Raw genomic sequence first — 55,797 nt, 5'->3', positions numbered from 1 at the left:
ATCGCGTTGGGTGTGCCAGGGTTGTTCCGGCAAGGTCAGTTGCAGTTCTGCGGCCAAGACTTCGCCAATCGGCATCGCCTGATCGCCAAGGGCCGCGAGGGTGCCGGAGGCGCCACCGAATTGCAGCACCAGCAGGCGCGGCTTGAGTTCCAGCAAACGCTGGCGGCTACGAGTCACCGCGCCCAGCCAACCGGCGATCTTCATGCCGAGGGTGACCGGGGTCGCGTGTTGCAACCAGGTGCGCCCGGCCAGCGGCGTGGCGACGTATCGCTTGGCCTGGGTCGCGAGGGTATCCCCCAGCTGCGCCAGATCAGCTTCGATCAGTTGCAGCGCGCGGCGCAATTGCAACACCAGGCCGGTGTCCATCACGTCCTGGCTGGTTGCGCCCAGATGCACGTAGCGCTCGGCTTCAGGATCGCTTTTGGCGATTTGCTTGCCCAGCGCCTTGACCAAAGGGATCGCCGAATTGCCCGCCGTGGCAATCGCCTCGCCGAGCGCGGCGAAGTCGTAATACTCGGCTTTGCAGGCCGCTTCGATAGACGCGACTGCCGTTTGTGGAATCAGGCCAACCCGCGCTTCGGCCCGGGCCAGCGCGGCTTCGAAATCCAGCATGGCCTGAACCCGGCCCTGATCGCAGAACACCTCACGCATGTCACGTGCGGTGAAGTAGGCATCGAACAATTGATTGCCCGGTCGCTGATTCATAAACAGTCCTTGCAGGCGAGGGCCTGTAAGGCCCTCGCATAAAAATCAAAGGTCGTTTTCCAGATACTTCGGCTGTTTCGGCAGACGCAGGCTGAACAGGAACGCCACCGCCATCATCACCGTCACGTACCAGTAGAACGAGTTTTCCATGCCCCCGGCTTTAAGGCTCAACGCTACATATTCTGCCGAACCGCCAAAGATCGCATTGGCCACCGCATACGCCAGGCCGACGCCCAAGGCGCGCACCTCTGGCGGGAACATTTCGGCTTTCACCAGACCGCTGATCGAGGTGTAGAAACTGACGATCGCCAGCGCCACGGTAATCAGCACAAAGGCCAGGAACGGATTGCTGACACTTTTCAGGCTCAACAGGATCGGTACGGTGCACAACGTGCCGAGGGCGCCGAACCAGAGCATCGAATTGCGCCGGCCAATCTTGTCGGCGAGCATGCCGAAGAACGGTTGCATGCACATATAAAGGAACAGCGCGCCGGTCATGATGTAGCTGGCGGTCTTGGCGTGCATGCCGGCGGTGTTCACCAGGTACTTCTGCATGTACGTGGTGAAGGTGTAGAAAATCAGCGAACCGCCGGCGGTGTAACCCAGCACGGTGATGAAGGCGGCCTTGTGATCGCGGAACAGCGCACCGATGCTGCCGGCGTCTTTGTTTTCACGCATTTCCTTGCTGCTGGTTTCCTTGAGCGCACGACGCAGGAACAACGAAATCAACGCCGCCGCCGCACCGACCACGAACGGAATCCGCCAGCCGTAGGCACGCAATTCATCCTCATTGAGGAACTGCTGCAGGATCACTACCAGCGACACCGCCAGCAACTGCCCGCCAATCAGCGTCACGTACTGGAACGACGCGAAGAACCCGCGCTGGCCCTTGAGGGCGACTTCGCTCATGTAGGTCGCGGTGGTGCCGTATTCGCCGCCCACCGACAAGCCCTGCAGCAAGCGCGCGAACAGCAGCAGGATCGGCGCCCAGACACCGATGCTGTTGTAGGTCGGCAGGCAAGCGATGAGCAGAGAACCGAAGCACATCATCAGAATCGAGATCAGCATCGAATTCTTGCGCCCGTGCTTGTCCGCCAGCCGACCGAAGATCCAGCCGCCGATGGGGCGCATCAGAAACCCGGCGGCAAACACGCCCGCGGTATTGACCAACTGCACCGTGGGGTTATCGGACGGGAAAAAGGCCGGGGCAAAGTAGATCGCACAGAAGGCGTAGACGTAGAAGTCGAACCACTCGACCAGATTGCCGGACGAGGCGCCGACAATCGCAAAGATTCTTTTGCTGCGTTCTTCACCGGTGTAGACAGCTGTGGAGGTTGTCATTGTTTTTTCGCTCTGTGGGGACCGTGAGAGTCTAGACATACTTTGCAACAATCCCGTTCCGCAGGAACATTCTTTGGCGTCAGTGAGGACGCCTTCGCGGGCAAGCCTCGCTCCTACGGATGTACGCGATATCCGCGACTACATATATCTGTAGGAGCGAGGCTTGCCCGCGAATGATCTCAAGCGAACTCAATAATCGAAGAACACGGTCTCCGCATCCGTCCCCTGCAGAATCACATTCCACTGATAAACACCCGCAGCATCCTGCTTCGCCAACAAGGTGCCACGGCGTTCGGCAGGCACGCACTCGAGCAGCGGATCCGCCACGTTGGCCGGCTCACCATCGAAGTAAATCCGCGTCAGCAAGTGCTTCACCAACCCGCGAGCAAACACCAGCACCACCAGGTGCGGCGCCTGGGTCGTGCCCTTCAGGCCTTCCACAGTGCCCGGCTTGATCGTGGTAAAGCGAAAGCGCCCTTGCGCATCCACCGGCACCCGGCCGAACCCTTCGAAATTCGGGTCCAGGGGTTTGTCCTGATCGTCTTCGGGGTGATCGTACTTGCCGGCGGCGTTGGCCTGCCAGACTTCGAGCATGGCGTCGTTGACGAAGTCGCCATTGCCGTCGACGACTTGCCCGGTGATCGCCACACGCTCGCCGAGGGTCTGTTCAACGGTCAGGTCTTCACGGTTCAGCCAGGTCAGGCCGATGTGGTAGTACGGTCCGACGGTGTGGGACGTGGTCGCGTTCAGCGTCATCTTATTTCTCCATCGGCGTGGCGTCGCGGCCGCGCAAAACGATGTCCCAACGATAAGCGAGGGCATAGGAAGGGATGGTTTTTTCCAGATCGAAACTGGCGATCAGACGCTCTTTGGCGCTGGTATCGGGCACGCAGTTGTAGATCGGGTCGTAAGCCAGCAACGGGTCACCCGGGAAATACATCTGGGTCACCAGGCGCGTCAGAATGCTCGGCCCGAACAGGGAGAAATGGATGTGCGCCGGACGCCAGGCATTGTGGTGGTTACCCCACGGGTAGGCGCCAGGCTTGATGGTCTGGAATTGATACCAGCCATCGGCGTCGGTCACGGTGCGGCCGGTACCGGTGAAGTTCGGGTCCATCGGTGCGTCGTGCAGATCGCGGGCATGGTTGTAACGACCGGCGGCATTGGCCTGCCAGATCTCCACCAGAATGCCCGGCACCGGCAGACCGTCTTCATCCAGTACACGACCGTGGATAATGATCCGCTCACCCAATGGCTCGCCCGAGTGCTGGGCGGTCAGGTCGTTGTCCCGCTCCTGAATACGCTCGGCGCCGATGGTCGGGCCGGTGATTTCCGACAGCGAATGAGGCAAAAACACCAACGGCTTGGACGGCGAGCGAAGGTTGGTGGATTGATAAGGAGGGTGCAGGTATTCCGGCTGAGTGCCCGCCTGCGGGCGACGGTAACCTGGTTTGTCAGTCATTGCGCTTTCCTCAATTCTTATTAGTCGCTTCTGTGCGTCAGACCCGTTCGATCGCCAAGGCCAGGCCCTGACCGACACCGACACACATGGTCGCCAAGCCTTTCTTGCCGCCCGTCTTTTCCAGTTGATGCAGTGCAGTCAGCACCAGACGCGCACCGCTCATGCCCAGCGGATGGCCCAAGGCAATGGCGCCACCGTTCGGGTTGACCTGGGCCGCGTCATCCGCCAGTCCCAGTTCACGCAGCACCGCCAGACCCTGGCTGGCGAAGGCTTCGTTGAGTTCGATCACGTCGAAATCGTTGACCGCCAGGCCCAGGCGCTCAGTCAATTTACGCACCGCCGGCACCGGGCCGATACCCATCACCCGTGGTGCGACGCCGGCGCTGGCCATGCCGAGCACTTTGGCGCGGGCGGTCAAGCCGTGTTTCTTCACGGCTTCGGCCGAAGCCAGAATCAGCGCTGCAGCACCGTCGTTCACACCGGAGGCATTGCCGGCGGTGACGGTTTTGTCGGGGCCGTTGACCGGTTTGAGTTTGGCCAGGGTCTCGAGTGTGGTATCGGCGCGAGGATGTTCGTCCTGGCTGACCACTGTTTCACCCTTCTTGTGGGCAATGCGCACTTCAACGATTTCTTCGGCGAAAAATCCTGCGGCTTGCGCGGCGGCTGTCCGTTGCTGACTGCGCAGTGCGAAAGCGTCCTGATCCTCGCGGGAAACCTGGTAATCGTCGGCCACATTATCGGCGGTTTGCGGCATTGCATCGACGCCGTACTGGGCTTTCATCAACGGGTTGATGAAACGCCAGCCGATGGTGGTGTCTTCCAGCTTCATGTTGCGCGAAAACGCGGCGTCCGCCTTGCCCATCACGAACGGCGCGCGGGACATCGATTCGACGCCACCGGCAATCGCCAGCTCCATCTCACCGCTGGCGATGGCCCGAAACGCAGTGCCGATAGCGTCCATGCCCGAAGCGCAGAGGCGATTGAGGGTGACGCCAGGAATGGTTTCCGGCAGCCCCGCCAGCAGCAACGCCATGCGAGCCACGTTGCGGTTGTCTTCGCCGGCCTGGTTGGCGCAGCCGAGGAACACCTCGTCCACCGCGTTCCAGTCCACCGACGGGTTGCGTTCTATCAACGCCTTGATCGGCACGGCGGCCAGGTCATCGGCACGGACCGCCGACAGGCCACCGCCGAAACGGCCGATGGGGGTACGAATCGCGTCGCAGATATAAACGTCACGCATCAGGCTTCTCCGGGTGCTTGGCCGTGGGCCGCCGCAGTGCGGGCTTCCAGATCACGCAGCGCGGTCAACTCGACTTCGGTTGGCTCGGCGGTGTTTTCAACCGTGTCGGCAAAACGAATCGCCCAACCGGTGGCCGCGATCACTTGCTCACGGGTTACACCTGGGTGCAGCGCTGTGACCACGAACTCATGGGTGCCGGCTTCCGGTTCCATGATGCACAGGTCGGTAATAATGCCGACAGGACCGGCGCCTGGCAGGCCGAGACGTTTGCGCGAATCACCGCCCTCGCCATGACCAACCGAGGTAATGAAGTCGAGCTTGTCTACAAAGGAGCGCGCCGACTGCTTGAGGATGATCAGCACGCTCTTGGCGGAACCGGCGATCTCCGGCGCGCCACCTGCACCCGGCAGGCGAACTTTCGGCTGGTGGTAGTCGCCGACCACAGTGGTGTTGATGTTGCCGAAACGGTCGACTTGCGCGGCGCCGAGGAAGCCGACGTCAATGCGCCCGCCCTGCAGCCAGTAGCGAAAAATCTCGCCGGTCGGGACGACGGTGTCGGCGGTTTCCGCCAGCTCACCGTCACCGATCGACAATGGCAGTACGCTTGGCTTGGCACCGATCGGACCCGATTCGTAGATCAGGACTACATCGGGCGAGGACGTCAGTCGCGCCAGGTTGGCGGCTTTCGACGGCAGGCCGATACCAACGAAGCACACCGAACCGTTTTTCAGGCGGCGGGCGGCGGCGACGGTCATCATTTCATTGGTGGTGTAAGTCATTACTTGGCCTCCGAAGCAGCGGCCAGCTTGGCCTGGAACTCGCTGAAGTCAGCGCAGCCGTGGATGTACTCGTTGATCCACGCGGTGAAGGTTTCACGGTCGCGGGCAATCGGGTCCCAGGCCTGGTAGAAGCGGTTGTCACGCTCGGTGTAACCGTGGGCGTAGGACGGATGCGCGCCGCCCGGTACGTGGCAGACCGCGCTCAGAGCCCAGGTCGGCAGCACACAAGCGTTCATCGGTGCGTTGAGGTCATCGACGATTTCTTCGACGGTGACGATGCAACGCTTGGCCGCCAGCGCCGCTTCTTTCTGCACCCCGAGGATGCCCCAGAGCAGCACGTTGCCTTGGCGGTCGGCTTTCTGCGCGTGAATCACGGTGATGTCCGGACGCACCGACGGTACCGCCGCCAGCACTTCGCCGGTGAACGGGCACGTGACGGTCTTGATCAGCGGGTTGACCTTCGGCAGATCGGAACCGGCGTAGGCACGCAGCACCGCGAACGGTAAGCCCGAAGCGCCCGCGACGTAGGCATTGGCCAGGTCGGCGTGGCTGTGCTCTTCGATTTCCAGCGCATGCGGCCACTGCCGCTCGACTGCGTCACGCAGACGGTGCAGCGAACCGACGCCGGGGTTGCCGCCCCAGGAGAAAATCAGTTTGCGAGCACAACCGGCACCGATCAACTGGTCGTAGATCAAGTCAGGCGTCATCCGCACCAGGGTCAGGTCTTTCTTGCCCTGACGAATGATTTCGTGACCGGCCGCCGTAGGAATCAGGTGAGTGAAGCCTTCGAGCGCGACGGTATCGCCGTCGTTGACGAACTGCTTCACCGCGTCATGCAGCGAAAGGATTTCAGCCATGGGGCAGGCTCCCGTTTATTGTTAACCGACAGTGTGGGAAAAAGGCGCCGATGCGCAGCGCCGGAATGACTGAAGATTAAGCCCCTGGAATAACCCAAACAATCCGATAATCGACTGAGTGTTCGTTTATCGAACAGATTGTTACCTCACTATCGTTCTCTTTCACATCGTTCCCACGCTCTGCGTGGGAATGCAGCCCGGGACGCTCCGCGTCCCAAATGCGGACGCAGAGCGTCCATTGAGGCGTTCCCACGCAGAGCGTGGGAACGATCGAACAATCTCGGAAATCGCCCTCAGGTCGCATCCGCATGGCTGACCATGCCCTTGATCACCACCGCCGTGGTCGCCAACGCGGCCGGAATCACCAGCGCCGTCAGCACCTGCTCGAAGTTCCAGCCCAGGCCCAGCAACGTCGCGCCCATCCACGCCCCGAGGATCGCGCCGAAGCGGCCAATCCCAAGCATCCACGACACACCGGTCGCCCGCCCTTGCGTCGGGTAAAAACGCGCCGCCAGCGACGGCATTGCCGATTGCGCGCCGTTGACACACATCCCGGCCACCAGCACCAGGGTCGCCAGCACGGCGATGTTGCCCAGGCTCTGCCCTACCGCGTAGGCAAACACCCCTGCCAATAGGTAGAAAGTGCCGATGACCTTGTGCGGATTGAACCGGTCCATCGCCCAACCCACGCCCACTGCGCTCAACACCCCTCCCAGCTGGAACAGCGCACCAATGAATGCGGCCTGCTCCATGCTCGCGCCGCTGTCACGCATCAGCGTCGGCAACCAACTGGTCAGCAGATAAACAATCACCAGCCCCATGAAGTACGTCAGCCACAGCAACAATGTGCCGGTGCTGTAAGTGCCGGAGAAGATCACCGCGAACACATTGCGTGCCTTCACGGTTTTCTGTTCCGGCACACTGAAACTCGAAGCCTGGGCCACCACCGCTGGGTCGATCGGTGCCAGGGCCTTGCGCACTTTGTCGGTACCGCGATTGCGCACCACCAGATAGCGCGCCGATTCAGGCAACCACAACAGCAAAACGACGGTGAGTATCAGCGGCAGAATCCCGCCGATCATCAACAGGCTGTGCCAGCCGAAGGCCGGGATCAGTTTGGCCGAGATGAACCCGCCCCCGGCCATGCCGAGGTTGAAGCCGCAGAACATGCTGGTCACCAGCAGCGACTTCTTGCGTTCCGGGGTGTATTCGGACAGCAGCGTGGTCGCGTTCGGCATGCCGGCGCCCAGGCCCAGGCCGGTGAGGAAACGCAGCACCAGCAGTTGATCGACATTGGTGCTGTAAGCCGATGCCAGGCTGAACGCACCGAACAACAACACCGCGCCTACCAGTACGACTTTTCGCCCGAAGCGGTCAGCCAACGGCCCGGACCCCAGGGCGCCAAAGACCATGCCGATCAGTGCCGCACTCATCACCGGGCCGAGGCTGGCGCGATCGATGCCCCAGTCCTGGGACAATGCCGGCGCGATAAACCCCATGGCCGCGGTGTCGAGGCCATCGAGGAAGACAATCAGGAAACACAGGATCACCACCCGCCATTGGTAGCGCGAAATGGGTTGAGCATTGATGAAGGACTGCACGTCGAGGCAGTTCCCTACAGCAGACTGAGGCTGGTTCATTATTTTTATTCCACGCAAAGAACGCAGTCGAACAAGTGCCAGCCGAGGCTGACGCCGTCACAAGAAAAGAAGGTCGGGATCAGACGATCCGGTTTCGGCAGTTAGGGCGGCGGGAACAGCGACAGTGGGGAAACGTGCACATGACGATGCCTCTTCTCATTATTATTGGGTCGTCGTCCGGCAACCGGCTGAGGGCCAGCAGCGCCGGATGACGCTGCCGCGACATTAATGATCCGAGAGAAACAGCGTCAATTCGATAAACGCGACTCTGTGCGTTTATCGAACAGCTTAGGCGAAGAGCTGCGCGCTAAGGTCGCGGCTGGCACTCAACAAACCTGGCAGGAAACGTTGCTCCAGCTCGCTGCGGCTGACCCGGCCGGCATGGGTGCTGACGTTCAGCGCCGCCACTACCTGGCCAGAAGCGTCATACACCGGCACGGCAATCGAGCGCAGGCCTTGCTCCAGTTCCTGATCGACGATGCACCAGCCTTGTCGCCGTACTTCTTGCAAGCATTCGAGCAAGGCCTCGGGGGTGTGCAGGGTGCGACTGGTCTTGGCTTGCAAGTCTGCATGGTCGAGGTATTCGCGCAGCGACGTGTCGTCCAGCGCGGCGAGCAGAATCCGGCCCATGGAGGTGCAATAGGCCGGCAAGCGCCCACCCACCGAGAGGTCGACGGAAATCAGCCGTTGGGTAGTCGCCGAGCGCGCGATGTACAAAATGTCATCGCCCTCCAGCGTGGCCATGTTGCAGGCCTCGTGCAGTTGCTCGCTCATGCGGTCCAGGTACGGCTGGGCAGACACCGCCAGTGGAGTCGACGACAGATAGGCATGGCCCAGGGTCAAGACTTTGGGCAGCAGCGAATAGGTGCGCCCGTCGGTGGTGGCATAGCCGAGCTTGATCAGCGTATGCAGGCAACGTCGCACAGCCGCGCGGGGAATTTCCGTGCGGTGGCTGATCTGTGCAATGGTCAGGTGCCGCTTGCGCTCCTGGAACGCTTGCACCACCGCCAGGCCACGGGCCAGGGAAGTCATGAAATCAGGGTCACCGGTCAGGGCCTGGATTCGCTTGGCGGGCGAGGCGACGATCGGCGGCGCCACTGAAGCGAAGGAATTGCGCATTTGATCGTTCATATCAGGTTCCCCATACGGATCAGCGACTATTACAAGCGGCCCCGGTCTGACACACAAGCCAGCGACTGCCAGGATTGGGCGATTATCGAACCACAGACCGATAATCGCAATCGTGCTGCGTACATTCAGCCATCCTGCTTTCACTCACCCACAATACGGTTGTTATTTTCGGTCACTGGTTTAAAGGAGAACGATGTAATAATTTGTCCGGCTTAATGGCGCCAGAAAGTCACCACTGCAACTGGCATCAGTCCACCGTAGTTACCGGCAAGTTGCGAGCAACAAAACAATCACACATGAGGAACTACTTTTAACTGCCAAGAGATAGTGTTCTTCGAATCGACCGCTATAATGCATTTCAGAGGCGACCGGTTTTTTTGTACCGATTCCGCCCGCCGGCAGCGCGATATCCATCGCCGCTGTCCGCAGCAAGCGCTTGACGCTCATTTAATATGTTCCGCCAACGCGCTCGCTGAAACAGGAGACTGATGCTGCGTCAGCTGTTTTGCTCTGGTGCCGTGGCCGCCTGCAACATTGAAGTATTGATTGTGCCGTGGGAACGATGTCGTATCAGGCATTGTCCTTTCGACGAGCATGGTCAATAGATCGATGCAGCGCGTTTCACCAGAATTAATCTCAACTCAATCAGGTAGCACTGTGACGAAAGACGAACTGCGCGCGGAACTTGAGCGCCAGGAACAACGTTACAAGGAAGTTTACGGCGGGGAAGTCACCACCTACGCCGCTCAGCCCGAACCCGAACGCAAACCCTGGCGTAAACGCGCCACCGTTCAGGATCAGGCCTTCACCCAGGAATTGCAGAAGATGGAAAAGGAACTCAAAGCCGAAGAGCCATGACCGCCTCGACTTGAATCCTTTCAAGAGCCTGCGTCTGCGCCCGTTAAAAGCGGGTTGTATCGATGGTGCTTTTCGCGCCCGCTACAAGCGGGCAGCGGCTTCCTCATCCATTCGATGAGGCAAACGGCTCTTGCCTGACCTTCTTCTCAGATATTTCACACAAGCGTTCAAGCCTCTCGTCCCAACGAGAGAAACCCTTGTGGCTGCTGCCTTTCCAAGCGAATTCAATGACTTGTAAGCCCCTGAAAAAACCTGGGATTCAGGGGATTGCCACCCACTAATTCATTGAAGAATGTAACCGATGAGCAGCAAGTGCATCGATTATCAGTCTTTTCTGGCATAATCGCGCCCCCTTACGAACGGGTCAGAAAACCTTCATGATCGATTTATTCAGCGGACTGGATGCTTGGGTGCTTGTGAGCCTCTTGCTCGCCCTGGCCTTTGTCCTCGCCTTCGAGTTCATCAACGGCTTTCATGACACCGCAAACGCGGTGGCCACTGTTATCTACACCAAAGCCATGCCGCCTCATCTGGCGGTGTTCTTTTCCGGTGTGTTCAACTTCCTCGGCGTGCTGCTGGGCGGTGTGGGGGTGGCGTATGCCATCGTCCATCTGCTGCCGGTAGAACTGTTGATCAATGTGAACACCGGTCACGGGCTGGCCATGGTGTTCTCGTTACTCGCCGCCGCCATCACCTGGAACCTGGGCACCTGGTACTTCGGTATCCCGGCCTCCAGTTCCCATACGCTTATCGGTTCGATCCTCGGTGTCGGCCTGGCCAACGCCCTGATCAACGACATTCCGTTGGCCGACGGCGTGAACTGGCAGAAAGCGATCGACATCGGCGCGTCCCTGGTGTTCTCGCCTATGGCCGGCTTCCTCGTTGCCGCCCTGGTGTTGATCGGCCTTAAATGGTGGCGTCCGCTGTCCAAGATGCACAAGACACCGGAACAGCGCCGCAAGATCGACGACAAGAAACACCCACCGTTCTGGAACCGTCTGGTACTGGTGATTTCGGCGATGGCGGTCAGCTTCGTGCACGGTTCGAATGATGGCCAGAAAGGTATCGGCCTGATCATGCTGGTGCTGATCGGTATCGTCCCGGCGCAATTCGTACTCGACCTGGGCAGCACCACCTACCAGATCGAACGGACGCGCGATGCAACCCTGCACCTGAGCCAGTTCTACAAGCGCAATGCCGATACGCTGGGTGAATTCCTGGCCTTGGGCAAAAGCGTGGAAGGTGATCTGCCGGAGAAATTCCGTTGCAACCCGCAACAGACCGAACCGACCATCGCCGCCCTGCTCGACACCCTCAAGGGTGTAGCCGACTACCACTCGCTGCCGGCGGAAAGCCGCATCGAAGTGCGTCGTTACCTGCTCTGCCTGGACGACACGGCGAAGAAAGTCAGCAAGCTGCCTGGCCTCGCTGCCCGTGAAAAGGCTGACCTGGACAAACTGCGCAAGGACCTGACCACCACCACTGAATACGCCCCGTTCTGGGTGATTCTGGCGGTCGCACTGGCCCTCGGCCTGGGTACCATGGTCGGCTGGAAGCGCGTGGTACTGACCATCGGCGAGAAAATCGGCAAGCAAGGCATGACCTATGCCCAAGGCATGTCGGCGCAGATCACCACCGCGAGCATGATCGGCCTGGCCAACATCTTCAGCCTGCCCGTCTCCACTACCCACGTCCTGTCCTCAGGCGTGGCCGGTACCATGGTCGCGAACAAAAGCGGCCTGCAAGGCGGCACCGTCAAAACCATCCTGCTGGCCTGGGTCCTGACCCTGCCAGCCACCGTAGGCCTGTCGGCCGGCCTGTTCTGGCTGGCCTCCAAGGCACTGGGTAGCTGATACACCGCTACTGAAAAAGGCGCGTTCCGTGAGGTTCGCGCCTTTTTTATTGCCCGCATTTCGGTATTAGAGCGTGGGAACGATCGCACAAAAAAAAAGGGCGACCGAAGTCGCCCAAAATGCCTTGCGTGCTCATTGCTCCAGAAAGACCTACGGTTTTCTCCGCTTATGCGAATCCTTCCAGATAAAAAATCCAAACCCTGCAAAAAACAGAACCATGAGGCCGACTGTCAGCACTCCGGCGATCACCACGTTATCGAAAAACATGACTGGCCTCCTGGACTTGCCCTGTTGCGATGGGGCTAAGTTAACCAATCGGGCAGGAGAGAAAATTGACCGGGATCAATGCCGCCCGCGACGGGGCGTAAAGGAAGGGAAATAACTGACCTGCATCAACAGATGCAGGGTGTTTCAACGCTTTTTCGGTTTGTTCTTCGGCTTTTTCTTCGCTTTACCCAACGGCATGGCCTGCTCAAATGCCTGGCGCACTTCGTTCAGGCGTTTTTCATTAAGGTCATGAACCCGCTTGGCACGTTCAGAGTTGAGGTCGATCAGCTTGTCATCTTGGCTCATGGCGTTCAGTGCATCGCTTGGAAATGAATTCAGCTGCCGGCTAAAGGCGACAGGATTGCGCCAATAATGCGGTCTGGCGCGGGCGCTGACCAGTCTCCGACACTTCAGATCTCAATATCGACCCACAACCCCTGACGTGGCTGATTCTCCATCAACGGCACCACCGGCACGGTATTGTCGGCATTGAGCTCATTGCCGGGGATCGCCAGGTGTTCTTCAGGATCTTCATCGGCTTCGCGACGGCGCCGCTCCCGCTCCTGCTGCCGACGCTGTTCCTCGCGCAGCTGCAGGCCCGCCTCTTCCGGGTCGCGCTTTTGCAGGTCGATAGTGCTTTCATTGGAGCTTTCCTGCACCGGCACCACGGGGGGAATATCCGGACGCTGGCGGATCGGATCCTGCTGTGAAGTGATCGGCACGGCGCTCAAGGGGAGCATCGGTGGCAGCATATTATTAGTCTCCTGTCAGAAGTCTGTCGGCTGCGGGGATGGCGACTTGAGCCATTGGTCGCAAACTTGTGATCCGCTTGGCACGATCTTCCATCGGACAACGTAGAACTCAAGCGTTCCCGAAGATCGAAAGATCGCAGCCTTCGGCAGCTCCTGCGCACGTAAACCTTTGGTCTGGGGCCTGATTCCGTTAAGATAGCCCGCTTTTTCAAGGTGGGAGTCAGGCAGCATGGCGCAGCAGTATCAACCGGGGCAACGCTGGATCAGTGACAGCGAAGCCGAGCTGGGTTTAGGCACCGTTCTGGCACAGGACGGCCGCTTGTTGACCGTGCTCTACCCGGCCACTGGCGACACTCGCCAGTACGCGCTACGGAATGCGCCCCTCACCCGCGTGCGGTTTTCGCCGGGTGACTCGATCACTCACTTCGAAGGCTGGAAACTGACCGTACAGGAAGTCGACGACATCGACGGCCTGCTGGTCTACCACGGCCTCAATGGGCAGAACGAAGTGGTCACCCTGCCGGAAACCCAGCTGTCGAACTTCATTCAGTTCCGACTGGCGAGCGACCGTCTGTTCGCTGGCCAGATCGACCCGCTGGCCTGGTTCTCCCTGCGTTACCACACCCTGGAACACACCAGCCGCCAGTTGCAGTCATCGCTCTGGGGCCTGGGTGGCGTGCGCGCGCAACCGATCGCGCACCAGTTGCACATCGCCCGTGAAGTCGCCGACCGCATTGCGCCGCGGGTTCTGCTGGCCGACGAAGTGGGCCTGGGCAAGACCATCGAAGCCGGTCTGGTGATCCATCGCCAACTGCTCTCGGGCCGCGCCAACCGCGTGCTGATCCTGGTGCCGGAAAACCTCCAGCACCAGTGGCTGGTGGAGATGCGCCGCCGCTTCAACCTGCAAGTTGCGCTGTTCGATGAAGAACGCTTCATCGAAAGCGATGCCACCAACCCGTTCGAAGACACCCAGCTCGCCCTGGTAGCGCTCGAATGGCTGGTGGAAGACGAGAAGGCCCAGGACGCGCTGTTCGCCGCCGGCTGGGACTTGATGGTGGTCGACGAAGCGCACCACCTGGTGTGGCACGAAGACCAGGTCAGCCCTGAGTACTCCCTGGTGGAGCAGCTTGCTGAAACGATCCCGGGCGTATTGCTGCTGACCGCAACCCCGGAACAACTGGGCCAGGACAGCCACTTCGCCCGTCTGCGCCTGCTCGACCCGAACCGTTTCCATGACCTGCATGCCTTCCGCGCCGAGAGCGAAAACTATCGCCCGGTGGCCGAAGCCGTTCAGGAGTTGCTGGACAAAGGGCGCCTGTCGCCTGAAGCGCACAAGACCATTCACGGCTTCCTCGGCAACGAAGGCGAAGCCCTGCTGAGTGCAGTCAACGATGGCGATACCGACGCCAGCGCCCGTCTGGTCCGCGAACTGCTGGACCGCCATGGCACTGGCCGCGTGCTGTTCCGTAATACCCGCGCCGCCGTGCAGGGTTTCCCGGAGCGCAAACTGCACCCGTACCCGCTGCCGTGCCCGGCCGAATACCTCGAACTGCCGTTGGGCGATCACATCGAGCTGTACCCGGAAGTCAGCTTCCAGTCCCAGCCGGACGCCAACGAAGAAGAACGCTGGTGGAAATTCGACCCGCGCGTCGAGTGGCTGATCGACACCCTGAAAATGCTCAAGCGCACCAAAGTGCTGGTGATCTGTGCCCACGCCGAAACCGCCATGGACCTGGAAGACGCCCTGCGCGTGCGTTCCGGCATTCCGGCCACGGTGTTCCACGAAGGCATGAACATCCTTGAGCGTGACCGCGCCGCCGCCTACTTCGCCGACGAAGAATTCGGCGCCCAGGTGCTGATCTGCTCGGAAATCGGCAGTGAAGGTCGTAACTTCCAATTCTCGCACCATCTGGTGCTGTTCGACCTGCCGTCGCACCCGGACCTGCTGGAGCAGCGTATCGGTCGTCTCGACCGGATCGGCCAGAAGCACGTCATCGAACTGCACGTGCCGTACCTGGAAACCAGCCCGCAAGAGCGGCTGTTCCAGTGGTACCACGAAGCGCTGAACGCCTTCCTCAACACCTGCCCGACCGGCAACGCCTTGCAGCATCAGTTCGGCCCGCGCCTGCTGCCGCTGCTGGAAGAGACCGACGATGGCGAGTGGAAAGCGCTGATCGACGAGGCCCGCGCCGAGCGTGAGCGTCTGGAAGACGAACTGCACACCGGTCGCGACCGCTTGCTGGAGCTCAACTCCGGCGGCGCGGGTGAAGGTGATGCGCTGGTCGAAGCGATTCTCGAACAGGACGATCAGTTCGCCCTGCCGATCTACATGGAAACCCTGTTCGACGCCTTCGGCATCGACAGCGAAGACCATTCGGAAAACGCGCTGATCCTCAAGCCCAGCGAAAAAATGCTCGACGCCAGCTTCCCGCTGGGCGACGACGAAGGCGTGACCATCACCTACGACCGCAACCAGGCGCTGTCTCGCGAAGACATGCAGTTCATCACCTGGGAACACCCGATGGTTCAGGGTGGCATGGACCTGGTGCTGTCCGGCTCGATGGGCAACACCGCCGTGGCGCTGATCAAGAACAAGGCACTGAAGCCGGGCACCGTGTTGCTGGAACTGCTCTACGTCAGCGAAGTGGTTGCCCCGCGTTCGCTGCAACTGGGTCGTTACCTGCCGCCGGCCGCCCTGCGCTGCCTGCTCGACGCCAATGGCAATGACCTGTCGGCCCGGGTGTCATTCGAAACCCTGAACGATCAACTGGAAAGCGTGCCCCGCGCCAGCGCCAACAAGTTCATCCAGGCCCAGCGCGACCAGCTGACGCCAAGGATCAACGCCGGCGAAGAGAAGATCACCCCGCGTCACGCCGAGCGCGTGGCCGAGGCACAACGTCGCCTGGCGGCCGATACCGACGAAGAACTGGCGCGCCTGACCGCCTTGCAAGCGGTCAACCCGACCGTGCGCGACAGCGAACTGGTTGCCCTGCGCAAGCAGCGCGAGCAAGGCCTGGCCATGCTCGACAAAGCGGCATTGCGACTGGAAGCGATTCGGGTGTTGGTAGCGGGTTAATCCCCCTACTCCACCGCTATAAAAAAGGCCCGCAGCGATGCGGGCCTTTTTTTGTCTGCTGGATTGTTTTGGTGTTGTTGATGGCCTCATCGCGGGCAAGCCCGCTCCCACAGGTTATATGAACGACATAAGTCCCTGTGGGCGATCAGGCAGTCACCGCAGAGCCTGCAGGCTCAACCACCGCCACCAACCCTTCTTTCATCCGCTTCGCATCCCGCACAAAACACCGCGATGCCAAAAACAGAAACACCATGGTGAAAAACAGCGCCACCGGGATCAGGTACATCGCGTCATGCAGGCCGACAGCCTTGAACGCCTCGGTCATCTGCTCGGCACCCGCCGAGAGCATCGCGGTATGGGCGAAGTGATCGGACAGACCGCCCACCACCACCGGCCCCAAACCACCGCCCAACAGATACAACCCGGCAAAGAACAACGCCATCGCCGTCGCCCGCAGGCGTGGTTCGACCACATCCTGAATCGCCGTGTACACGCAGGTGTAGAAGTTGTAGGCGAACAGCCACCCCAGGCTGAATACCGCGACAAATACCCCGATCTCGATCCGCCCGGCATGCAGCGCCCAAGCCGTGCACAACGTCGAAATGATCAGGCTGAACGCGGCGAACAGCAGTCGCCCGTTGGCCACCCGCTGGTGAATCTTGTCGGCAATCCATCCGCCTAATGTCAGGCCGAACAACCCGGTCACCCCGACGATCACCCCGGTCGCCACCGCCGCGTCCTGTAACGGCATCAGGAAATAGCGCTGCAGCATCGGCACCAGAAACGAGTTGCAGGCATAAGTGGCGAAGTTGAAGCACAGCCCCGCCATCACCAGCCACAGAAAAGTCGGCACCGCCAGCACTCGACGGATCGGCCGGTCCACGCGCTCCTGAGACACTTGCACACTTTCCGCCGCGCCACGTTTCGGCTCTTTGATGAAGAACATGAAGACCGCCAGGATCAACCCAGGCACCGCGGCGATGAAGAATGGCGCTCGCCAGCTATCGAACGCCTTGACCATCGCACCAATGGTGAAGAATGCCAGCAGCAGGCCCAGCGGCAAGCCGAGCATGAAAATGCCCATGGCCCGTGCCCGACGATGCGCCGGGAACAAATCGCCGATCAACGAGTTGGCGGCCGGCGCGTAACTGGCTTCACCGATGCCGATGCCCATCCGCACGATCAGGAAACTCCAGAAACTGCCCACCAACCCGTTGACCGCGGTCAGCCCGCTCCACGCCGCCAGGCCCCAGCCCATCAGTTTGCTGCGCGAGCCAGTATCGGCCAATCGCCCCAGAGGCAGGCCGGCAATGGCGTAAACGATGGTGAATGCGGTGCCGATGATCCCCAGCTGAAAGTCGCTGAGGTGCCACTCCATGCGGATCGGCTCGATGATGATCGCCGGAATGGTGCGGTCGAAGAAGTTGAACAGGTTGGCCAGGAACAACAGGAACAGAATGCGCCAGGCATTCGCCGCTTGGGTCGAGTTCTGCATGGGTCCGTCTCTTTTTATTGTTGTTGGGGCCGTCACTGTCCCCGGAACCTCCAATCTAGTCAGGCCCGTCAGGGCTGTCTGTCATTATTCGCAAGGCTGATATCAGCCCATGGCGCCACACATAACTTGTGGGATCAATGCTGTCAGGGAGTCAGGTTTTTCACCATCAGTCGCAGGCTGGAAAAATACCTCCGTACCCCCCTTCCCAACGGCATGGCGAAGCCTAGAATAGCGGCCTTGTCTGCCCACCCTGCCCCCCATTCCTCTTTTGATCATTGCCCATGTCCGAAGCCAGTCCGTGTCTGAATTGCGGTGCCTGCTGTTCTCATTTCCGCGTGTCTTTTTTCTGGGGTGAATGCACCTCGGCCGGGGGCACGGTGCCTGACGAACTGGTCACGTCCATCAGCCCCAGCCGGGTGGCCATGCTGGGCACAGACTGCAAACCTGTTCGCTGTGTCGGTCTGGTGGGCGAAGTGGGCAGCACCGTGCAGTGCTCGATCTACGATCAGCGCTCCAGCACTTGTCGGGAGTTCGACGCCTCTTGGGCCAATGGCGAGGCGAACGTGGATTGCGATGCGGCACGGGCCGCGTTCGGGCTGCCCGCCCTGCAACCTGAATTCGAAACGCCTTTTGAGCAGATCGCCTAAGGCTTGGCAGCGACCGCAATCAAGCCATTCGAAAAATATTTGACATCATTGCGCTATCATCCCTTGCGCTCCATGTAAGCCCTCTATACTGCCAGCATTCGCCAGCGCGCATGACGCAGGCCAAGATGACTCACAGACGGGACATGCTATGGAGTGGCTTGGTTTGCATTTCATGACCGGGCTGCCGGAAAGCGGGCAGGTCATACTCAATTGCACCCATAACCCGTTTCTGGTGTTGCTGGCCTATCTGGTCGCCTGCACGGCCGGTTTCGCCACGCTGGACATGACCGAGCGGGTGGGTCATGTGGAAAAGTCCACCTCTCAACGACTCTGGCGCTGGGTCGGCGCCGGGTGTCTGGCGGGCGGTATCTGGTCCATGCATTTCATCAGCATGCTGGCATTCCAGGTGCCGATCGAAATCCATTACCACCTGCCCACCACCCTGATCTCGCTGTTGTTCGCCCTGACCGCCTCGTGGCTGGCCATGTACACCCTGAGCCATCCCCAACTGAATTTCTGGCAATACCTGCGGGCCGCGGTGTGGATCGGCCTGGGCATCGCGACCATGCACTACGTGGGCATGGCCGCACTGCGATCGAATGCGCTGGTCTATTACCAACCCGCCCTGTTCGTGCTCTCCGTCGTGATCGCCATCGGTGCCAGCCTGGCTGCCCTGTTGATTTCCAGTCACTTGCGCGATGACACCGGTGCATATCATCTACTGGTCAAGTACACCGCCAGCCTGGTGCTCGGGGCCGGCATCGTCAGCATGCATTTCACCGGCATGGCATCGCTCAACCTGGTGCTGCCCGATGACAGCCTTCAACCGCTGCCCGGCGACAACAATCACCTGCAATTGGGGCTGACCGTAGCCGTGATGGCGCTGCTGATCATCGGCAGCAGCATCAGTGCCGCTCTGGCGGACAAGAAGCTGCAACACAAGGAGTCCGACCTGCAGCGGGTCAACGCCCTGCTCAGTCAACTGGACCAGGCACGCATGTCGCTGCAACAGGTGGCGCATTACGACCCCTTGACCAACCTGCTCAACCGCCGGGGTTTCAACCAGCTCTTCGCCGAGAAGCTCATCGAAAAAACCAACGAAGGCGGCATGCTCGCGGTGATATTCCTCGACATCGACCACTTCAAGCGGATCAACGACAGCCTTGGCCATGACGCCGGCGACGAATTGCTCAAAGTCCTTGCCAGTCATATCAAGGCCTCGGTGCGCAGCCACGAAGACGTGGTGGCGCGTTTCGGAGGCGACGAATTCTGCCTCCTCATCAACCTGTACGACCGTGAAGAAGCGCGGCATATGGCCCAGCGCATCATGCTGAAAATGAAGGACCCCATCGAGCTGTCCGGACGGCGCATGGTCATGACCACCAGCATCGGTATCAGTCTGTTTCCGGAAGACGGCAAGACCTGCGAAGAACTGCTGAAGCACGCCGACCTGGCGCTGTATCAGTCCAAGGGTAGCGGTCGCAACGGCTTGCACTTTTTCAGTTCCAACCTGAAAGCCCGCGCCACCCTGGAGTTGCAGCTCGAAGAAGAACTGCGTCACGCCCTGCGCGAAGACTCCGGGTTGATGCTGTATTACCAGCCGATCTATGACCTGAGAATCGGCCGAGTCACCAAACTGGAAGCGCTGGTCCGCTGGCAACATCCGGTTCACGGATTGCTGACACCGGATCGGTTCATCGCCATCGCCGAGGCCAACGGCCTGATCGCTGAACTGGACAATTGGGTATTGCGCAAAGCCTGCGAAGACCTGGGCGAACTATCCCGCCACGATTGCGAAGACCTCAAGATCGCAGTGAATTGCTCGCCCCTGAACCTGGCGCGAGAAGAACTGGCCGATGAAATCGAACACGCCCTGCGCATCTACGGGGTGACGCCCCAGCGACTGGAGCTGGAGGTGACCGAAAATGCGCTGATGGGCAATATTTCCAACACCCTGGTGTTGCTGCGGCAGATTCGCGCCCTTGGTGTTTCGTTGTCGATCGACGACTTCGGCACCGGCTATTCATCCCTGGCCTACCTCAGGCGCCTGCCATTAAACACGCTGAAGATCGACCGCTCGTTCATTCAGGACATTCCCATGGCCACCCAGGACATGGAAATCGTCCAGGCCATTATCGTCATGGCCCATACCCTGCATTTGCAAGTCGTCACCGAAGGTGTCGAGACCCTCGAGCAATATGACTTTCTCCAACGCCACGGCTGCGATTTTGTCCAGGGCTACCTGCTTAGCCATCCGGTGCCGCTGGCTGAGTTGCGGCCGGTGCTGGCCGAAATCAACCAGCACACGCATGCCGTCAATCCGTTGAATCTGGCTCACGGTACAACTGCACTAACGTCGAGGGATCCTTTTCCAGGAACCCCTGCCCCCCATGGAGGCGCATCAGTTGTGCGGCCAATCCGCTGATCGGCGTGGCCGAACCCTGTTCGCGGGAAAACTTCACGGCGGTATCGAGATCCTTGAGCAACGTGCGTACGTGCCATTTCACGGGCTCGAAACGGCTTTCAGCCATTTGCGGCGCGAGAATCTGCAACGGTTTTGAATCGGCGAAACCACCGGCCAGCGCCTCGGCAATCAGGCTGGCATCGACCCCGGAGCGCTCAGCCAGGGCCACCACTTCAGCAATGACCAAGGCATTGCAGGCGACGATCATCTGATTGCAGGCCTTGGTCACCTGCCCTGCGCCGACCGCGCCCATGTGGGTCACGCGCTGGCCAAGGGTCAGCAACACCGGCCGCACGCGCGCAAGGTCTGCCGCCTCGCCACCGACCATGATCGCCAGACTGCCGGCCTCGGCGCCGACCACCCCGCCGGACACTGGCGCATCGAGCCAACCCATCCCGGTTTTATTGGCCAGTGCTGTGGCCATTTCCCGCGTTGCGGTGGGCTCCAGGCTGGAAAAATCCACCAGCAACTGGCCGCTTTTCGCCCCCTCGGCAACGCCAGTCGCGCCAAACACCACCTCACGTACCACCGCGGTATCGGCCAGGCACAGCATCACCACGTCGGCGTGCTGACACAGCTCGGCCGGTGTCGCCACTTGCCGCGCGCCGGCCTCGACCAGCGCTGCACACTTGGCCGGGTTGCGGTTCCACACCGTCAGCGGATAACCGGCCGCCAACAAGCGTCGGCACATCGGCAAACCCATCAGGCCGATTCCGGCGAACCCCAGCGCAGGCAACGTTGCCATCATTTAGCCTCTCTCTGATTAAAGATCATCGAATATTGGCCGATTCATCATGATTAAGGAAAGGATTCCCCCGAGCGATGTTCAGGCCAAGGCCCTGACGCTTGGGCCACATTCGCGCTAAAAAAAGACGCGAGATCCCATTCCGTGATGACTCGATGACACTTGTCGCCGAGCCGACCAGTCCAGGTATATGGCGCACAATGACTTCTAAAAACAATCCGGCCACCGCGGTATCCGACCTGACCCTGAGCCCCGCGGCGAACAGCCCCTCATCGTCGAAGCCATTGCCCCCGTCGCGTCCGCTGTCGACTCAGCAATACCTGTACTTCACCGAAACCAATACCGACCGCATCCTCGACAACCTCGACGGCCTGCGCGACCTGGTGTTCCCGCGCCCGCCCCATCTGGAAGGCGACAACGAACAGCACAACGACCAGGAATTCCCCTCGGTGTGCCTGATCGGCCTGGGCCGCTGCGGTTCGAACATCGCGCTGGACGTGGCGGAGCTGGTGTACAACGCCCGCAAGTTCTACCTCAACGAATTCAACAACGAAGACCGTCTGTCGCCGGATAAACGCTACGCCGAAAAGGGCTACAGCCCGGCGCAGTGGATTCGCAACAACCTGCGCCTGGGGCCGAACAAGGCCACCAAACCGGTATTCCTGGTGGAACCGCTGGTGATGCTCGGCGACCTGGACAAGGACATCGCCGGTCGCATCCGTTTCTCGCGCAAGGGCGAAAAAAGCGGCTTTTTGCGCGACTACAGCAAAATGAAAATCATGGACTTGTCGGAAGTCCACGCCGGTGGCGCCGGTAACGCGCCGATCCTCGGCCAGTACCTGGCCAAGATCATCCTGAACAAGGACACCCAGCGCTTCTCCAGCCCCGACTGGAAGATGATTCACTCGTACCTGATCGACAGCTGCGGGATCAAGGCCAACCAGTCGCGCCTGTACTTCTCGATCTTCAGTGCCGGCGGCGGTACCGGTTCGGGCATGGCCTCGGAATTCGGCCTGGCCCAGCAGCACTCGTACATGAACAAGACGTTCGACACCAAGCCGATGGACGAACACGACGGCAAGAGCGGCCATTCCTTCGTCTTCGAGCCGATCTTCACCAGCGGCATCTGCGTACTGCCGAACATTTCCGATCACCGCAGTGAAATGTCCGAAGCGCTGCACATCAACGCCGGTCGCCTGCTGTGCAAATACCTGTCGGAAGAGTGGGACTTCTCCTACAACTTCGCCAACGAGGACAGCAGCGAAGCCAGCGTCATGGGCCGTATCCGCCCATGGAACGCGATGATGCTGATCTCCAACGACATCATGCGTTATGCCGAAGAAAGCGATGACGGCAACATCCAGAACATCGACGTCAACGCGATGGAAAAGCACGCCAACCAGTACATCTCACAGCAGATCTTCAACATTCTGACGGCGCAGGCGGTCACCACCGACTACGACCAGAACTATTTCCGTCGCGCAGGCATCGACATCGGCGAAACCATTCGCCTGGACGCCAACGACCTGTTCATGAGCCTGGCCGGCCCGGTGGCAATTGCCTACGCCGAGTCCGTGGTGCCGGAAACGCCGCCGCCAAGCAGCGACAAGTTCAAGGTGTTCGAGAAAGAGCCGCAGCGCCTGAACATCGACGACCTGTTCTTCCGCTCCATCGACCTCCCGCACTTCAACAAAGTCACCCAGGCGATTGAAGGCATCAGCCTGTTGCCAATCGAGTCCAAGCGCTACCGCGCCTCGCTCGAGCAGTACAAGAATTCGGGCTATGACGCAGCCGCCTTGCACGACCTGCACTTCTTCAAGAATTGCTCGTCGGTGGTGTCGATCGTGTCCTTGCCCAAAGACTACAAACTGTCCTACATGGACCTGAACCGGTTGAAGACCCACCTCAACAGCCTGTTCCCCAACACCACGCTCAAGCGTTATGCACTGGTGATCGGCGCCTCGGCCAACCTGTCGCTGACCACCCTGATCGCCAAGAGCCCATGCCTGTCGGACGACTTCCTGACGCTGATCGTGGCGTTCATCAAGCGTTGCTTCGCAAAAAATCCGTATCGCTTCGACGAAACGCTGGATAACTCGATCCTGGACTTCATCATCCATGAAGACTTCGACGAAGACCGGATCGACGACCTGCTCAACGAATTCGAAAACCCGGCGAAGATCCTCGACACCAACTGGTACGCGATCAAACCGATGTACGAGAAGAAGTACCGCGAACTGATCAACGACAAGGACAAGTTCGTCTCGATCAATGACATTCGTTTGTCGCGCGATTGCGTGAAGAAGGCGATCAAGTACCTGCGCGAGATATACCGTCACCGGATTGGCAAGACCAAGGTTATTTCGCTGAATAACCATACGGGCAAGACGGCTTACTGAGTTCTGCCAAGGGACCGAATCGTCCCCAATCGCGGGCAAGCCCGCTCCCACAGTGATCGGCGTCGAACACACATTCTGTGAACGCCTCTTTACCTTGTGGGAGCGGGCTTGCCCGCGATAGTGGCATCGGATTTACCGCAAAAGCCCAACACCCAGAAACAATTAAGCAGCCCATCGGCTGCTCAATAAACTGTTCCCGTTACGTTTACGTCACCGTTATACCGGCCTTTCTGTGGCCTTTCTCCACGGCAACGTGCCATCACGCTACTCGGCTACACACTTTTGCCAGACAAAACCAAGCACCAAATCGGTGCACGACTTCAAGCCTTCGCCCTTTCCTGGATCATAATCCACGGCGAAACAACCACGGCCCACAGCTCCGGATCACGCTCGAAAATATCCAGCGCCCGCGTTTCAGACAGCTTGGCGACCTTGTCGGCGGCCAGCCAGGCAGCGACTTTCTCCCCTTCATCCGTCGCAACGGCCTCCGCCGCCGCGATCAAATCCAGACCAGGATCGACCCACAATAGGGCACCCTTGGCAAAGAACGGCTCCAGCTCTTTCCAGGTAATAGATGCGGTTTCACCAAGCAGCTTGGCATAGAGGGTGCTAGGTTCTTGAGTCATGGGTTGCTGTCCGCAAAAGAAATCGATGTGAATGATAACGTCGGTGTTGCGCCAGAAAAACCCGGATGCAATTGCGTCACCGATTGAAAAACCCGGGAAAGCCAGGGAATGCTGTTGCTTCAAGTATTAGCCAGCTAACATCCTGCCGCGATTCTGTCTTTTTCTTTCAACAAAGCGACACCCTCAGGTTTTGCCCCCTGGCGCCAGCTTCCCAGGCTAACAATCGGCGCTCTACACTGTACCGGTACAGTTGCCGGGGGCATTTTCCGGAGGATATCGACGATATCTGACCCGGTTCTGCTGCTACGGCGCCAGGACTATAAAAACTACAACAGTAAGAGTGGAGCACTATGACTAAGGCTACTAAGCAGATTTCAAAACTGTTTGCCGCTATGGTTCTGGCCGGGGTTGCCAGCCATTCGTTCGCCGCCGACACCATCAAGATCGGCATCGCCGGCCCTAAAACCGGCCCGGTCACTCAATACGGCGACATGCAGTTCATCGGCGCCAAGATGGCCATCGAGCAGATCAACGCGAAGGGCGGCGTCGACGGCAAGATGCTCGAAGCCAAGGAATACGACGACGCGTGCGACCCTAAACAAGCCGTGGCCGTCGCCAACAAAGTGGTCAACGATGGTGTGAAATTCGTGGTCGGCCACCTGTGCTCCAGCTCCACCCAGCCAGCTTCGGACATCTACGAAGACGAAGGCGTGATCATGATCACCCCGGCCGCCACCAACCCGGACATCACCACCCGTGGTTACAAGCTGGTGTTCCGCACCATCGGCCTGGACAGCGCCCAGGGCCCTGCCGCCGGTAACTACATTGCCGATCACGTAAAACCGAAAATCGTTGCCGTGCTGCACGACAAACAGCAATACGGTGAAGGCATCGCCACCGCCGTGAAACAGACCCTTGAGAAGAAAGGCGTCAAGGTTGCCGTGTTCGAAGGCCTCAACGCCGGTGACAAGGACTTCTCCTCGATCATCCAGAAGCTCAAGCAAGCCAACGTCGACTTCGTCTACTACGGCGGCTACCACCCGGAGCTGGGCCTGATCCTGCGTCAGTCCCAGGAAAAAGGCCTGAAAGCCAAGTTCATGGGGCCTGAAGGCGTCGGCAACGACTCCATCTCGCAAATTGCCCAGAATGCTTCCGAAGGCCTGTTGGTCACCCTGCCGAAATCCTTCGACCAGGACCCAGCCAACAAAGCCCTGGTACAAGCCTTTGCCGACAAGAAGCAGGACCCAAGCGGTCCGTTCGTGTTCCCGGCCTACTCGGCTGTCGAAGTGATTGCCGAAGGTATCAAGGCAGCCAAGAGCGAAGACACCGCCAAGGTGGCTGAAGCCATTCACAAAGGCACCTTCAAGACCCCGACCGGTGATCTGTCGTTCGACAGCAAGGGCGACCTGAAAGACTTCAAATTCGTGGTCTATGAGTGGCACTTCGGCAAACCAAAAACCGAAGTTTCCCCTCAGTAAGCTAGCTCCATGATTAATAAAGCCCACTGCGCAAGCAGTGGGCTTTGTTTTACGAGATTAATGAGTCAGAGTCCCGCGATCCGGGAGTTGGCTTACCTGAAAATCTTAAAACCGTCACCAGCGGTTCGCTGGCAAACGCTCGTGCGAAGGTGGCCACAGACCACACAGCCCGGGCCGGAACATGACTCCACCAGTGAAATGCGTATCAGGTTTTTAGGAGCGCTGTAATGCCTGAGATCTATCACTTCTTCCAACAGCTGGTTAATGGGATGACCATTGGCAGCACCTATGCCCTTATAGCCATTGGCTACACAATGGTTTACGGCATTATTGGAATGATTAACTTCGCCCATGGCGAGGTCTACATGATCGGTTCCTACGTGGCCTTCATCGTCCTTGCCGGACTGGCCATGCTGGGTATCCATTCTCTGCCGTTGTTGATGACCGCCGCTTTCCTGGCGACCATCGTAGTGACCAGTGCCTACGGCTACAGTATCGAACGGATCGCCTACCGCCCTCTGCGGGGCAGTAACCGTCTGATCCCGCTGATCTCCGCCATCGGCATGTCGATCTTCCTGCAGAACTCCGTACTGCTCTCGCAGGACTCCAAGGACAAATCGATCCCCAACCTGATTCCGGGCAGCTTCAGCTTCGGTCCAGGCGGCGCACAGGAAGTGCTGATCTCCTACATGCAGATCCTGGTGTTCGTGGTGACCCTGGTGGTGATGCTCTGTCTCACCCAGTTCATCTCGCGTTCACGTCTGGGACGCGCCTGTCGGGCCTGTGCAGAAGACATCAAGATGGCCAACCTGCTGGGCATCAACACCAACAACATCATCGCCCTGACCTTCGTCATCGGTGCCGCCCTGGCGGCCGTGGCGGCCGTATTGCTGAGCATGCAGTACGGCGTGATCAACCCTAACGCCGGATTCCTGGTAGGCCTCAAAGCCTTTACCGCGGCGGTGCTGGGTGGCATCGGCAGCATTCCGGGCGCCATGCTCGGTGGTCTGGTGCTGGGGGTAGCCGAAGCATTCGGCGCCGATTTATTCGGTGACCAGTATAAGGACGTGGTGGCTTTCGGCCTTCTGGTCCTGGTGCTGTTATTCCGGCCAACCGGCCTGCTGGGTCGTCCGGAGGTTGAGAAAGTATGACTAGGAATCTTAAACAGGCGCTGTTCAGCGCCCTGCTGGTATGGGCCGTGGCCTATCCGGTACTCGGCCTGAAACTGTCCATCGCCGGGATCAACCTCGAAGTGGAAGGCGCCAGCACCTCCACGCTGATCATCATCGCCACCTGCTCGGTGCTGATGTTCCTGCGTGTGCTGTTCGACCGCGAATACTCGGCGGCCATGCGCTCCGTGCCCAAGGGCAAACTGATCCCGGCCAGCGCGAGCCACTTCCTGACCCTGCCGACCACCCAGCGCTGGATCATCATGGCGTTGATCGTCGTCGCACTGGTGTGGCCGTTCTTCGGTTCACGCGGTGCGGTGGACATCGCCACGCTGATCCTGATCTACGTGCTGCTCGGCCTGGGCCTGAACATCGTGGTCGGTCTGGCCGGCCTGCTCGACCTCGGTTACGTCGGCTTCTACGCCGTGGGCGCCTACAGCTATGCGCTGCTGTCGCACTACTACGGGCTGAGCTTCTGGATCTGCCTGCCGATCGCCGGCCTGATGGCGGCCACATTCGGCTTCCTGCTCGGTTTCCCGGTGCTGCGCCTGCGCGGTGACTATCTGGCGATCGTGACCCTGGGCTTCGGTGAGATCATCCGTCTGTTCCTGCGCAACCTGACGGGCCTCACCGGCGGACCGAACGGCATCAGCAACATTCCCAAACCGTCGCTGTTCGGCCTGACCTTCGAAAGAACGGCCGCCGAAGGCATGCAGACTTTCCACGAGTTCTTCGGCCTGACGTACAACCCGGTCAGCAAGGTGGTTTTCCTCTACCTGGTGGCGCTGTTGCTGGCACTGTTCGCGCTGTTCGTGATCAACCGCCTGCTGCGCATGCCGATCGGCCGTGCCTGGGAAGCCTTGCGCGAAGACGAAATCGCCTGCCGTGCCCTGGGCCTGAACCCGACCGTGATCAAGCTGTCGGCCTTCACCCTGGGTGCCTGCTTCGCCGGTTTCGCCGGTAGCTTCTTCGCCGCGCGCCAAGGGCTGGTCACACCGGAGTCGTTCACCTTCATCGAGTCGGCCACCATCCTCGCCATCGTGGTGTTGGGCGGCATGGGCTCGCAGTTGGGCGTGGTTCTCGCGGCTGTCGTGATGATCCTGTTGCCCGAACTGATGCGTGACTTCAGCGAATACCGCATGTTGATGTTCGGCGCCTTGATGGTGCTGATGATGATCTGGCGTCCTCAAGGTCTGCTGCCGATGCAACGCCCCCACATGGAGCTGCGCAAATGAGCCGTGAGATCCTGAAAGTAGATGGCCTGAGCATGCGCTTCGGCGGCCTGTTGGCGGTCAATGGCGTAGCCTTGAGCGTCAAAGAGAAACAAGTGGTCTCGATGATCGGCCCCAACGGCGCCGGCAAGACCACCGTATTCAACTGCCTGACCGGTTTCTACAAACCCACCGCCGGCACTATCCAGCTCAACGGTGAAGCGATCGAAGGCCTGCCCGGCCACAAGATCGCTGGCAAAGGCGTGGTGCGGACGTTCCAGAACGTGCGGCTGTTCAAGGACATGACCGCCGTGGAAAACCTGCTGATTGCTCAGCACCGGCACCTGAACACCAACTTCCTGGCAGGCCTGTTCAAGACTCCGTCGTTCCGCAGAAGCGAACGCGAGGCGATGGAATACGCCGAGTTCTGGCTCGACAAGGTCAACCTCAAGGAGTTCGCCAACCGCCCGGCCGGCACCCTGGCTTATGGTCAGCAGCGCCGCCTGGAAATCGCCCGCTGCATGATGACCCGTCCAAGCATCCTCATGCTCGACGAACCGGCCGCCGGCCTCAACCCGCGGGAAACCGACGACCTCAAGGCGCTGATCGGCACCCTGCGTGAAGAGCATAATGTGACGGTGCTATTGATCGAACACGACATGAAACTGGTCATGAGCATTTCCGACCATATCTTCGTGATCAACCAGGGCACACCGTTGGCCAACGGCACGCCGGAGCAGATCCGCGACAATCCTGAAGTGATCAAAGCCTACCTGGGGGAAGCGTAAATGCTGCAGTTCGAAAACGTTTCCACCTTCTACGGCAAGATCCAGGCGCTGCACAGCGTCAACGTCGAAGTCCGCCAGGGCGAGATCGTGACCCTGATCGGCGCCAACGGTGCCGGCAAGTCGACCCTGCTGATGACCCTCTGCGGTTCGCCGCAAGCCCATAGCGGCAGCATCCGCTACATGGGCGAAGAGCTCGTCGGCCAGGACTCGTCGCAGATCATGCGTAAAAGCATCGCCGTGGTTCCGGAAGGCCGTCGGGTGTTTGCTCGTCTGACCGTGGAAGAAAACCTCGCCATGGGCGGGTTCTTCACCGACAAGGGCGACTATCAGGAACAGATGGACAAAGTTCTCGGACTTTTCCCACGCCTGAAAGAACGCTTCGCCCAACGCGGCGGCACCATGTCCGGCGGCGAACAGCAAATGCTCGCCATCGGTCGCGCGCTGATGAGCAAGCCCAAGCTGCTGCTGCTCGACGAGCCATCGCTGGGCCTGGCACCGATCATCATCCAGCAGATCTTCGACATCATCGAACAACTGCGCAAGGACGGTGTGACGGTGTTCCTGGTGGAGCAGAACGCCAACCAGGCCCTGAAAATCGCCGACCGTGCCTACGTGCTGGAAAACGGCCGGGTGGTGATGCAAGGCACCGGTGAAGCCCTGCTGACTGACCCGAAAGTGCGCGAAGCGTACCTCGGCGGTTAAGCCTTTGCGGTAAACAAAAAACGGCCTTCGGGCCGTTTTTTGTGCCTGGCACAAACCTCACCGAAGGCCGCTCCGGGGCTGCGTATCTTTAGCACAACCTGAATGATAAAGAAGAAGCCCTGTCGGAGGAGCCCCGCCTCATAAACGTCATTGATCTATAGAGTCATCTTGCATATATTTGTATCTACAGATAAACAAGAAGTGATCAACATGACAGCAACCTCCCAGGCACAAGGATTCACCAAAGACCAGTGCGTGACTGGTTTGCGAGCAGCTGTAGGCATACTCGAAAAGTGGCAGGCATCGGGCGATCAGGCCTGTCGTATCCTGCGCATTTCCCGCAGTACGTACTCACGGGCAAAGCAACGCGATCCCGATTGGTCCGTAAACCTGGATTCAGACCAGATGCAGCGCATCAGTTTTATTCTCAACATCCATGCCGCTCTGCGTCTTGTCTTTGATAACCCTGAGAACGTCTATGGTTTTCCGACGATGGCGAACGAAAACGAGTTCTTCAACGGGCGTACCCCGCTCGAAATCATGTCCCAGGGGGATATGATTTCCTTGTACGAGACGTTTCGGCGGATCGACGTGCTGCGAGGCGCACAATGGTAATGGTGAGCCAGTTGCCAGTATTGGCCGGTGAGCAGTTGCAGGCCTACCGATTGATCAATTCAAAGTTTCCGCCCATTGCGTTGTTTGACGACGTGGCGGACGCGAACGAATTTGATGTTCTGTATCAGATACAGGCCCTCACAAATCCGAGGCTGCAAAATGAGGTAGGTCGGCTTGAGCTGATACCGCGTGCGGAAATTCCCTTTGGCATCCCTGGATGCTCTTATGCGACAGCCCCTTTCACTCACGTCAACCCAACTGGCTCGCGTTTCAGCGATGGCAGTTTCGGCGTGTTGTACTTGGCGGCCTCGATGGAAACTGCTCTGGCTGAGGTACAGCATCACCAAAATCAGTATTGGTCGAATGTCCAGAGTCTCAATTACGAGAGGTTTGTTTTCCGGGGGTTATCCTGCACTTTCGTTGACGAAGCAATGAGGGATGCCGTATCCATTCCGATGCACGATCCTATCTACGATCCCGTCGACTACACGCACTCACATCGCTTGGGTAAGGCAGTCAAGGATGCGGGGGGCCTTGGCCTGCGATACAACTCCGTGCGTATGCATGGCAACTACTGCTGGGCGCTGATGACTCCCAGACCAGTCTCATCAGTCATTCAAACAGCCCACTACGAGATGATCTGGAACGGTCAGATCACTAGCGTTAATAAAATCAGCATTGCATGACTGTCTTATCGGCGCGATAGCACGAATCCGTTGTCAGTCAGCATCAATGCTAAATGTCATGACGCTATCGCGCGCCCTCCCACAGGGGATTGATGGTGTTTTGAGGATTTTTGAAAAAAATCTGCAGTCAGCTGTAACACCTCGCCCTGTCGTTTCTCTAGAGCGGTAAGCAAGCACAAACGCTTGCCATACCAAGCTCAATTTCGGAGAAACATCATGACTGCTACCACCCGCACCCTGTCCGCCACCGCCCTGGTTCTGGCCCTTGGTTCTGCCCTGAGCGTCGCCTCGGTCTCCACTGCCCACGCCGCTGACACCAACATGGAAAAATGCTTCGGCGTGGCCATGAAAGGTCATAACGATTGCGCCGCTGGTGCTGGCACCACTTGCGCTGGCACCGCCAAAACCGACTACCAGGCCAACGCCTGGAAGCTCGTCCCCAAGGGCACCTGCGCCACCACAATGAGCCAGACCTCGCCAACCGGTTTCGGCCAGATGGAAGCCTATAAAGCCAAGTCGTAATCAGCCCCCAGCCTGAGCGTCGACCATGAATCATTCATTCTCCGGGCTCCCGCCCCGCTCCGGGCTGGGGCTCAAGACCGAGCACTTTCGTGAAGTGCTCGGTGCTCAACCGGACATTGGTTTCTTCGAAGTCCACGCCGAAAACTATATGGTGGCCGGCGGCCCGTTTCATCATTTCCTGGGGTTGATCCGTGAGCAGTATCCGCTGTCGCTGCATGGCGTTGGCCTGTCCATCGGTGCCGAAGGTCCGCTGGATGGTCGGCACCTGCAAAGGCTGGCCGCGCTGATCGAGCGCTATCAACCCCACTCCTTTTCCGAACACCTGGCCTGGTCCAGCCATGGCCCGGTGTTTCTCAATGACCTGCTACCCCTGGCCTACGATGCGCCGACGCTGACCCGCGTCTGCGAGCACATCGATCAGGTGCAGAACACCCTCAAACGCCCGATGCTGCTGGAAAATCCGGCGACGTACCTGGCGTTCCAGAACTCGACAATCGATGAAGCCGACTTCATCGGTGAAGTCATTCACCGCACCGGCTGCGGCCTGCTGCTGGACGTCAACAACGTTTACGTTTCCTGCATCAATCACCAAAAAGATCCGCTGGCCTACATCGACGCCCTGCCGCTGCACGCGGTAGGAGAGATTCATCTGGCGGGGTTTTCCGAAGACACCGACAGCCTTGGTGACCGACTGCTGATCGACGATCACGGTGCGCCCGTCGATAACGCGGTGTGGGCGCTGTACTCGCAGGTGCTGGAGCGGGTCGGCCCGATCGCCACGTTGATCGAACGCGACAACCGGTTACCGGCCTTCAGTGTGTTGCACGCCGAAGCCCGTCATGCCGATGAGTTGCTGCACCGCGCAGGGAGCCGGCCATGAGCACTCAAGCCGCTTTTTCCGCCGCCCTGCTCGATCCGCAACGGCCCTGCCCCGAGGGCGTGTTCAGTGCCAACGGTGCCGATCCGGCCAGCCGTTTCGCGGTGTATCGCAACAATGTGCAGAGCTCGCTGATCAACGCCTTGGCCGACAGCTATCCGGTGGTTATGCAGTTGGTCGGTGATGAATTTTTCCGGGCGATGGCAGGGTTGTATGTGCAAAGTTGCCCACCGCAAAGCCCGCTCATCAACGACTACGGCAAGGACTTCGCCGAGTTCATCGACAATTTTGAACCGGCAGCCAGCGTGCCTTATCTGGCCGATGTGGCGCGGCTGGAGCGCTTGCGCGTTCAGGCTTATCACGCCGCTGACGCGCAGCCCTTGAGTCATGAACAGATTGCCGCCGTGCTATCGGACCCACAGGCGCTGAGCGAGCTGACCGTAGGGCTTCACCCCTCCCTGAATCTGTTGGCTTCAGCTTTCGCCGTGGTCGCCATCTGGGCGGCGCATCAACAGGACTCGACGCTGGCCGGGATCGACCTCAGCCACGGGCAAAACGCGCTGGTGTTGCGCAACGGACTGGAGGTCGAGGTCTTCGCCATCGATCACGGCGCCAGCACCTTCATTCAGAACCTGCGACTCGGCCTGCCCCTGAGCCAGGCGTTGGAAACCGCGCCCGCCTTCGATCTCAGCCAAACCCTGGCGCTGCTGATCAGCCACAACGCCATCACCCATTTACACCACAAGGTATCGCCATGAACACGAACCCCATCAGCCGCGCCATCGCGCTGCTGGAAAAAATTCCCCACAGCTTGATCGCCTTCATCGCACGCTTTTCCATCGCCGCGGTGTTCTGGAAGTCCGGGCAAACCAAGGTGGAAGGCTTGGCCATCGACTTGATCGACGGCACCTTTGAACTCGGTGTGCCAAGGCTGGCGGACTCGACCATTCCGTTATTCCAGAGCGAATATCACCTGCCGTTGCTCTCCCCGGAACTGGCGGCGCACCTGGCGGCTTTCGCTGAGCATTTCTTTCCGGTGCTGATCCTGATCGGCTTCGCCACGCGCTTTTCAGCACTGGCGCTGTTAAGCATGACCCTGACCATTCAGCTGTTCGTGTACCCCGATGCCTATCCGACCCACGGCACCTGGGCGGCAGTATTGCTGTACTTGATGGCGACCGGGCCGGGCAAACTGTCGATCGATCACCTGATTGCCAGGCGATACGCGCACTGAAACCACCCCCAGAACTCCAGACAATGAAGCCCGCTCCCACAGGGGTTATTTAGTGAGACGTTAGCGTTGAAGCCGATCCAACGCCTCACCACTGCGCTTGAACCAACCAATCAAATAGTCCGCCAGCACTTGGGTACGCTTGGGCAAACCGCCCTGATACGGATGCACCAGATACATCGGCATGCTGCGGGTCTGATAATCACGAAGGAGCCAGCGCAAACGCCCGTCGGCCAATTCCTCTTGCAACAGATAGGACGGCAAACGCGCAATGCCCGCACCGGTCAGTGCAGCTTTCTTCAAGAGGTTGTAATGGTTGCTGGCGAACGGACCCGACACTCGCACCCGCGTTAATTCGTGCTGTTGGTGATAGAGCCATTCTTCGCGACCGCTGTAATGGCTATTGAGCAGGCAGCGGTGTTCGGCCAGTGCCTGAGGCGTCAGCGGCTCACCGAATCGCTCAAGATACGCGGGGCTGGCGCAGGTCATTTCGTGCCAGGCCAGCAGCGGTCGGGCGACCAGGCGTTCGTCGTTGGCCACTTCCGAGCGTATCGCCAAGTCAAACCCGTCCCGGGACAAGTCGCGGTAGTGGTTGTTGAGCTCCAGCTCGATCTGCACTTCGGGGTACTGCCGGGAAAATTCCAGCAGTGCGCCATCAAAGAACGTTTCCCCCAATGAAACCGGCACCGTCATCCGCACCGGGCCGGCCATGTCGTCTTTCAGCCGTGCCAATGCCTGACGCGCACGCTCCACCTGCACCACCAGCGCCTGGGCTTGCGGCAACAACGCCGCACCCGCCGCCGTCAGGCTCAAGCGGCGAGTGGTGCGTTGCAGCAACACCACGCCAAAGCGCGTTTCCAGCAGGCTGATGCGCTTGGAGAGTTGCCCCTTGCTGCAACCCAGTTGCTGGGCGGCCAGGGTGAAACTGCCCGCTTCGATCAACACCGCGAATGCCGCCAGATCGTCCATTTCGCTCATGGATTGTTTCCATTTGAAAACCAAAGGTTGCCCATTAGCACGCTTATTAATAAAAAAAACCACACTAGACTTAACTTTAAATCCAACCCACTTAAGGAACTGCACGATGAAAATTCTGTTGATTGGCGCCTCCGGCACCGTCGGTTCGGCCATTGACCATGAACTGTCCCAGCGCCACAAAATCATCCGTATCGGCCGTAAAAGCGGGGATTTCCAGGTCGACATCAGTGACAGCGACTCGATCCGCAAACTGTTCGAACAGACCGGCAACTTCGATGCGTTGATCTGCGCCGCCGGCAGCGTCAACTTCGTGCCGCTGGCCACCATGACCGCACAGGACTTCGAACTGGGCTTGCGCGACAAGCTGATGGGCCAGGTCAACCTGCTGCTGATCGGCCGGGAATTCGCCAATGACGGTGCGTCTTTCACCTTCACCACCGGCATCCTCAGCCACGATCCGATTCGTACCGGCAGCTCCGCGGCCCTGGTCAACGGTGCCCTCGACGCCTTCGTCCGTGCGGCGGCGATCGAACTGCCGCGCGGCCTGCGTATCAACTCGGTCAGCCCGAACGTACTGGTCGAAGCCATGGGCAGCTATGCGCCGTACTTCCGTGGTTTCAAACCGGTTCCCGCCGCCGACGTGGCATTGGCCTACGCCAAAAGTGTGGAAGGCCTGCAGACCGGTCAGACCTATCGCGTCGGTTGAACCAGACTTGCCCACAGGAAAGCGAGAACATTGCAGGGTTGTGATGAACGGTCAGGCTGAGTAACGTGGCGACACTTGTCTGGAGACTCAAAGATGCGTGTTGCCCGTTCCCTGGTACTTGTTGCCCTGCTTCCGTTGTTCGCCGCTTGCCAACTGCTCGATGGCCCACGGCAAAGTGCTTCCCATGTGGGCCAGACCCGGATGCAGGGCCAATTGACGGCAGCTGACGGCAAGCTGTTGTTCCAGCCGTGTAATGAACAGCGCAGTTTTGTGGTCAATGACACCGGGGGCACCAGCATCCTGCAAGAGGCTGCGACCCTGGCTGACGAACAGGGCAAGTTGTTTGCCGACGTGCGCGGCCGGATCGTTGCCAGTGGTGCTGACAGCCAGCTCGACCTCACACAGTTGTACCGCGTCGAGCGTTCGGGCACCGCCTGCGACGATCCCAATTTCAAACAGCTGATCCTGCGCGCCGCCGGCCATGGCCCGGAGTGGAGCGTCAAGGTCAGCGGCAAGGGCATGGTAATCGACCGCGCCGGTCAGCCACCCCTGGCCCTGCCGTACGTTGAAGAACAGCTGGGCGATGGCCGCTTCAACCTCAGCACCGAAGCCAATAATCAGCGCATCGAGCTCTGGGTCGCGCCGCGGCGTTGCGTCGACAGCAGCACCGACAGCGTGCAGCACATGAGCGCCGAGTTGCGCATCGACGGCCAGGTGCAACGCGGCTGCGGGTATTTCGGCGGATCGCGTAACGACTGATCGTTTTAGCCTCACTGAAATCATCCTTTGAGGCTTATAATCGCGGGCTTCAAACGCCTTGGCGCAGTTGTGCGCCCCGCGAACCGGATCCCGCCATGTTACGAATCACCGAACTCAAGTTGCCGATCGACCATCCCGAAGAAGACCTGCGCCCTGCCATCGTGCAGCGCCTGGGCATCGCCAGTGATGACCTGCTCGACTTCACCTTGTTCAAGCGCAGCTACGATGCGCGCAAAAAGTCCTCCGAACTGTGTTTCATCTACACCATCGACCTCAACGTTCGCGATGAGGCGGCGGTGCTGCGCACGTTCGCCGATGACCGTAACGTCAACGTGGCGCCGGATGTCAGCTACAAAATGGTCGGCCAGGCGCCGGCCGACCTGAGCCAGCGTCCGATCGTGGTCGGCTTCGGCCCGTGCGGGATCTTCGCCGGCCTGCTGCTGGCGCAGATGGGCTTCAAGCCGATCATCCTCGAACGCGGCACCGAAGTGCGTCAGCGCACCAAAGACACCTGGGGTCTGTGGCGTAAAAGCGTGCTCAACCCCGAATCCAACGTGCAATTCGGTGAAGGCGGCGCGGGGACGTTCTCCGACGGCAAACTCTATAGCCAGATCAAGGACCCGAAATTCCTCGGTCGCAAGGTTCTGCATGAGTTCGTCAAGGCCGGTGCGCCGGAAGAAATCCTCTACGTCAGCAAGCCGCACATCGGGACGTTCCGTCTGACCGGTGTGGTGGAAAACATGCGTGAGCAGATTCGCGCCCTGGGCGGCGAAGTGCGCTTCCAGCAGCGGGTGACCGATGTGCTGATCGACGACGGCCAGCTGGTGGGCGTCGAACTCCATGGAGGTGAACAGATCCATTCGAAGCACGTGATTCTGGCCCTCGGCCACAGCGCCCGGGACACCTTCCGCATGCTGCACGGCCGTGGCGTGTACATGGAAGCCAAGCCGTTCTCAGTGGGTTTCCGTATCGAGCACCCGCAGTCACTGATCGACCGCGCGCGCCTGGGCAAATACGCCGGCCACCCGAAACTCGGCGCTGCCGACTACAAACTGGTGCACCACGCCAAGAACGGTCGTTCGGTCTACAGCTTCTGCATGTGCCCGGGCGGCACCGTAGTGGCGGCGACCTCCGAGCCGAACCGCGTGGTCACCAACGGCATGAGCCAGTACTCGCGTAACGAACGTAACGCCAACTCCGGGATCGTCGTCGGCATCACCCCGGAAGTCGATTATCCGGGCGGCCCGCTGGCTGGTATCGAGTTGCAGGAACGCCTGGAATCCCACGCCTTTGTGCTGGGCGGCAGCAACTACGAAGCACCGGCGCAACTGGTCGGCGACTTCATTGCCGGCAAGCCATCCACCGAATTGGGCAGCGTCGAGCCGTCCTACAAACCGGGCGTTGCCTTGGGTGACTTGGCCCTGGCTCTGCCGGCGTTCGCCATCGAAGCGATTCGCGAAGCCTTGCCGGCATTCGAGAAGCAGATTCGTGGTTACTCGCTGCACGACGCCGTGTTGACCGGGATCGAGACGCGCACCTCATCGCCGCTGCGCATTACCCGTAACGAGTCGATGCAGAGCCTGAACGTGAAGGGTTTGTTCCCGGCGGGTGAAGGCGCGGGTTATGCGGGCGGGATTCTGTCGGCGGGTGTAGACGGGATTCGGATTGCTGAAGCGGTTGCCCGGGATATCCTCGGCCTCGAGGCCTGACACGCAGATCACCGAACAACACAAAACCTGTGGGAGCCGGGCTTGCCCGCGATAGCGGTGGATCAGTCAACATTTCTGTTGAATTTGAATCCGTCATCGCGGGCAAGCCCGGCTCCCACAAGGGTCTTCAGCGTCTGAAAGATCTTAGATATTGGCGCGCAACACGCTGGCCGGCAGCGGCTCGCCGCGTTCGACACTGCCCGCCACGGCATCCATCAAACCACTCAACTCATACCCTTGGGCCTTGAGCCAGGCCTGATCGTAATAGGTGTCGGCATAGCGCTCACCGCCATCGCACAGAATCGCCACGATCGACCCCGACTCCCCCGCCGCCATCATCTGCTGGGCTGCCATCAAGGCGCCGATCAGGTTAGTCCCGCTCGATCCGCCAACCCGTCGCCCCAAACGCTGCGCCAGGTAATGCATGGCTGCCAGTGACAAGGCGTCCGGCACCTTGACCATCGCGTCGATGACTTTGGGCAGGAACGACGCCTCGACACGCGGCCGGCCAATACCTTCAATCCGTGACCCGTGATCCAGGCGCAGGCTGGCGTCGCCGGTCTTGTAGTAATCGAAAAACACCGAACGCTCGGCATCGGCGCACAGCACACGGGTGCAATGCTGGCGATAGCGCACGTAACGGCCCAGTGTCGCGGTGGTGCCGCCGGTGCCGGGGCTGGAAATCAGCCAGCTCGGTTCCGGGTGCTGCTCGAAGCGCATCTGATGGAAGATCGATTCGGCAATGTTGTTGTTCGCTCGCCAGTCGGTGGCGCGTTCGGCGTAGGTGAACTGGTCGATGAAATGCCCGTCGTGTTCGTGAGCCAAGCGTTCGGACTCAGCGTAAATCTGCGTCGGATCGTCCACCAGATGGCTCTTGCCACCGTAGAAAGCGATTTGCGCGATCTTTTCCTTGGACGTGCTCGCGGGCATCACCGCAATGAACGGCAAACCCAGCAGCCGGGCGAAGTACGCCTCGGAAATCGCCGTCGAACCGCTGGACGCTTCAATCACCGGCGCACCGGGTTTGAGCCAGCCGTTACACAGTGCATAGAGGAACAATGAGCGGGCCAACCGATGTTTCAGGCTGCCAGTGGGATGGCTCGACTCATCCTTGAAGTACAACTCGATGCCCGGCAACCCCGGCAGCGGCAAGGGGATCAGGTGGGTGTCGGCGCTACGCTGGAAGTCGGCTTCGATGATCCGGATGGCTTCGCGGGCCCACTGTCGGTTGTCGCTCATGATGGTTTTCTCGTTGAATCAGGCAAGAGTCGGCCTTGTCGCAAGGCTCAGTCCACAAGCTTAGGAAAAAACCTACATCACGCACAGATACAGCTGGGGTTCAATACGTCCGGCAACTGCTAGGCTCAGGCCTTTGCTGACCGGGCACGTTGTAACGGCATATAACAAAAAAGAATATAACTTTTGTTTTAACAACCAACGGTACGGGTTAGGGTGTGCCACCTTTTGAATTCATCGATGGAGAGCGACCTTGCCTCTGCGTAGCACGTTCACGCGTTTCTTTCAGTTGGAAGCTGCCAGCGGTCTGCTATTGATCGCCGCAGCTGTCCTGGCCCTGATCATCAACAATTCATCGCTGTCGTGGCTCTATAGCGGTCTGCTGGACACCCCGGTGGTGGCTCAGATCGGCGCACTGAAAATCGCCAAGCCATTGCTGCTGTGGATCAACGACGGCCTGATGGCCCTGTTCTTCCTGTTGATCGGCCTGGAAGTGAAGCGCGAAGTCCTCGACGGCCAACTGTCGAAACCGTCGCAGATCGTCCTGCCCGGCGCGGCCGCGATTGGCGGCATGGTGGTGCCGGCGCTGATCTACTGGTTCCTCAACCGCGATAACCCGTCCGCCCTGAGTGGCTGGGCCATCCCGACGGCTACAGACATTGCCTTCGCCCTCGGCGTACTGGCCCTGCTGGGTAAACGCGTGCCGGTGTCGCTGAAACTGTTCCTGATGACCCTGGCGATCATCGACGACCTGGGCGCAATCATCATCATTGCGATCTTCTACTCCGGCGCACTGTCGACCCTGTCCCTGGCGCTGGCCGCAGCCTGCATCGCGGCCTTGATCGGGATGAACCGACTCGGTGTAGTGAAACTCGGGCCGTACATGATCATCGGGCTGATCCTCTGGGTGTGTGTACTCAAGAGCGGCGTGCACGCCACACTGGCCGGTGTGACCCTGGCCTTCTGCATTCCACTGCGCACGAAAAACGCCGAGCCGTCGCCGCTGCTGACCCTGGAGCATGCCCTGCATCCGTGGGTGGCCTACGGCATCCTGCCGCTGTTTGCCTTCGCCAACGCTGGCTTGTCCCTGAGCGGTGTGACCGTCGAAAGCTTCACCCACCATGTACCGATGGGCATCGCCGTCGGCCTGCTGCTGGGCAAGACCGTCGGTGTTTTCGGCCTGACCTGGCTGGCGGTAAAAATCGGCATCGCCGCCCTGCCCCAAGGCGCCAACTGGGGCCAGATCATGGGGGTGGCGATTCTCTGCGGCATCGGTTTCACCATGAGTTTGTTTGTCGGCTCCCTGGCCTTCGTGCCGGGCGCCAGTGAATACGCCGGGATGGATCGGATGGGGATTTTGACCGGCTCGATCCTGGCGGCATTGATCGGTTATGCAGTGACGGCGGCGGCGAGTCGCAAGAGCGCTGCGCTGCCTTCCTGAGCGATAGAGAACACTCTTAGCGACATTGAGGACTCGTCCTACAGCCATGATTAGCCACGTTCGTTAACGTCGCGCAGCCCCCTCTTTGGGGGTTGCCGATGGACGAGCGAAAGGACAATCAGTGGCTGGCAACAAGGACATCCCACGGGTGCAAAACCCACCGTCGGGCGACGGGCATCACGTCACCCACCGATTCATGACGGCCACCGAATTGGCCGAGCGTGATGCCAGACAAAACGCCTACGACGCTATGCTCGCAAGGCAGCAAACCTTCGAAGACAGCCTTCAAGTCGCAGCGAGAAAGGACAACGTTGCCCGTGCGGGATGCGCGTTCGCCAAGTCCTGCAAACTGCCTGATGCAATCATCGACTACACGAACACCTCCGGAGTTGTTCCGACCGACAGCCTGAAAGACTACGGCGAACTGATTCTGCTCGGCGCCCGCGAGGCTGATGAAACCGGTGTGGTGCCGCTGAAGAAAATCAGTGGCACCGCCATCCCTGCGGGTTTCGGCAGCTTCGCCCTGGGTGGCTCAGCGTTCGCCGCATTACCCACCGTCGCCGCCAGCACCGCTGCGGCTACCTTGGCAGGTCTGGTGGCGTTGCTCATGCCATCGAACCTGGGCGACAGCGCCCTCTACACCGAAGACCAACTGCTCACCCTCAAACAAGCTCGCACCCGCGTGCGTCTGCGAGTCGAGCAGCAAGCGGACGGCAGCCTCAAGGGTTATGGCTTCTACACCGGTAAAAACCGTGACTGGGAAATGGTCGATGTCGTGCAGTTCACCTCACGCGGCAGCCAATACATAGTTGACCTAGGTGAAGGCATCGAACTGATCTGGACACCCGTCGTGGACGGCTCCAACATCCTCGGTATCCCCGCCCTCGAAGCCGCCCCGCAGGCGCCGCATATCTGGGTTTATCCTCCGACGAAAGCGGCGGACAGCATTCTTGTGAATCCGGTTTATCCGCCGGAGTACAAGGATTTCATTCTTGTGTTTCCGGCGGATTCGGGGGTTGGGCCGTTATACATCGTAGTCAATACGTCACGTAAAGGCCTCCCATCAGCGGGGCATAGCTATCATAAACCTCCGAAAACAGAACAAATCACCGCGTTTCCCGGCCTTAAAAAAGCAAAAAAAATGAATCCTGTACAAGGAGGTGGTGGGCTTCGAGAACGTTGGACAGATGCCAAGGGCAGGAGAATTTACGAGTGGGATTCGATGCACGGAGAATTGGAAGTATACCGCGCAAGTGATGGAGCCCACTTAGGTGCGTTTGACCCCATTACAGGTGAACGGCGCGAAGACCCGAAAGATGAACGAAGCATCAGGAAAAAATATTTGTGAGGTAATGATGGGATTAAAACTGAGACTGGAGTGGTACGACAAGCAAACCCAAATGTGCCAAGGCGAGGAGTCGTCCAAAGACTTAGGCGATGATGAGTCAGTATTGAATGCCTTGGGTATCCCGGTGGAAAACAACATCAATAATGGCGGTTTCAATGTAATCGAGAAATGGGTCGCTACAATTCAGCCTTTTTTTCAACACGACATCATCCTGACCACTTACGACTATCAGATTGCGTTTGATTACAGCGAAGCCTGGTAACAAGCCTTCCCTGTGATCTACAAAATTGAAGCCTTTGATAAAAAACAGAGTTTCTTGTATTTGCGGAAAAATTTCCCAGCGGATGCGACGAGCAAATAGCAGCCATTATGGGATGGACGGGAGAACAGCAAGGCTGGGAAGGCTACGACCTGACAAGTGATCAACTTGACGCTTTGGAGAAACTGTTGAAAAAGACGGTTTTTAATCCGGCGCATTTCTTTCAGTTAAGTTGTAACGCTTATTAAGCATTTTTGATCGGCCCCACGCTCCCGTGGGGATGCCGCCGGGGACGCTCTGCATTCCGCTCACGACGCCAGGCTTGAGTCCTGTGCATTGGTGACGCGGAGCGTCACGACATGCATTCCCACGCAGAGCGTGGGAATGATCAGATGATGAGGGACAAGGATGATATTTATCGCAATTACCGGATTTTTCCCGGGGCCGAATCCCGACAATTCATTGCAATATGAAAAGGATGTGCCGCAAGCCTTAGAGACGGCAGTGTTGAAAGTCATGGGCTGGTCAACCTTATGGGATGTACCTATGGGCGAGCACACACTCTCTCACGATCAAGCCAGTGTGACTTTAGACTTGGTGGGTGCCCCCTTAAGAGAGGACCTGATGTACTACATGGGACTCTGTAGCAACGACTAACGATATTGAATCTGACATAACCGAAAACAACAGACACAAAAAACCCCGACCAGTCACCTGATCGGGGTTTTCTTTTTCCTTTCGTTTCCGCTTAGTGCGAAACGCGGCTGGTCCCACCCACAGTGGAGATCCGCACACGCTCACCCACACGGAACACTTCGTTTGGCTGAACTTCCTGCACGTAGGCGCGCATGCTGCCATCGTCTTCGCGCACGGTGATTTCGACGCCTTGAGTGCGGGTCAGGCCTTCTTCGGCAGCCGACCCCACCAGGCCACCCGCTACAGCGCCGATGACCGCTGCAACGATGCTGCCGCGACCGCCGCCGACGGCGCTACCGCCGACGCCACCCACGACTGCGCCCGCAGCGCTGCCGATTGGGGTTTTGGTGCCTTCGATTTTCACCGGACGCAGAGCTTCGATGGTGCCCATGCGAATCGTCTGCACGCGACGCGCTTCGTCACGGGAATAGGAGTCACCGGTCAGGCTCGATTGGCAGCCGGTGAGCAACATCGCCATCGTGGAAAAGGAAGCAACCAGCAAAACAGACTTACGCATAGCATCAAACTCCATAGGACAGGTATCCATTAAACTCCGCGGCTTGACGCCTGTCACGGCGTCGCCCGGATAAAATTGGTTTCATTCAGGCCTGGTACAGGCGCTTTGCGAACTCACCACACAGTAGCGTCACATTACGAAATCTGCGCCGCTGACCCAAGGATTATCATGGATTACTTCATCATTGTCGTCACGACCGTCGCCGGTTTGTACTTCCATTGGTGGCTGTACGTGCGGATCAGACGCTGGGGGGACCGCGATCTGGCGTTGTCACTGGCGGGTAAAGACGAACACAAAAGAGCCTTTATGCTCCAGCAACTGGCGAACGCTCAAGCGCAGAAGATCAAGCGTCGGGATCTGCCGCAGTGGCTTGAGGCTGCTGCGGCAGATTACTCCAATCGGTAGACCGTTTACGGGGCCAGGCGCTCACGCACCCAGTCGGCGCCCTGCAAGCGGTAGTTGAGGCGATCGTGCAGACGGCTCGGACGGCCCTGCCAGAACTCGATGCGCTCGGGTAGCAAGCGATAACCGCCCCAATGTTCGGGGCAGTGCGGTTGGGTGTCGCTGAAACGCTGCTCGGTGTCTTTGAGCAACGCTTCCAGTTCGGCGCGATCTGCGATCACCCGGCTCTGGGGCGACGCCCACGCACCGAGACGACTACCCAGAGGCCGAACCTGATAGTAGGCGTCGGATTCTTCAGGCGTGACCTTCACCACCCGACCTTCGATGCGCACCTGGCGCTCCAGGGCCGGCCAGAAGAACGTCATGGCTGCAAATGGATTGGCTGCCAATTGCTGACCCTTGTCGCTCTCGTAGTTGGTGAAGAAGGTAAAGCCCTGCTCGTCCAGGCCCTTGAGCAGCAGAATGCGACAATGCGGGCGACCATCCTGATCGACGGTGGCCAGTGTCATGGCATTCGCCTCCACCGGCACCTGTTCGGTTTTCACCGCATCGGCAAACCACTGATGAAACAGCGCGAACGGCTCAGCCGGGGCTTGCGCCTCGGTCAAGCCATCTCGGGTGTAGTCGCGACGCATATCTGCCAAGGGCCGGGTCATGGCGCATTCCTTTTGGTTAATGAATCACTGCTTTGTGGCATCGCCAGTGGCGACTTTCTTGGTGTCGGCAGCGGCTTTGGCTGGTGCCGCTTTTTTCACTGCGGCTTTTTTGACTGGAGCCTTGGCGGCCGCTTTCTTGACTGGTGCCTTCTTCTTCGCCGGGACAGCCGCTTTTTTCGCAGCAGGTGCCGGGGTCACAGGCGTGGCCGCTGGCTTGACGTCTTGCGCGGCAACCTTGGTCAGCGGTGCCGGAGCCGGCATGTTGTACTTGCTCAACAACGCGACCATGGTGTTCGCCGGCGTCACCAACAGCTCGACGCGACGGTTCAAGGCACGACCTTCGGCACTGTCGTTGGCGGCGCGCGGTGCGTCACCGCCCATGCCGCGCAGCATCAGGCGATCACGCTGCAGACCGCTGAGACGGAAAATCGCTGCCACCGCCTGGGCGCGCTCCTGGCTCAGTTTCACGTTGGCCGGTGCGGCACCCGACGTATCACTGTGGCCGAGTACCAGCACGGCAGTCTTTGGATCGGCTTCGAGGATTTTCGCGACACGGGTGAACGGAGCGAGGGTCACCGGCAAGAGCATGGCCGGACGGTCAGGGTTGAACGAGCCTTCTACCGGAGCAGTGACGACCAGCACGTTCTCACGGCGTTCGAGTTGCAGGTTGCTGCCCTTGATCGCATCGCGCAGGCGCGGCTCATAGTCGTCGAGCCAGGCCTGGGTGACTTTCGGATCGGGCATCGGTACAGCCGCTTTGGCGGTGCTTTGCTCCTTGCCGCCGAACGGCCACCACCATTTGCCACCCGCATCGGCTTCAGCCTTGGTGACAGGTGCTGTGGTGGCAGGTTTCAGGGGCGCCGGGGCTGGAGTGGGCTCTTTGGTCGCGACCTTGTCGGAAGAACCAAACGGCCACCAGCTGCTGCCGCCTGCTGCGTCATTTTGTGGGGTTTGTGCGCAACCGGTGATAGCGAAGCACAGGGCCAGGGCGAGGGTTTTATTGGACGACATTGGGTATCCACAAAATGAGGTAATGAAAAGTCAGCCGGGGAGTGCCCCCTGCTAAACAGACGCTTTGAAACCACAAAGGCTTTCGGGTTCCGGCCCTGGCCCCCTTAAGCGTGATTTACAGACAAGTGGCCAGTACTCGCACAAGCTTTTGGGCTCGTGGGTCCATCAAGACGTACGGCCCCAGGGTATTTGTCACAAAACCGAAGGCCACATCATGTTCCGGATCAGCAAAACCGATGGAGCCGCCAGCACCCGGGTGACCGAACGCCCGAGGGCCGAGGCCGTAGGTGGCGTTGGGTACATCCGGTTGATCGAGCATGCAACCCAGGCCGAAGCGGGTCTGGGTCAATAAGGTCTTGTCTTCGCCGATGCTGTGCTCGCGGGTCAGCTCGTCGAGCATTTCGCTTTCCAGCAGGCTGCCATCGAGCAGTCCGGCGTAGAAACCGGCCAGGCTGCGGGCGTTGCCGTGGCCATTGGCGGCCGGCTGCTGCATGCGTCGCCATTCCGGTTTGTTGGTGCTGGTCATGATCGACGGCGGGTTGGTGAAGGCCCGAGTGGTCATGGCCGTCGGTTCCCGCATGGTCACCTGCAGCAAGCGCTGGGCCGCAGCATCGCCGACGTTGCCCTTGCTGCGGGCGATGTGCGCCACGCGATGGAACTCTGAATCGGCCAGGCCGACATGGAAATCCAGCCCCAAGGGCTTGGCAACCCGCGCCACGATGGACTCGCCCGGCCCACGACCGTCGGCGCGCCGCAGCAATTCACCGACCAGCCAACCATAGGTGATTGCCGCATAACCGTGACCTTGGCCCGGCGTCCACCAGGGTGCTTCGGCGGCCAAAGCATTGACCATGGTCTGCCAGTCGTAAAGTGCCTCAGGGGGCAGCAACTCGCGCAAGGCCGGCAGACCCGCCTGATGGCAGAGCAAGTGGCGAAGTGTCACGGATTCTTTACCGGCGGCGGCAAATTCGGGCCAGTAGCGGGCGACCGGGGCATCGAGTTGCAGCTTGCCTTCAGCCACCAATTGCAGGGCCGCCACGGCGGTGAAGGTTTTGGTGCAGGAGAACAGGTTGGCGATGGTGTCGCTGTGCCAAGCCTCATGGCCGTCCTTGTCGGCGGTACCGGCCCAAAGGTCGAGGACGGTTTCACCACCGATCCGGATGCACAACGCCGCGCCACGTTCCTGAGGATCGTCGAACAGTGCTGCAAACGCTTCACGCACCGCTTCGAACTTAAGCTCGTAATGACCCTGAATCTGCACCCGCAACTCTCCCGGATAGACGCTCTACAAAGTGGCCCGCATTGTTCCAGCCCTTGAGGGTTTTGGGAACAGGATCGGGTCGGATGGTCGCCCGGTTATGGAAATGATCGGAAATTTATAGTGCCTATACCGACGCCTTCGCGGGCAAGCCTCGCTCCTACAGGGATTGCGCATTACCTGTAGGAGCGAGGCTTGCCCGCGAAGAACGATAACCCGGTCTATCAGAACTCAGTGGCCATTGCCCGAATGCCCACCCGCGTGCCCGGCGCCCTTGCCCGGGCCTTTGCCTGCCTCGCCCTTCCTGCCGCCCTCGACATCGTGACTGGCTTTATCCGCTTCAGCGCTGGCTTTCTCCGCCTCTTTGCCAAGCTGATCGATGATCTGCACATTGCTTTTGCGCACACTGTCGACAAAGCCCTGGAACGGCAAATCAGTAATGCCCACCAGACCGAAGTGCCCGTTCTCGCCATCCAGCAGACGACCGGTCACCGGTTGATCGAGGTATTGGAACCAATGCACCCCGACAATCGACGGTTCGCTCATCGCCTGTTTGAGGAAGTGAGCGTAAGCCGTGCCGCGGTCTTCTTCCTTCGCCAGTTGCGTCACGCCGCCCCAGAACGGGCCGCGATCTGCCGAGCCGAAGTTGAATTCGGTGATCAGCACCGGTTTGTCCAGACTGCGCAGTTTGGCGAAGTCGTAACCGTCCTGGGGTTGCAGGGTGTACATGTTGAAGCTCAACACGTCGCAATATTGCGCACAGGACTCGACTGCCTCGGGGGAACTGACGGCAAAGCGGCCGCCCAGCAACAATTGATTTGGCGCGTGCCATTTGAGCGAGTCAGAAACAGTCTTGAAGTAGGTGTCTGCGAAGACCTTCTGGAAGTATTTGAAGTCAGCTTCGATTTCCGGGTGTTCGGCGCTCGGCTGCGGCGGGACGAAGCCTGGGTCTTCCATCAACTCCCAGGCCGGCAGATCAATGCCCCAGGCTTTCGACAGGCCCGCCTGATTACGGTATTTGTCGCGCAGCTGCTTGAGGAAGGCGCGTTTGGCCGGCACGTCGGTGGTCATTTTCAAGGTGCCGTAGGCCAGTGCATAGCGGGCCTTCGGGTCATCACCGGGACCGGCCCAAGCCAGTTCGTTGTCGGCGAAGTAACCGATCAGCCACGGATCGTCGCGATGGTCCCGGGCGGCGATGGCCACGGCGCGTTCGGTGGCCATGGCGAAACGTGGATCGAACGGGTCAGGCATGCCGCCCCACCAATCGGTGCCGGTGCTGATGCTGGCGTAATCGCCGACGATCGACAGCGGCAAGGTGTACGGCACACGGTCAGCGTTGCCCAACACCGGTGCGCTCCAGTTGCCGAGGGTGTTGAAACCCCAGGCCTGCAGGCGATCGAGGGTGTGACTGGCCCAGCGTTGCTCGTCGACAGCCACTTTGCAGGGTTTGGCGGCTGCTTTTTCGACCGACGCTTCAACCGCGCCGGTCTTGGCCGCTTCGGCAACACCGGCGCTGGATTCGGTAGGCGCAGGAGCGGCTGACTGTTCGGCGGTCTTGTCAGCCGTCGCCTCGACCGCCTCGGCCTTGGCTGCTTCGGCAACACCGGCCTTGGCGTCGCTGCCCGGTGCGCAAGGGTCGCCATACAGTCGTTGCAGGTTGGCGCCATAGAAATCGTACCAACGACCGGCGTTGTAGGCTCGGCCCTGATCAACACCGTTGCCGCCACGGTTATCGCCTTCGCCATAGTGACTGGCCAAGGGTTCTTCGGGTTTGGGCAGGGACTCGAACATCCACTCGCGCCCGGCGACGTAGGTCTGGTTGACGCTCGGGGTCACGGTGTTGACGCCGAGGGAATAGAACGGATGCCCCTCCGGAGTCACCAGGTACCAGCGGCCATCACGCTTTTCGGTGCGGAAAAAGCCGCTGGCCTTGAACTCCGGGCCTTTGTTCAAACCGCCGAACTTGTCCAGAGGCGCCTTCTCGCGCTCGGCCAGCCAGGTTTTCAGTTGTTGCTGTTCTTTGCCGGCGGCGGATTTCAGTTGTTCGTCGCTACTGATCTTCTCCGGCCATTTGGCCCGGGTCGATTGACCGTAAGCGTCCACCAGGCCGCCATAAGCGGCTTTGGTCACCGCCTCGCCATCCTGCACGCCGAAGCGCTCGAGCAGGATGCTTTGCGCAACTTTCGGCTGATCCATCGACAAGGTCACCGACACCACCTGGCTGCGGTCCAACTCACCGGTACTGCTGGCCAGCAATACACGCTGCCCTTCGAAGTTGATCGGCATTGGCGGGCCGGCTTTCATGCCCTGGCTCAGCGGCGAGCTCGGCTGCAGCGGTACCAATAAGGTCTGCGCCGGGCCGGCCGGCAGATCGACACGGCTGACCAGTGTCTTGCCATCGTTGCTCTGGATTTTCACGTACAGGGTCACGGCCCAGTTCATCGCGCTCTGAATCCGCAGACTCATGACGCCCGACTGCGACCAGTCCCAGGCACCGGTCTGCGGTGTCAGGCGCAAGCTCGGCTGGGCGACCGGGTTGAAGGTCACGCGGCGCAGCACTTCGCCTTCGGCCGTTTGCTCCGCATTGGATTGCGGCAGGCTGGCGTCCTGGGTCGCCACCTGAACCACGTCGGCGGGACGCACAAAGTTGAACAGCGTCTGCTGGCCGGTAGGGGCCGCCAGTAAAGGGGCTGCGAACATCAAGGCAAAAACGGCGGGCAACGAACGGCGAATCATAAGAACGAGGTTCTCCCTAACGACCATCAATGGGCCAGTGGAAAGGCAGTGGCAGTGAGGTAGACAACGCGGTGGGCAAATTTGCCCACCGGTGCATCAGGAAATTTCACGACGAAATGGCGGCAACGCATTGAGAATAGCTTTGCCGTAGCGCTGCGTGACCAAACGACGGTCGAGCAAGGTGATGGTGCCGCGATCTTCTTCGGTTCGCAGCAGGCGACCGCAGGCCTGGACCAGCTTCAGCGAGGCGTCCGGCACGGAGATTTCCATGAACGGATTGCCGCCGCGAGCCTCGATCCACTCAGCCAGCGCGGCTTCGACCGGATCGTCGGGCACCGAGAACGGGATCTTGGCGATCACCACGTGCTCGCAGTAGGCACCGGGCAAATCCACGCCTTCGGCAAAACTCGCCAGGCCGAACAGCACGCTGGAATCCCCGCCATCGACCCGCGCTTTGTGCTTGTTCAGGGTTTCCTGCTTCGACAGGTTGCCTTGAATGAACACTTGCTTGCGCCAGTCGCGATCCAGCCCGTCGAACACGTCCTGCATCTGTTTGCGCGAGGAGAACAGCACCAGAGTGCCACGGGAGCCCTCGACCAGTTCCGGCAAGTCGCGAATGATCGCCGCCGTATGAGCTGGTGCATCGCGCGGGTCGGCTTTCAGGTCCGGCACCCGCAGCACACCGGCGTCGGCATGATGGAACGGGCTCGGGACCACGGCGGTCACGGCGGTTTTCGGCAGGCCGGCGCGCATGCGGAAACGGTCGAAGGTGCCAAGAGCGGTCAGGGTCGCCGAGGTTACCAGCGCCCCGTAAGCCACGTTCCACAGGTTGCGCCGGAGCATTTCCGCCGCGAGGATCGGGCTGGCATTGACCTCGATGTCGAACAGCGAACCGCTTTCGGCAAGGGTCAGCCAGCGGGCCATGGGCGGGTTGTCTTCCGGGTCTTCGACGGTGAAGGCGGTCCACAACTCCCAGTTGCCCGAAGAACGCGACAGCAGGCTACCGAACAGCGGATACCACTCTTCGGCCTGGTTGCTGGCGATGCCGATGTTGACCTCGCCGTCCATGCCTTCCTTGAGCAGTTCGGTAAGCCGTGTGAACAGGTCGGTCAGCCGGGCAAAGCCCTTCTTCAACTCGATGCCCATCTCACGCATGTGTTCGGGAATCACCCCGCCGACGAAACGGTGACGCGGCCGCTCGCGACCTTCGACGTCTTCGCCGGGCTTGAAGTCGGCAACCTGCTCACAGGCACTGAACATGAACTGCTGCTGGGTCTTGATCTCCCGGGCCAGTTCCGGCACCTGCTCGATCAACTTGCCCAGATCCCCCGGCAACGGATGCTGGGCAAGCAATTTGGTGAGGTTCTTGGCGGTGGTTTCCAGCCAGTCGGCGGTGGAGCGCAGGCGTGTGTAATGGGCGAAGTGGCCGATGGCCTTGTCCGGCAGGTGATGGCCTTCGTCGAACACGTAGATCGTGTCGCGCGGGTCCGGCAGAACCGCGCCGCCGCCCAGGGCCAGGTCGGCCAGGACCATGTCGTGGTTGGTAACGATCACGTCGACCTTGCCCATGCCTTCGCGGGCCTTGTAGAAGGCGCACTGGCCGAAGTTGGGGCAATGGCGGTTGGTGCACTGGCTGTGATCGGTGGTCAGGCGCGCCCAGTCGGCGTCTTCGAGCGCGGTGGACCAACTGTCGCGGTCGCCGTCCCACTTATTGCCGGCAAGTTTCTCGATCATGCTGGTGAACAGCTTCTGACTGGCCTCATCGACCTCGATCTTGAAGCCTTCTTCTTCGAACAGCTGCGCGGTGGCGGTTTGCGCGTGACCTTCCTGGAGCAACATGTCGAGCTTGGACAGGCACATGTAGCGCCCCCGGCCCTTGGCCAGGGCGAAGCTGAAATTCAGCCCGCTGTTGCGCATCAGGTCGGGCAGATCCTTGTAGACGATCTGCTCTTGCAGGGCCACGGTGGCCGTGGCGATCACCAGACGCTTGCCAGCGGCCTTGGCAGCAGGGATGGCCGCCAGGCTGTAGGCCACGGTTTTGCCGGTACCGGTGCCGGCTTCCACCGCGACAATCGCGGGGTCGCCACTGCGCCGACCTTCGTCGTCGGTGTCGATGTCACCGAGGACTTTGGCGATTTCGGCGATCATCAGGCGTTGGCCGTAGCGCGGCTTGAGGCTCTTGGCTTCGAGAAAACGCGAGTAGGCGCCCTGGATCGTGGTTTTGAGTTCAGTGCTGATCATTGATTGTCGGGCGCAAAAAACGCTGGATAAATTTTCAGTAGTTGGGATCGGTGGCTATCATACCCCGCTAATTAATCCCGCGCAGAACGGAGTACCCCAATGACACCTTTTGGCATCGTTTATACCCTGCATGTCCTGGCCGCCCTGGTCTGGGTCGGCGGCATGTTTTTCGCCTGGATGGTCGTTCGCCCTGCGGCGATGAAAGTGTTGGAAGGCCCTGCCCGGTTGAAGCTGTGGGTGGAAGTGTTTCAAGGTTTTTTCCGCTGGGTCTGGGTCGCGGTGGTGCTTTTGCCGATCAGCGGTGTGGGCATGATTCATTTGCAGTTCACCGGGTTTGAAGCGGCACCGCGGTATGTGCAGGTGATGATGGGACTGTATGTGGTGATGACCGCGCTGTTCATCCGGATTCAGGCGTTGCTGCTGCCGGAACTGCGCACCGCGGTAGCGGCTCAGGATTGGCCGACAGGCGCGGCGACGCTGGGCAAGATTCGCCGGTTGGTGGGGATTAACCTGATGGTCGGGTTGGTGCTGGTGGCGATTGCTGCAGCTCGGCCGATGTTCTGAGCAATGCATAGTCTCTGTGGCGAGGGAGCTTGCTCCCGCTCGGCTGCGTAGCCGTCGTAATCGATCACTGCGCACGTTCTGAAAGAACAGGGTCGCCGGCTTTGGGGCCGCTTCGCGACCCAGCGGGAGCAAGCTCCCTCGCCACAGGGGTTCTCGGTCGCTCTTACAACCGCTGAATGCTCACCGAACCTACCGCCCCGGCAGGCCCAGGCTGGCCATCGGTACCAGGGCGACCGCTCTTGCCGCCATCGGCTTTATAGATAATGCAGCCCTTGGCCTTGCCGCCCGCTCCCGGTTTGCCACCCGGTCCGGCCGCGCCACCGACTCCGCCCGCCACCTCGACCTTGATCTGCTCCGCCGGATAGTCACGCGGCACTTCCAGCCGAACCGCCGCCCCCGGCGCACCTGGCTGGCCGTCGCTGCCGTCACTGCCATCGAAGCCGCGACCGGCCTGGCCCCAGGTGCAACCCGGTGCCTGACCGTTGGCCCCATCGAGGCCGACAAAACCCGGGGCGCCCGCGCCACCGCGAGCGTCTACCGACAATTGCGGTGCCTTCAGCGCTTTGATCTGCAAATTCAGATTGCGCCCGGAGCGGGCGGCCTTGAGATAAGTTCCGGGGGCGCCCCGCGCGGTGATCTGGCTGCCTTCAGCCAACTCGGCCCGGCTGACTTTCAATTCCAGTGCCTGTTCGCTCGGCACAATGGCGATCCGCGCTTCGCGTCCCAGGCGCAGTTCACTGACCGATACTTCGGTCACATTCGAAGGAATCAGCAAGGTGCCGTAATCGGCGACTTCCAACCGTTCCAGTTGCAAGGAACTGGCAGTGTTGGGCAAACGCATCAGCGAATTGGTTTCGACGCTCACCACTTGGGCGCAAGCCAATGGGCTGATGAGTGCAGCGAGTAGACAGAGTTTACGCATGGGAAGCCTTCACAGTGGCCGGGGCCGGAATGGTTTGCAGGTGAAAAACGCCGAAAAAGATAATTTTCAGGCGATCACGCCAAGGGTGGGCTCGACCTTTGAGACTGCGATTGCAGAACACCAGCTCCAGAAGATGAGTCAGTGCCAACAGACTGCCGGCCAGGTTGACCAACAGATGCAGTGGATGCACAAACGGTATGAGCAGATTGACCAGCACCACCAACCAGAACAGCAGGGTCAATAACTTCCCCAGCCCCCAAAACACCTTCATACGCTCCCCCGTCGAGAATTTTTATTTGCACGCACAGTAACGGCTTACACGCGGGATAAGCCAGAGGGCAACGGAAAATTCTTCCGAAAGGCATCGAATGGCCGCCGGATCAACCTTGACGATCATCCGACGGCTCTATCACGGGCCTCTTGATCACGGAGCCTAGCGATTGATGTGCAACTCCACACGACGGTTTTTTGCCCGCCCTTCTTCCGTGTCGTTGTCGGCCACCGGCTGGCTTTCGCCCCGTCCTTCGCTGGTGATTTTGTTCGGCGCCAGCCCTTGGCTCAACAGGTAGGTCGCTACACTGCTGGCACGACGCTCCGACAGTTTCTGGTTATAGGTGTCCGAGCCCTGGCTGTCGGTATGGCCGACGACTTTGATGCTCACCACATCAGCGCTCTGCAATTTGGGCATCAGCGAGTCCAGCTCACTGCGCGCTTCAGGCGTCAGATCAGACTGGTTGTAAGCGAACAACACGTTACCGTTCAGGGTGATGACTTCGGATACCGGAGGTTCAGCAGGTTTCACACTGGCCGGATACTGCGGCAGCGGACAGCCGTGCTGTTCGACAGGTGTATTGGCAGGCGTATCGGGGCAGCGATCGCGGCGATCGAAGACACCGTCACCGTCTTCATCACCATCCTGGGCGTAACAGATCAAGCCACCGGTCAAGATACCGAGCGCCGCTCCTCCCGCGGCCCAACCGCCACTTTCGATCGCGCCCAAACCGCCGCCGACCAGTCCGCCAATGACACTGCAGATCGGCCAGGTACGTTGATTCAAGGGGGCGGTGCCATCGCTATGGGTGGCGCAACCGGTCAGAAGACTGCCAAGCAGCAGAACCGGCAAGACGGTCCTTGTGAGAACGCTCATTGTGAATGCTCCTGTGTCACCGGCCCATACCGGTCACACAGGAGTAAAGACCCGCATCCGCGACTGCACAAGCCGCGGAGTACAAGGGGTTTAGCGGTCGATTTTGATTTCCGTGCGGCGGTTCAGCGCACGGCCGTCAGCAGTTTTATTATCGGCCACCGGCTGGCTTTCACCTGCGCCGGTCACAGACACGAAACTGCTGCGTGGCACACCTTGGGAAATCAGGTACTCCACCACCGAATGGGCGCGTTTGTCCGCCAGTTTCTGGTTGTATTTATCGCTGCCGACGCTGTCGGTATGACCAGTCACGGTCAACCGGGCGCTGGAGGATTCCTGTTTCAGGCGCGTGGCAACGGTGTTGAGCACCTCTTTATCGGAAGGGGTGAGCTTGGACGAGTCGAACTGGAAGTGAACATCACGGATAACGATGACTTCTTCCTTGACCACCGCCTTCTCTTCGACCACAGGCGCAGGCGCGGGTGGAGGGCAGCCGTCGGCATCGACACGCACGCCTCTAGGTGTGTGCGGGCACTTGTCGCGGCTGTCCGGCACACCATCGCCGTCTTCGTCACCGTCGCCATGCACCCAGCAATAAGCCGCTGCCGTGCCGCCGACCAGCAGCGCGCCGTACCCCGCCCATGAAGAGCTCTCGGTCGCACCGAGCCCCGCACCGACGACACCACCGACCGCCGCACAGGTCGGCCAGTCGGTTTTCTGCAAACCTGCGCAACCAGTCAACACACTGGTTAGCAGAACCAAAGGTAATGCTGTCCGGACTATGCTCATCTAGTTTCTCCTGAGGGATCGGCTAATAACCGATTTCAAGGAGTAAAGACCGGACTTTTAATCTCCGCCAGCAATAGGCCATTGCTGTTTTACCTTATGTTCACGGAACATCGGCGCTTTTTGCTTAAACCCGCTCTGCAAGACACGTTAGTCTTGGCGTTCTGATTGAGGAATTTCGATGATTGCAGGTATTTCTACGCGCACGCCCCAGCAGGCGTTGGCCGCTTTGCTTGATCGTTACACCCCGTCGCGTCTGTTGCTGATTGGCGCCAGTGAGTTCCCCGCGCTCGAGGCGTTCAAACTCGCGCATCCGGAGAGCATCGTCGCCTTTGCCGCACCCGGAGCATTGCCGGCCGAACTGGCGGCGCAGCGGTTTGATCTGGCGCTGGTGGTCGATTGCCTCGAACACTTGCCCAAGCGCGACGGCCTGAATCTGCTCGGCGGGATCCGCAACCTCAATGCCAGTCGCATTGCAGTGCTGGCCGACTTGCCGGCCAGCGGTTGGCAGGAGACGGATTTTTTCTCCCTGGCCCTGCAAGCCAGCGAACGCTTCCAGCGTGACGATCAAGTGTTGACGCTGTTTACCTACGATCTGCTTGACTACAAACAGGTGCCCGACTGGCTCAACTCACGCTTCTGGGCCAATCCGGAAAACTTCGGGAAATACTGGTGGTAACGCAATGATCTGACACCTTGCAAGCGTTAGATCCCCATTGTATTAGATGGCAGCCCCTCGCGAGCTCATAACCTGAAGCAGTGATTAAGGGGTGATCTAATGGCCCTGAATCTGTTTAAACAGACAAAAGGGA

Annotated in this window: 56 protein-coding genes (1 of these 56 only partly in view); 28 read left to right on the top strand and 28 right to left on the bottom strand. The window is 59.8% G+C overall.

What is annotated here, in order from left to right; translation table 11 throughout:
- From AC30D7_RS12280 to AC30D7_RS12235, 10 genes are all read right to left on the bottom strand, one after another.
- Window positions 1-705: the 5' portion of a 3-carboxy-cis,cis-muconate cycloisomerase gene (locus AC30D7_RS12280; RefSeq protein WP_490134222.1), read on the bottom strand. The gene continues 660 nt to the left of window position 1, outside the view; 705 of the gene's 1,365 nt are visible here — the first part of the coding sequence; it begins with the start codon at window positions 703-705; its stop codon lies beyond the left edge, outside the window.
- A 45-nt stretch (window positions 706-750) separates the two neighbouring features.
- Complete coding sequence (locus tag AC30D7_RS12275; protein WP_019580913.1) at window positions 751-2,046, bottom strand: MFS family transporter; 1,296 nt, start codon at window positions 2,044-2,046, stop codon at window positions 751-753.
- Window positions 2,047-2,235: 189 nt separating this feature from the next.
- Window positions 2,236-2,802 carry a protocatechuate 3,4-dioxygenase subunit alpha gene (gene pcaG, locus AC30D7_RS12270; RefSeq protein WP_018926873.1) on the bottom strand — a complete coding sequence of 189 codons (567 nt, stop codon included), beginning with the start codon at window positions 2,800-2,802 and terminating at the stop codon, window positions 2,236-2,238.
- Between the two features lies 1 nt (window position 2,803).
- A complete protein-coding gene (gene pcaH, locus AC30D7_RS12265) occupies window positions 2,804-3,508 on the bottom strand; it encodes a protocatechuate 3,4-dioxygenase subunit beta (RefSeq protein WP_111455066.1) in 705 nt (234 codons plus the stop codon).
- Window positions 3,509-3,545: 37 nt separating this feature from the next.
- Window positions 3,546-4,751 (bottom strand): 3-oxoadipyl-CoA thiolase, encoded by a 1,206-nt coding sequence (pcaF, locus tag AC30D7_RS12260; RefSeq protein WP_349745785.1) that lies wholly within the window; start codon window positions 4,749-4,751, stop codon window positions 3,546-3,548.
- The gene (locus AC30D7_RS12255; protein WP_111455065.1) at window positions 4,748-5,527 is read right to left on the bottom strand and encodes a CoA-transferase subunit beta; all 780 of its coding nucleotides are present in this window, start codon (window positions 5,525-5,527) and stop codon (window positions 4,748-4,750) included. Before AC30D7_RS12255 ends, pcaF begins: the two co-directional genes overlap by 4 nt.
- Window positions 5,527-6,384 carry a CoA transferase subunit A gene (locus AC30D7_RS12250; protein WP_018926877.1) on the bottom strand — a complete coding sequence of 286 codons (858 nt, stop codon included), beginning with the start codon at window positions 6,382-6,384 and terminating at the stop codon, window positions 5,527-5,529. The genes AC30D7_RS12255 and AC30D7_RS12250 overlap by 1 nt, the downstream gene beginning before the upstream one ends.
- Before the next feature lie 293 nt (window positions 6,385-6,677).
- Complete coding sequence (gene pcaK / locus AC30D7_RS12245) at window positions 6,678-8,024, bottom strand: 4-hydroxybenzoate transporter PcaK (RefSeq protein WP_019580917.1); 1,347 nt, start codon at window positions 8,022-8,024, stop codon at window positions 6,678-6,680.
- 288 nt (window positions 8,025-8,312) lie between these two features.
- The gene (gene pcaR, locus AC30D7_RS12240; RefSeq protein WP_007935836.1) at window positions 8,313-9,155 is read right to left on the bottom strand and encodes a pca regulon transcriptional regulator PcaR; all 843 of its coding nucleotides are present in this window, start codon (window positions 9,153-9,155) and stop codon (window positions 8,313-8,315) included.
- A 261-nt stretch (window positions 9,156-9,416) separates the two neighbouring features.
- Window positions 9,417-9,602: a hypothetical protein gene (locus tag AC30D7_RS12235; RefSeq protein ID WP_138866217.1), complete on the bottom strand. Its 186-nt coding sequence runs from the start codon at window positions 9,600-9,602 to the stop codon at window positions 9,417-9,419.
- Between the two features lie 210 nt (window positions 9,603-9,812).
- Here AC30D7_RS12235 and AC30D7_RS12230 point away from each other — a divergent pair, with 210 nt between their 5' ends.
- Both AC30D7_RS12230 and AC30D7_RS12225 read left to right on the top strand, forming a co-directional pair.
- The gene (locus tag AC30D7_RS12230; protein WP_007935837.1) at window positions 9,813-10,013 is read left to right on the top strand and encodes a hypothetical protein; all 201 of its coding nucleotides are present in this window, start codon (window positions 9,813-9,815) and stop codon (window positions 10,011-10,013) included.
- A 377-nt stretch (window positions 10,014-10,390) separates the two neighbouring features.
- The gene (locus tag AC30D7_RS12225) at window positions 10,391-11,866 is read left to right on the top strand and encodes an inorganic phosphate transporter (protein ID WP_019580918.1); all 1,476 of its coding nucleotides are present in this window, start codon (window positions 10,391-10,393) and stop codon (window positions 11,864-11,866) included.
- A 150-nt stretch (window positions 11,867-12,016) separates the two neighbouring features.
- Here AC30D7_RS12225 and ccoM read toward each other — a convergent pair whose 3' ends face one another.
- From ccoM to AC30D7_RS12210, 3 genes are all read right to left on the bottom strand, one after another.
- Window positions 12,017-12,133 carry a cytochrome c oxidase subunit CcoM gene (ccoM, locus tag AC30D7_RS12220; RefSeq protein WP_018926882.1) on the bottom strand — a complete coding sequence of 39 codons (117 nt, stop codon included), beginning with the start codon at window positions 12,131-12,133 and terminating at the stop codon, window positions 12,017-12,019.
- Window positions 12,134-12,277: 144 nt separating this feature from the next.
- Window positions 12,278-12,439 (bottom strand): hypothetical protein, encoded by a 162-nt coding sequence (locus tag AC30D7_RS12215; RefSeq protein WP_007935839.1) that lies wholly within the window; start codon window positions 12,437-12,439, stop codon window positions 12,278-12,280.
- 104 nt (window positions 12,440-12,543) lie between these two features.
- Entirely contained in the window at window positions 12,544-12,885 is a 342-nt protein-coding gene (locus AC30D7_RS12210; protein ID WP_019580919.1) for a hypothetical protein, read from the bottom strand.
- 229 nt (window positions 12,886-13,114) lie between these two features.
- Here AC30D7_RS12210 and rapA point away from each other — a divergent pair, with 229 nt between their 5' ends.
- Window positions 13,115-15,961: an RNA polymerase-associated protein RapA gene (gene rapA, locus AC30D7_RS12205; RefSeq protein ID WP_028939254.1), complete on the top strand. Its 2,847-nt coding sequence runs from the start codon at window positions 13,115-13,117 to the stop codon at window positions 15,959-15,961.
- A 145-nt stretch (window positions 15,962-16,106) separates the two neighbouring features.
- On the opposite strand, the gene AC30D7_RS12200 is transcribed toward rapA, so the two are convergent.
- Window positions 16,107-17,474, bottom strand: coding sequence for a spinster family MFS transporter (locus AC30D7_RS12200; RefSeq protein WP_269210591.1), 1,368 nt, complete (start codon window positions 17,472-17,474; stop codon window positions 16,107-16,109).
- Between the two features lie 263 nt (window positions 17,475-17,737).
- Between AC30D7_RS12200 and AC30D7_RS12195 the strand changes: the two genes are divergently transcribed.
- Together AC30D7_RS12195 and AC30D7_RS12190 are read left to right on the top strand one after the other, a co-directional pair.
- The gene (locus AC30D7_RS12195) at window positions 17,738-18,103 is read left to right on the top strand and encodes a YkgJ family cysteine cluster protein (RefSeq protein WP_018926887.1); all 366 of its coding nucleotides are present in this window, start codon (window positions 17,738-17,740) and stop codon (window positions 18,101-18,103) included.
- Between the two features lie 148 nt (window positions 18,104-18,251).
- Entirely contained in the window at window positions 18,252-20,528 is a 2,277-nt protein-coding gene (locus AC30D7_RS12190; protein ID WP_490134221.1) for a putative bifunctional diguanylate cyclase/phosphodiesterase, read from the top strand.
- Here the strand turns inward: AC30D7_RS12190 and AC30D7_RS12185 are convergent.
- Window positions 20,419-21,315 carry an NAD(P)-dependent oxidoreductase gene (locus AC30D7_RS12185; RefSeq protein WP_028939252.1) on the bottom strand — a complete coding sequence of 299 codons (897 nt, stop codon included), beginning with the start codon at window positions 21,313-21,315 and terminating at the stop codon, window positions 20,419-20,421. The two genes, AC30D7_RS12190 and AC30D7_RS12185, sit on opposite strands and share 110 nt — an antisense overlap.
- A gap of 197 nt (window positions 21,316-21,512) precedes the next feature.
- Here AC30D7_RS12185 and AC30D7_RS12180 point away from each other — a divergent pair, with 197 nt between their 5' ends.
- Window positions 21,513-23,711, top strand: coding sequence for a hypothetical protein (locus AC30D7_RS12180; RefSeq protein ID WP_019580924.1), 2,199 nt, complete (start codon window positions 21,513-21,515; stop codon window positions 23,709-23,711).
- A gap of 320 nt (window positions 23,712-24,031) precedes the next feature.
- Here AC30D7_RS12180 and AC30D7_RS12175 read toward each other — a convergent pair whose 3' ends face one another.
- A complete protein-coding gene (locus AC30D7_RS12175; protein WP_026345679.1) occupies window positions 24,032-24,337 on the bottom strand; it encodes a DUF2288 domain-containing protein in 306 nt (101 codons plus the stop codon).
- Window positions 24,338-24,687: 350 nt separating this feature from the next.
- Between AC30D7_RS12175 and AC30D7_RS12170 the strand changes: the two genes are divergently transcribed.
- From AC30D7_RS12170 to AC30D7_RS12120, 11 genes are all read left to right on the top strand, one after another.
- Entirely contained in the window at window positions 24,688-25,815 is a 1,128-nt protein-coding gene (locus AC30D7_RS12170; RefSeq protein ID WP_019580926.1) for a branched-chain amino acid ABC transporter substrate-binding protein, read from the top strand.
- A 227-nt stretch (window positions 25,816-26,042) separates the two neighbouring features.
- Window positions 26,043-26,966 (top strand): high-affinity branched-chain amino acid ABC transporter permease LivH, encoded by a 924-nt coding sequence (gene livH / locus AC30D7_RS12165; RefSeq protein WP_490134220.1) that lies wholly within the window; start codon window positions 26,043-26,045, stop codon window positions 26,964-26,966.
- Window positions 26,963-28,219 (top strand): high-affinity branched-chain amino acid ABC transporter permease LivM, encoded by a 1,257-nt coding sequence (locus tag AC30D7_RS12160; RefSeq protein ID WP_019580927.1) that lies wholly within the window; start codon window positions 26,963-26,965, stop codon window positions 28,217-28,219. Before livH ends, AC30D7_RS12160 begins: the two co-directional genes overlap by 4 nt.
- Window positions 28,216-28,983: a high-affinity branched-chain amino acid ABC transporter ATP-binding protein LivG gene (gene livG, locus AC30D7_RS12155; RefSeq protein ID WP_019580928.1), complete on the top strand. Its 768-nt coding sequence runs from the start codon at window positions 28,216-28,218 to the stop codon at window positions 28,981-28,983. Before AC30D7_RS12160 ends, livG begins: the two co-directional genes overlap by 4 nt.
- Entirely contained in the window at window positions 28,984-29,685 is a 702-nt protein-coding gene (locus tag AC30D7_RS12150; protein ID WP_019580929.1) for an ABC transporter ATP-binding protein, read from the top strand. It begins immediately after the preceding gene.
- Between the two features lie 210 nt (window positions 29,686-29,895).
- The gene (locus tag AC30D7_RS12145; RefSeq protein ID WP_019647893.1) at window positions 29,896-30,300 is read left to right on the top strand and encodes an antitoxin Xre-like helix-turn-helix domain-containing protein; all 405 of its coding nucleotides are present in this window, start codon (window positions 29,896-29,898) and stop codon (window positions 30,298-30,300) included.
- Window positions 30,294-30,986, top strand: a complete 693-nt coding sequence (locus tag AC30D7_RS12140) for an RES family NAD+ phosphorylase (protein WP_026345678.1) — start codon at window positions 30,294-30,296, stop codon at window positions 30,984-30,986. The genes AC30D7_RS12145 and AC30D7_RS12140 overlap by 7 nt, the downstream gene beginning before the upstream one ends.
- A gap of 216 nt (window positions 30,987-31,202) precedes the next feature.
- A complete protein-coding gene (locus tag AC30D7_RS12135) occupies window positions 31,203-31,508 on the top strand; it encodes a BufA1 family periplasmic bufferin-type metallophore (RefSeq protein WP_490134219.1) in 306 nt (101 codons plus the stop codon).
- Between the two features lie 25 nt (window positions 31,509-31,533).
- Window positions 31,534-32,388 (top strand): MNIO family bufferin maturase, encoded by an 855-nt coding sequence (gene bufB / locus AC30D7_RS12130; protein WP_490134218.1) that lies wholly within the window; start codon window positions 31,534-31,536, stop codon window positions 32,386-32,388.
- Window positions 32,385-33,143 carry an HvfC/BufC N-terminal domain-containing protein gene (locus AC30D7_RS12125; RefSeq protein ID WP_490134217.1) on the top strand — a complete coding sequence of 253 codons (759 nt, stop codon included), beginning with the start codon at window positions 32,385-32,387 and terminating at the stop codon, window positions 33,141-33,143. The genes bufB and AC30D7_RS12125 overlap by 4 nt, the downstream gene beginning before the upstream one ends.
- Window positions 33,140-33,619, top strand: coding sequence for a DoxX family protein (locus AC30D7_RS12120; protein ID WP_490134216.1), 480 nt, complete (start codon window positions 33,140-33,142; stop codon window positions 33,617-33,619). Before AC30D7_RS12125 ends, AC30D7_RS12120 begins: the two co-directional genes overlap by 4 nt.
- 60 nt (window positions 33,620-33,679) lie before the next feature.
- Here the strand turns inward: AC30D7_RS12120 and AC30D7_RS12115 are convergent, their stop codons facing one another.
- Window positions 33,680-34,594: a LysR family transcriptional regulator gene (locus tag AC30D7_RS12115; protein ID WP_019580939.1), complete on the bottom strand. Its 915-nt coding sequence runs from the start codon at window positions 34,592-34,594 to the stop codon at window positions 33,680-33,682.
- Window positions 34,595-34,700: 106 nt separating this feature from the next.
- Between AC30D7_RS12115 and AC30D7_RS12110 the strand changes: the two genes are divergently transcribed.
- From AC30D7_RS12110 to AC30D7_RS12100, 3 genes are all read left to right on the top strand, one after another.
- Window positions 34,701-35,300, top strand: coding sequence for a short chain dehydrogenase (locus AC30D7_RS12110; protein ID WP_019580940.1), 600 nt, complete (start codon window positions 34,701-34,703; stop codon window positions 35,298-35,300).
- 93 nt (window positions 35,301-35,393) lie between these two features.
- Window positions 35,394-36,059, top strand: coding sequence for a COG3650 family protein (locus tag AC30D7_RS12105; protein WP_490134215.1), 666 nt, complete (start codon window positions 35,394-35,396; stop codon window positions 36,057-36,059).
- A gap of 95 nt (window positions 36,060-36,154) precedes the next feature.
- On the top strand, window positions 36,155-37,768 hold the full coding sequence (locus AC30D7_RS12100) for an NAD(P)/FAD-dependent oxidoreductase (RefSeq protein WP_490134214.1): 1,614 nt from the start codon (window positions 36,155-36,157) through the stop codon (window positions 37,766-37,768).
- A gap of 144 nt (window positions 37,769-37,912) precedes the next feature.
- Here AC30D7_RS12100 and AC30D7_RS12095 read toward each other — a convergent pair whose 3' ends face one another.
- Window positions 37,913-39,010 carry a PLP-dependent cysteine synthase family protein gene (locus AC30D7_RS12095; RefSeq protein ID WP_490134313.1) on the bottom strand — a complete coding sequence of 366 codons (1,098 nt, stop codon included), beginning with the start codon at window positions 39,008-39,010 and terminating at the stop codon, window positions 37,913-37,915.
- A 247-nt stretch (window positions 39,011-39,257) separates the two neighbouring features.
- Between AC30D7_RS12095 and nhaA the strand changes: the two genes are divergently transcribed.
- The 5 genes from nhaA (at window position 39,258) to AC30D7_RS12070 (ending at window position 42,709) form a co-directional block, all read left to right on the top strand.
- Entirely contained in the window at window positions 39,258-40,445 is a 1,188-nt protein-coding gene (nhaA, locus tag AC30D7_RS12090) for a Na+/H+ antiporter NhaA (RefSeq protein ID WP_490134213.1), read from the top strand.
- Window positions 40,446-40,566: 121 nt separating this feature from the next.
- Window positions 40,567-41,793 (top strand): S-type pyocin domain-containing protein, encoded by a 1,227-nt coding sequence (locus AC30D7_RS12085; protein WP_490134212.1) that lies wholly within the window; start codon window positions 40,567-40,569, stop codon window positions 41,791-41,793.
- Window positions 41,762-42,055, top strand: a complete 294-nt coding sequence (locus AC30D7_RS12080) for a colicin E3-like toxin immunity protein (RefSeq protein WP_490134211.1) — start codon at window positions 41,762-41,764, stop codon at window positions 42,053-42,055. The genes AC30D7_RS12085 and AC30D7_RS12080 overlap by 32 nt, the downstream gene beginning before the upstream one ends.
- A 95-nt stretch (window positions 42,056-42,150) precedes the next feature.
- Window positions 42,151-42,300: a hypothetical protein gene (locus AC30D7_RS12075; RefSeq protein ID WP_490134312.1), complete on the top strand. Its 150-nt coding sequence runs from the start codon at window positions 42,151-42,153 to the stop codon at window positions 42,298-42,300.
- A 160-nt stretch (window positions 42,301-42,460) separates the two neighbouring features.
- On the top strand, window positions 42,461-42,709 hold the full coding sequence (locus AC30D7_RS12070) for a pyocin S6 family toxin immunity protein (RefSeq protein WP_490134210.1): 249 nt from the start codon (window positions 42,461-42,463) through the stop codon (window positions 42,707-42,709).
- A gap of 91 nt (window positions 42,710-42,800) precedes the next feature.
- Here AC30D7_RS12070 and AC30D7_RS12065 read toward each other — a convergent pair whose 3' ends face one another.
- Window positions 42,801-43,265 (bottom strand): outer membrane lipoprotein, encoded by a 465-nt coding sequence (locus AC30D7_RS12065; RefSeq protein WP_476215080.1) that lies wholly within the window; start codon window positions 43,263-43,265, stop codon window positions 42,801-42,803.
- Between the two features lie 168 nt (window positions 43,266-43,433).
- Here AC30D7_RS12065 and AC30D7_RS12060 point away from each other — a divergent pair, with 168 nt between their 5' ends.
- Window positions 43,434-43,670 (top strand): hypothetical protein, encoded by a 237-nt coding sequence (locus tag AC30D7_RS12060; RefSeq protein WP_490134209.1) that lies wholly within the window; start codon window positions 43,434-43,436, stop codon window positions 43,668-43,670.
- A gap of 5 nt (window positions 43,671-43,675) precedes the next feature.
- Here AC30D7_RS12060 and pdxH read toward each other — a convergent pair whose 3' ends face one another.
- The 5 genes from pdxH to dinG all read right to left on the bottom strand — a co-directional run bounded on the left by pdxH (window position 43,676) and on the right by dinG (window position 51,569).
- The gene (pdxH, locus tag AC30D7_RS12055) at window positions 43,676-44,323 is read right to left on the bottom strand and encodes a pyridoxamine 5'-phosphate oxidase (protein WP_007935906.1); all 648 of its coding nucleotides are present in this window, start codon (window positions 44,321-44,323) and stop codon (window positions 43,676-43,678) included.
- A 24-nt stretch (window positions 44,324-44,347) separates the two neighbouring features.
- Entirely contained in the window at window positions 44,348-45,334 is a 987-nt protein-coding gene (locus tag AC30D7_RS12050) for an OmpA family protein (RefSeq protein ID WP_490134208.1), read from the bottom strand.
- Window positions 45,335-45,449: 115 nt separating this feature from the next.
- Complete coding sequence (locus AC30D7_RS12045; RefSeq protein ID WP_490134207.1) at window positions 45,450-46,595, bottom strand: serine hydrolase domain-containing protein; 1,146 nt, start codon at window positions 46,593-46,595, stop codon at window positions 45,450-45,452.
- Between the two features lie 228 nt (window positions 46,596-46,823).
- A complete protein-coding gene (locus tag AC30D7_RS12040; RefSeq protein ID WP_490134206.1) occupies window positions 46,824-49,328 on the bottom strand; it encodes a beta-galactosidase in 2,505 nt (834 codons plus the stop codon).
- A 96-nt stretch (window positions 49,329-49,424) separates the two neighbouring features.
- Window positions 49,425-51,569, bottom strand: a complete 2,145-nt coding sequence (dinG, locus tag AC30D7_RS12035; RefSeq protein WP_007935913.1) for an ATP-dependent DNA helicase DinG — start codon at window positions 51,567-51,569, stop codon at window positions 49,425-49,427.
- 99 nt (window positions 51,570-51,668) lie between these two features.
- On the opposite strand from dinG, the gene AC30D7_RS12030 reads away from it, so the two are divergent.
- A complete protein-coding gene (locus AC30D7_RS12030; protein WP_490134205.1) occupies window positions 51,669-52,133 on the top strand; it encodes a CopD family protein in 465 nt (154 codons plus the stop codon).
- A 163-nt stretch (window positions 52,134-52,296) separates the two neighbouring features.
- Here AC30D7_RS12030 and AC30D7_RS12025 read toward each other — a convergent pair whose 3' ends face one another.
- The 4 genes from AC30D7_RS12025 to AC30D7_RS12010 form a co-directional block, all read right to left on the bottom strand.
- Complete coding sequence (locus AC30D7_RS12025; RefSeq protein WP_490134204.1) at window positions 52,297-53,055, bottom strand: collagen-like triple helix repeat-containing protein; 759 nt, start codon at window positions 53,053-53,055, stop codon at window positions 52,297-52,299.
- Window positions 53,048-53,326 (bottom strand): DUF1145 domain-containing protein, encoded by a 279-nt coding sequence (locus AC30D7_RS12020; protein ID WP_490134203.1) that lies wholly within the window; start codon window positions 53,324-53,326, stop codon window positions 53,048-53,050. Before AC30D7_RS12020 ends, AC30D7_RS12025 begins: the two co-directional genes overlap by 8 nt.
- Before the next feature lie 162 nt (window positions 53,327-53,488).
- Complete coding sequence (locus AC30D7_RS12015) at window positions 53,489-54,202, bottom strand: PA1041 family peptidoglycan-binding anchor lipoprotein (RefSeq protein WP_490134202.1); 714 nt, start codon at window positions 54,200-54,202, stop codon at window positions 53,489-53,491.
- Window positions 54,203-54,292: 90 nt separating this feature from the next.
- Window positions 54,293-54,988: a PA1041 family peptidoglycan-binding anchor lipoprotein gene (locus tag AC30D7_RS12010; RefSeq protein WP_490134201.1), complete on the bottom strand. Its 696-nt coding sequence runs from the start codon at window positions 54,986-54,988 to the stop codon at window positions 54,293-54,295.
- Window positions 54,989-55,166: 178 nt separating this feature from the next.
- On the opposite strand from AC30D7_RS12010, the gene AC30D7_RS12005 reads away from it, so the two are divergent.
- The gene (locus AC30D7_RS12005) at window positions 55,167-55,664 is read left to right on the top strand and encodes a DUF6231 family protein (RefSeq protein ID WP_490134200.1); all 498 of its coding nucleotides are present in this window, start codon (window positions 55,167-55,169) and stop codon (window positions 55,662-55,664) included.
- Window positions 55,665-55,797 lie beyond the last annotated feature (133 nt).

The sequence above is a fragment of the Pseudomonas sp. DF5 genome (genome assembly GCF_058148225.1).
Note: the sequence above shows the minus strand (reverse complement) of the source record. Positions and strands in the feature narration are given on the sequence as shown.

What these genes read in the sequence shown, in the direction of transcription:
- AC30D7_RS12145 (WP_019647893.1), top strand. Translation starts at nt 29,896, where the DNA reads ATGACAGCAACCTCCCAGGCACAAGGATTCACCAAAGACCAGTGCGTG.
- AC30D7_RS12160 (WP_019580927.1), top strand. Translation starts at nt 26,963, where the DNA reads ATGACTAGGAATCTTAAACAGGCGCTGTTCAGCGCCCTGCTGGTATGG.
- ccoM (WP_018926882.1), bottom strand. Translation starts at nt 12,133, where the DNA reads ATGTTTTTCGATAACGTGGTGATCGCCGGAGTGCTGACAGTCGGCCTC.
- AC30D7_RS12250 (WP_018926877.1), bottom strand. Translation starts at nt 6,384, where the DNA reads ATGGCTGAAATCCTTTCGCTGCATGACGCGGTGAAGCAGTTCGTCAAC.
- bufB (WP_490134218.1), top strand. Translation starts at nt 31,534, where the DNA reads ATGAATCATTCATTCTCCGGGCTCCCGCCCCGCTCCGGGCTGGGGCTC.
- AC30D7_RS12170 (WP_019580926.1), top strand. Translation starts at nt 24,688, where the DNA reads ATGACTAAGGCTACTAAGCAGATTTCAAAACTGTTTGCCGCTATGGTT.
- AC30D7_RS12210 (WP_019580919.1), bottom strand. Translation starts at nt 12,885, where the DNA reads ATGCTGCCACCGATGCTCCCCTTGAGCGCCGTGCCGATCACTTCACAG.
- pcaG (WP_018926873.1), bottom strand. Translation starts at nt 2,802, where the DNA reads ATGACGCTGAACGCGACCACGTCCCACACCGTCGGACCGTACTACCAC.
- AC30D7_RS12190 (WP_490134221.1), top strand. Translation starts at nt 18,252, where the DNA reads ATGGAGTGGCTTGGTTTGCATTTCATGACCGGGCTGCCGGAAAGCGGG.
- AC30D7_RS12125 (WP_490134217.1), top strand. Translation starts at nt 32,385, where the DNA reads ATGAGCACTCAAGCCGCTTTTTCCGCCGCCCTGCTCGATCCGCAACGG.
- pcaH (WP_111455066.1), bottom strand. Translation starts at nt 3,508, where the DNA reads ATGACTGACAAACCAGGTTACCGTCGCCCGCAGGCGGGCACTCAGCCG.
- AC30D7_RS12120 (WP_490134216.1), top strand. Translation starts at nt 33,140, where the DNA reads ATGAACACGAACCCCATCAGCCGCGCCATCGCGCTGCTGGAAAAAATT.
- AC30D7_RS12010 (WP_490134201.1), bottom strand. Translation starts at nt 54,988, where the DNA reads ATGAGCATAGTCCGGACAGCATTACCTTTGGTTCTGCTAACCAGTGTG.
- AC30D7_RS12005 (WP_490134200.1), top strand. Translation starts at nt 55,167, where the DNA reads ATGATTGCAGGTATTTCTACGCGCACGCCCCAGCAGGCGTTGGCCGCT.
- AC30D7_RS12040 (WP_490134206.1), bottom strand. Translation starts at nt 49,328, where the DNA reads ATGATTCGCCGTTCGTTGCCCGCCGTTTTTGCCTTGATGTTCGCAGCC.
- AC30D7_RS12025 (WP_490134204.1), bottom strand. Translation starts at nt 53,055, where the DNA reads ATGCGTAAACTCTGTCTACTCGCTGCACTCATCAGCCCATTGGCTTGC.
- AC30D7_RS12135 (WP_490134219.1), top strand. Translation starts at nt 31,203, where the DNA reads ATGACTGCTACCACCCGCACCCTGTCCGCCACCGCCCTGGTTCTGGCC.
- AC30D7_RS12030 (WP_490134205.1), top strand. Translation starts at nt 51,669, where the DNA reads ATGACACCTTTTGGCATCGTTTATACCCTGCATGTCCTGGCCGCCCTG.
- AC30D7_RS12255 (WP_111455065.1), bottom strand. Translation starts at nt 5,527, where the DNA reads ATGACTTACACCACCAATGAAATGATGACCGTCGCCGCCGCCCGCCGC.
- AC30D7_RS12065 (WP_476215080.1), bottom strand. Translation starts at nt 43,265, where the DNA reads ATGCGTAAGTCTGTTTTGCTGGTTGCTTCCTTTTCCACGATGGCGATG.
- AC30D7_RS12105 (WP_490134215.1), top strand. Translation starts at nt 35,394, where the DNA reads ATGCGTGTTGCCCGTTCCCTGGTACTTGTTGCCCTGCTTCCGTTGTTC.
- pdxH (WP_007935906.1), bottom strand. Translation starts at nt 44,323, where the DNA reads ATGACCCGGCCCTTGGCAGATATGCGTCGCGACTACACCCGAGATGGC.
- AC30D7_RS12070 (WP_490134210.1), top strand. Translation starts at nt 42,461, where the DNA reads ATGATATTTATCGCAATTACCGGATTTTTCCCGGGGCCGAATCCCGAC.
- AC30D7_RS12080 (WP_490134211.1), top strand. Translation starts at nt 41,762, where the DNA reads ATGAACGAAGCATCAGGAAAAAATATTTGTGAGGTAATGATGGGATTA.
- AC30D7_RS12100 (WP_490134214.1), top strand. Translation starts at nt 36,155, where the DNA reads ATGTTACGAATCACCGAACTCAAGTTGCCGATCGACCATCCCGAAGAA.
- AC30D7_RS12235 (WP_138866217.1), bottom strand. Translation starts at nt 9,602, where the DNA reads ATGAGCGTCAAGCGCTTGCTGCGGACAGCGGCGATGGATATCGCGCTG.
- AC30D7_RS12180 (WP_019580924.1), top strand. Translation starts at nt 21,513, where the DNA reads ATGACTTCTAAAAACAATCCGGCCACCGCGGTATCCGACCTGACCCTG.
- AC30D7_RS12015 (WP_490134202.1), bottom strand. Translation starts at nt 54,202, where the DNA reads ATGAGCGTTCTCACAAGGACCGTCTTGCCGGTTCTGCTGCTTGGCAGT.
- AC30D7_RS12115 (WP_019580939.1), bottom strand. Translation starts at nt 34,594, where the DNA reads ATGAGCGAAATGGACGATCTGGCGGCATTCGCGGTGTTGATCGAAGCG.
- rapA (WP_028939254.1), top strand. Translation starts at nt 13,115, where the DNA reads ATGGCGCAGCAGTATCAACCGGGGCAACGCTGGATCAGTGACAGCGAA.
- livH (WP_490134220.1), top strand. Translation starts at nt 26,043, where the DNA reads ATGCCTGAGATCTATCACTTCTTCCAACAGCTGGTTAATGGGATGACC.
- pcaK (WP_019580917.1), bottom strand. Translation starts at nt 8,024, where the DNA reads ATGAACCAGCCTCAGTCTGCTGTAGGGAACTGCCTCGACGTGCAGTCC.
- AC30D7_RS12050 (WP_490134208.1), bottom strand. Translation starts at nt 45,334, where the DNA reads ATGTCGTCCAATAAAACCCTCGCCCTGGCCCTGTGCTTCGCTATCACC.
- AC30D7_RS12110 (WP_019580940.1), top strand. Translation starts at nt 34,701, where the DNA reads ATGAAAATTCTGTTGATTGGCGCCTCCGGCACCGTCGGTTCGGCCATT.
- AC30D7_RS12225 (WP_019580918.1), top strand. Translation starts at nt 10,391, where the DNA reads ATGATCGATTTATTCAGCGGACTGGATGCTTGGGTGCTTGTGAGCCTC.
- AC30D7_RS12215 (WP_007935839.1), bottom strand. Translation starts at nt 12,439, where the DNA reads ATGAGCCAAGATGACAAGCTGATCGACCTCAACTCTGAACGTGCCAAG.
- AC30D7_RS12140 (WP_026345678.1), top strand. Translation starts at nt 30,294, where the DNA reads ATGGTAATGGTGAGCCAGTTGCCAGTATTGGCCGGTGAGCAGTTGCAG.
- AC30D7_RS12020 (WP_490134203.1), bottom strand. Translation starts at nt 53,326, where the DNA reads ATGAAGGTGTTTTGGGGGCTGGGGAAGTTATTGACCCTGCTGTTCTGG.
- AC30D7_RS12150 (WP_019580929.1), top strand. Translation starts at nt 28,984, where the DNA reads ATGCTGCAGTTCGAAAACGTTTCCACCTTCTACGGCAAGATCCAGGCG.
- AC30D7_RS12185 (WP_028939252.1), bottom strand. Translation starts at nt 21,315, where the DNA reads ATGATGGCAACGTTGCCTGCGCTGGGGTTCGCCGGAATCGGCCTGATG.
- AC30D7_RS12195 (WP_018926887.1), top strand. Translation starts at nt 17,738, where the DNA reads ATGTCCGAAGCCAGTCCGTGTCTGAATTGCGGTGCCTGCTGTTCTCAT.
- AC30D7_RS12175 (WP_026345679.1), bottom strand. Translation starts at nt 24,337, where the DNA reads ATGACTCAAGAACCTAGCACCCTCTATGCCAAGCTGCTTGGTGAAACC.
- livG (WP_019580928.1), top strand. Translation starts at nt 28,216, where the DNA reads ATGAGCCGTGAGATCCTGAAAGTAGATGGCCTGAGCATGCGCTTCGGC.
- pcaR (WP_007935836.1), bottom strand. Translation starts at nt 9,155, where the DNA reads ATGAACGATCAAATGCGCAATTCCTTCGCTTCAGTGGCGCCGCCGATC.
- dinG (WP_007935913.1), bottom strand. Translation starts at nt 51,569, where the DNA reads ATGATCAGCACTGAACTCAAAACCACGATCCAGGGCGCCTACTCGCGT.
- AC30D7_RS12275 (WP_019580913.1), bottom strand. Translation starts at nt 2,046, where the DNA reads ATGACAACCTCCACAGCTGTCTACACCGGTGAAGAACGCAGCAAAAGA.
- AC30D7_RS12060 (WP_490134209.1), top strand. Translation starts at nt 43,434, where the DNA reads ATGGATTACTTCATCATTGTCGTCACGACCGTCGCCGGTTTGTACTTC.